Here is a 51675-nt window from a genome sequence, read left to right as displayed (position 1 = left end):
GCAAACCCTGGCGGGGTCGCGTCCAAGTAGGAGCAGCACGGCCACCGACCGGCCCGCCGCCCCGCCCCGCCCCGCCCGACGGCCCCGAAGGTCCTCCGGCTGGGCAGCCCGCGCCCCCGCCTGCGCCTGGTCGGCCTGGCCCTGACCCTCGTCCTGAGCGTCTTCGTGGTACGCCTGCTCCAGGTGCAGGCCGTCGAGGCCGGCACCTACGCGGCGAAGGCCGGACAGAACCTCCAGGTCGGCCAGGTGCTGGACGCCGAGCGCGGCGAGATCACCGACCGCAACGGCGTCGCCCTGGCGACCAGCGAGGACGCCTACGACATCACCGCCGACCCCACGATGTTCGCCCCCGAGCAGTTGGAGATCGCCGACGGCCCGGAACAGGCCGCCGCCCTCCTCGCCCCGATCCTCGGCCAGGACCAGGACAAGCTGGTCGAGAAGCTGCGGCCGGACAACAAGGCCCTGCGCTACGTCAAACTCGCGAGCCGCCAGACCCCGCAGGTCTGGAAGCAGATCAAGGACCTGAAGGCCGCGCTGGCGAAGAAGGCGGAGAGCGACACGTCCTCCGCCAACGTCCTCGCGGGCGTCCTGTCCGTGCCCACCAGCAAGCGGGTCTACCCGAACAACGAACTCGCCGCCGGGATACTGGGCTGGGTCAACGCCGAGGGCAAGGGCGGCGGTGGCGTCGAACTCCAGCTGGACAAGCGGCTCGCCGGTGAGGACGGCAGCATCCGCTTCGTCCAGTCCGGCGGCCGTCTGGTGCCGACCGCGGGGTCCAGCGAGACACCGGCCGTGCCCGGCAGCGACGTCGAGCTCACCATCGACCGCGACATCCAGTGGGCCGCGCAGAACGCCATCGGCGAGCAGGTCGAGAAGTCCGCGGCCGACCGCGGCTACGTCATCGTCCAGGACACCCGCACCGGTGAGGTCCTCGCCATGGCCAACGCGCCGGGGTTCGATCCGGGCGACCTCTCCGAGGCCGATCCGGCGGCGCTCGGCAACGCGGCCCTCCAGGACGCCTTCGAGCCCGGCTCCACCGCCAAGGTCATGTCGATGGCGGCCGTGCTGGAGGAGGAGGCTGCCACCCCGCGGACGCACGTCGTCGTGCCCAACCGGTTGCACCGCGGCGACCGGCTGTTCAAGGACGACGTCGACCACCCGACCTGGTACCTGACGCTCAACGGGGTGCTCGCCAAGTCCAGCAACATCGGCACCATCCTGGCCACCGGCCAGCTCGGCAAGACCCAGGCCCAGGCCAACAAGGTCCTCTACGACTACCTGCGCAAGTTCGGCCTCGGCAACCACACCGGACTCGGCTTCCCCGGCGAGACCAAGGGCATCCTCGCCCCGCCCGACGTCTGGTCGACCTCGCAGCAGTACACGATTCCTTTCGGCCAGGGCGTGTCCGTCAACGCCATGCAGGCCGCGTCCGTCTACTCGACCATCGCCAACGGCGGCGTACGCATCGAGCCCACGCTCGTACGCGGCACCAAGGGACCCGACGGACGCTTCACCCCCTCCCCGGAGCCCGCGAAGTCACGGGTGGTCAGCGAGAAGACGGCGAAGACCCTCGCCCGGATGCTGGAGTCGGTCGTGGACGACGAGGAGGGCACCGGAACCAAGGCGCGCATCCCCGGCTATCGGGTCGCGGGGAAGACGGGTACGGCCAACCGCGTGGATCCGGCCACCGGCAAGTACCACGGCTACACCTCCTCCTTCGCCGGGTTCGCACCCGCCGACAAGCCCCGGATCACCGTCTACTGCGCCATCCAGAACGCCACCGAGGGCAGTTACTTCGGCGGCCAGATCTGCGGACCCGTCTACAAGAAGGTCATGGAGTTCGCCCTCAAGACCCTCCAGGTACCGCCGACCGGTGCCGAACCGGCCCGCCTCCCGGTCACCTTCAAACGCTGACCGGCCGCGAACCCCTCGCGGCCGGCCGGCACGGAACCACCCAGGAACAGCCCGTGACAACGATCACCCCCGATCCCGGGAACCGGGACGCCCCCCGCCGTGTACCGGACCCCTCCTCCACGCCGCTCACCCCGTCACCCCCGCCGGACGGGGCCGCGGGCGAGCCCCGCTTTGGCTCCGCGGCGGGTGCGCCCGGTACGCTCACCGCCGTGCCACACGCTGATCAGTCGCAAACCACTCAGAAGGGCCAACCCGTGACATTTCCCGGGCCGCCCCGGCCGGCGCGGGTCTCCGCCACACCCCTCGCGGACCTCGCCGGTCAACTGGGTGTCACCGCACCGTCCCGGACCGCCGACGTCACGGGCATCACCCACGACTCACGCGCCGTACGTCCCGGCGACCTGTATGCCGCCCTCCCCGGCGCCCGCGCGCACGGCGCCGACTTCGTCACCCAGGCCGCGGGCCTCGGTGCGGTCGCCGTGCTCACGGACCCGAGCGGTGCCGAACGCGTCGCCGCGGCCGGGCTGCCCGCGCTGGTGGTCGACGACCCCCGCGGGGAGATGGGCGAACTGGCGGCCACGATCTACGGTCACCCGGGCCGCGATCTGCTCCAGATCGGCATCACCGGCACCTCCGGCAAGACCACCACCGCCTATCTCGTCGAGGGGGGCCTCAGGTCCGTGCACAGCACGGGTCTGATCGGCACCGTCGAGATGCGGGTGGGTGACGAGCGCATCAAGTCCGAGCGCACCACGCCGGAGGCCACCGACCTCCAGGCCCTGTTCGCCGTCATGCGCGAACGCGGGGTCGACGCGGTCGCCATGGAGGTCTCCAGCCACGCCCTGGTGCTGGGCCGGGTGGACGCCTGTGTCTTCGACATCGCCGTCTTCACCAACCTCAGCCCGGAACACATGGAGTTCCACTCCGACATGGAGGACTACTTCGCGGCCAAGGCGCGCCTGTTCACCCCGCAGCGCAGCCGGCTCGCCGTGGTCAACGCCGACGACGAGTACGGCCGCCGCCTCACCAAGGAGGCCGGCGTCCCCGTCATCACCTACTCCGCGGAGGGGCACCCGGACGCCGACTGGCGCGCCGAGGACGTCGAGGTCGGCCCGACCGACTCGACGTTCACCGTGATCGGGCCCAGGGCCGAGCGGATCACCGCCCGGTCGCCGCTGCCGGGCCCGTTCAACGTGGCCAACACCCTCGCCGCGATCGTCGCCCTCGCCGCCGCCGGACTCGACCCGCAGGCCGCCGCCGACGGTGTCGCCGCCGTCCCCGGCGTGCCCGGCCGGCTGGAGCGGGTGGACGAGGGCCAGCCGTACCTCGCGGTGGTCGACTACGCCCACAAGACCGACGCCGTCGAGTCGGTGCTGCGCGCCCTGCGCAGGGTCACCGAGGGCAAGGTGCACGTGGTGCTCGGCTGCGGCGGCGACCGGGACGTCACCAAGCGCGAGCCGATGGGCGCCGCGGCGGCCCGGCTCGCCGACACCGCCGTACTGACCTCCGACAACCCCCGCTCCGAGGACCCCCTCGCCATCCTCGCCGCCATGCTCCAGGGCGCGGCCTCCGTGCCCGCCCACGAGCGCGGCGAGGTGCAGGTCTTCGAGGACCGGGCCGCGGCGATCGCCGCCGCCGTCGCCCGTGCGCAGCCCGGCGACGCCGTGCTGGTCGCGGGCAAGGGCCACGAGCAGGGGCAGGACATCGCCGGGGTGGTGCGTCCCTTCGACGACCGCCAGGTGCTCCGCGAAGCTATCCAGCAGACCCAGGGATGAACTTGTGATCGCCCTCTCCCTCGCCGAGATCGCCGAAGTCGTCGGCGGGCAGACGCACGACATACCGGATCCGTCCGTGCAGGTCACCGGAGGCGTCGTCCGGGACTCGCGGGAGGCGGGTCCGGGCAGCCTCTTCGTCGCCTTCGTCGGCGAACGCGTGGACGGCCACGACTTCGCGGCCGCGGTCGTCGAGGCGGGCGCGGCCGCCGTGCTCGCCTCCCGCCCCGTGGGCGTGCCCGCGATCGTCGTCGACGACGTCCCAAGAGCGCTGGGCGCCCTCGCCCGGCACGTCGTGCAGCGCCTCGGCGCGACCCTCGTCGCGCTCACCGGCTCGTCCGGCAAGACCAGCACCAAGGACCTCATCGCCCAGGTGCTGCGGCGCAAGGCGCCCACCGTCTTCACCCCCGGATCGCTCAACAACGAGATCGGGCTGCCGCTGACCGCGCTCACCGCCACCGAGGAGACGAAGTTCCTCGTGCTGGAGATGGGCGCCCGCGGGATCGGCCACATCCGGTACCTCACCGACCTGACGCCCCCGAAGGTCGGCCTCGTCCTCAACGTCGGCACCTCCCACATCGGCGAGTTCGGCGGCCGGGCGCAGATCGCCCAGGCCAAGGGCGAGATGGTGGAGGCCCTGCCGCCGGCCGAGGAGGGCGGCACCGCGATCCTCAACGCGGACGACCCGCTCGTACGCGCCATGGCGTCCCGTACGAAGGCGAAGGTACTCCTTTTCGGAGAGACCGACGAAGCGGACGTTCGGGCCGAGAACGTGCGACTCACGGACAGCGGACAGCCCTCCTTCAGGCTTCACACACCCTCCGGTGCAAGCGATGTGACCATGCGCCTGTACGGTGAGCATCACGTGTCGAACGCGCTCGCCGCGGCCGCCGTCGCCCACGAGTTGGGCATGTCCGCAGAAGAGATCGCACTCGCGCTCTCCGAGGCGGGCTCCCTCTCCCGCTGGCGGATGGAGGTCACCGAGCGCCCGGACGGCGTGACGGTCGTCAACGACGCCTACAACGCGAACCCCGAGTCCATGCGAGCCGCCCTGCGCGCGCTCGCGGCCATGGGCAAAGCCTCACAGGCGAAGGGGGGCCGTACGTGGGCGGTGCTCGGCAAGATGGCCGAGCTCGGGGACGAGGCGCTCGCCGAGCACGACGCGGTCGGACGGCTCGCCGTCCGGCTCAACGTCAGCAAGCTCGTCGCGGTCGGGGGCAGGGAAGCTGCCTGGCTGCAACTGGGCGCATATAACGAGGGTTCGTGGGGTGAGGAGTCGGTGCACGTGTCCGACGCACAGGCGGCTGTCGACCTGTTGCGCAGTGAATTGCGCCAGGGAGACGTCGTTCTCGTGAAGGCGTCCCGTTCGGTCGGTCTCGAGAGCGTGGCGCAGGCGCTGCTCGCGACCGGTACCGAGGGTGAGGTCGTCACCCGATGATGAAGCAGATCCTGTTCGCAGGAGTCATTGGCCTCTTCCTGACGCTGGTCGGCACCCCGCTGCTGATCAAGCTGCTCGCACGCAAGGGGTACGGGCAGTACATCCGTGACGACGGCCCGCGCGAGCACGCCAGCAAGCGCGGTACGCCGACCATGGGCGGTATCGCCTTCATCCTGGCGACGGTCGCCGCGTACTTCCTGGCCAAGCTGATCACGAGCTCCCTGGACCCCGAGGCCGACACGTCGCCGACCTTCTCGGGTCTGCTGGTGCTCGGCCTGATGGTGGGCATGGGCCTGGTCGGCTTCCTGGACGACTACATCAAGATCGTCAAACGGCGTTCGCTGGGCCTGCGGGCCAAAGCGAAGATGGCCGGCCAGCTGATCGTCGGTATCGCGTTCGCGGTGCTCTCGCTGCAGTTCGCGGACAACCGCGGCAACACCCCGGCGTCCACGAAGCTGTCGTTCATCACCGACTTCGGCTGGACCATCGGCCCGGTGCTGTTCGTCGTCTGGGCGCTGTTCATGATCCTCGCGATGTCGAACGGCGTGAACCTGACGGACGGCCTGGACGGTCTGGCCACCGGCGCCTCCGTCCTGGTCTTCGGCGCCTACACGTTCATCGGCGTCTGGCAGTTCCAGGAGTCCTGCGCCAACGCGACGACCCTGACCAACCCGGGTGCCTGCTACGAGGTGAGAGACCCCCTGGACCTCGCGGTGGTCGCCTCCGCGCTGATGGGTTCCTGCCTCGGCTTCCTGTGGTGGAACACCTCGCCGGCCAAGATCTTCATGGGTGACACCGGTTCGCTCGCGCTCGGCGGTGTCCTCGCGGGCCTCGCGATCTGCTCCCGCACCGAGCTGCTGCTCGCCATCCTGGGCGGCCTGTTCGTCCTCATCACCATGTCGGTGGTCATCCAGGTCGGCTCCTTCAAGCTCACCGGGAAGCGAGTCTTCCGGATGGCGCCACTCCAGCACCACTTCGAACTCAAGGGGTGGTCCGAAGTCCTTGTGGTGGTCCGCTTCTGGATCATCCAGGGCATCTGTGTGATCGTCGGACTCGGCATCTTCTACGCGGGATGGGCAGCGGACAAGTGACCGACTGGCAGGGCAAGCACGTCACCGTCGCCGGGCTCGGAGTCTCCGGTGTCCCGGCGGCGAAGGTGCTGCACGGGCTCGGCGCGCGGGTCACCGTCGTCAACGACGGCGACGACGCACGCGCCCGCGAGCAGGCCGCCGAACTGGAGGCGCTCGGCATCGCCGTGCGCCTCGGTGACGGCGCGACCCTGCCCGACGGCACCGAGCTGATCGTCACCGCCCCCGGCTGGAAGCCGGACAAGCCGCTGTTCGCGGCGGCGGACGAGGCCGGGGTGCCGGTGTGGGGCGACGTCGAACTCGCCTGGCGGCTCAGGAAGCCCGACGCGGCGCCCTGGCTCGCGGTCACCGGCACCAACGGCAAGACCACCACCGTCCAGATGCTCGCGGCGATCCTCCGCGCCGCGGGCCTGCGGACGGCCGCCGTCGGCAACATCGGCGTCTCCCTGCTCGACGTCGTCACCGGCGAGGAACAGTACGACGTGCTCGCCGTGGAGCTGTCCAGCTACCAGCTCCACTGGGCGCCGTCCCTGCGCGCCCACTCGGCGGCGGTGCTGAACCTCGCCCCCGACCACCTCGACTGGCACGGCTCCATGGAGGCGTACGCCGCCGACAAGGGCCGTGTCTACGAGGGCAATCGGGTCGCCTGCGTCTACAACGCCGACGCCACCGACAAGCCGTCCACCGAGGACCTGGTCCGCGCGGCCGACGTCGAGGAGGGCTGCCGCGCCGTCGGCTTCACCCTCAACGCCCCCGGCCCCTCCCAACTCGGCGTCGTCGAGGGCATCCTGGTCGACCGCGCCTTCGTCGAGGACCGGTACCGCAGCGCCCAGGAACTCGCCGAGGTCACCGACGTCAACCCGCCAGCCCCGCACAACATCGCCAACGCCCTTGCCGCGGCCGCCCTCGCGCGGGCCTTCGGGGTACCGGCGGCGGCCGTACGGGACGGGCTGCGGGCCTTCACCCCGGACGCCCACCGCGTCGCGCACGTCGCCGACGTGGACGGGGTCGCCTGGGTCGACGACTCCAAGGCGACCAACACCCATGCGGCACAGGCGTCGTTGGCGGCCTACGAGTCGATCGTGTGGATCGCCGGCGGCCTCGCCAAGGGCGCCACCTTCGACGAACTGGTCGCGGGGGCGGCGAAGCGGCTCCGCGGCGCCGTCCTGATCGGCCGGGACCGCGAACTGATCCGCGAAGCCCTGGCGCGACACGCCCCGGAGGTACCCGTGGTCGACCTCGGCCGGACCGACACTGGGGCGATGCTCCAGGCTGTCCAGGAGGCGAAGCGGCTCGCACGGCCCGGCGACACGGTGCTGCTGGCCCCGGCCTGCGCATCGATGGACATGTTCGCCAACTACAACAGGCGCGGTGAGGCGTTCGCACAGGCGGTGCGCGAACTCGGTGCCTGACCCGGCCGCCTGCGCCGGGCGACCTTGGGAGGGACCTGTGGGACCGTCGAGGCACCGTGGGGCGCGCAGCGGAGGCCACCATGCCCAGTAGCCGCACCGGGCGGCCGCCCGCGCCGCGGGCGCCCCGCCCGCCCACCGCGCCCCGGCCCGCCCGCCGGAACACCGTCCGCACCCTGCACACACGGGCGCGCAGGGCCTGGGACCGGCCGCTGACCGCCTACTACGTGATCCTCGGCGGCAGCGCGCTGATCACCGTGCTCGGCCTGGTGATGGTCTACTCGGCCTCCCAGATCACCGCGCTGCAGATGTCGCTGCCGGGCTCGTACTTCTTCCGCAAGCAGCTCCTGGCCGCCGGCATCGGGGTCGTGCTGCTGCTCGCGGCCGCCCGGATGCCGGTGAAACTGCACCGGGCACTGGCGTACCCCCTCCTCGCGGGCGCGGTCTTCCTGATGGTCCTGGTGCAGGTGCCGGGGATAGGGATGGCGGTCAACGGCAACCAGAACTGGATCGACCTCGGCGGCTCCTTCCAGCTCCAGCCCAGTGAGTTCGGCAAGCTCGCCCTGGTGCTGTGGGGCGCCGATCTGCTCGCCCGCAAGCAGGACAGACGGCTGCTGGCCCAGTGGAAGCACATGCTGGTGCCGCTCGTACCGGCCGCCTTCATGCTGCTCGGGCTGATCATGCTGGGCGGCGACATGGGAACGGCGATCATCCTGACGGCGATCCTGTTCGGCCTGCTCTGGCTGGCGGGGGCACCCACCCGGCTGTTCGCCGGCGTGCTGGCCGTCGCCGCGCTGATCGGCGCGTTCCTCATCTGGAGCAGCCCGAACCGGATGGCCCGGCTCGCCTGCCTCGGCGCCACCGAGCCCCAGGCGGGCCCCGTCGACTGCTGGCAGGCCGTGCACGGGATCTACGCCCTCGCGTCCGGCGGGATCTTCGGTTCCGGACTGGGTGCGAGTGTGGAGAAATGGGGCCAACTGCCGGAAGCCCACACCGACTTCATCTTCGCCGTCACCGGTGAGGAACTGGGCCTGGCGGGGACGCTGTCGGTGCTCGCCCTGTTTGCGGCTCTAGGCTATGCGGGTATCCGCGTGGCCGGACGCACGGAGGACCCCTTCGTGAGGTATGCCGCGGGAGGCGTGACCACCTGGATCACGGCGCAGGCCGTGATCAACATCGGTGCGGTCCTCGGACTGCTGCCGATCGCCGGTGTCCCGCTCCCGTTGTTCTCCTACGGTGGGTCCGCCCTGCTGCCGACCATGTTCGCCATCGGGCTGCTGATCGCCTTCGCGCGTGACGAGCCCGCTGCGCGGGCGGCGCTTGCGATGCGGCAACCTCGCTTTGGTAGAAAGCGGGCCGGGGGTTCTCAGCAGCCCCGGAGATGGAACACGATGCGACGGCGCGCCACGGCGGCACGTTCGTCCGGAGAGCGGTGAATTTCGGTGCATGTCGTACTCGCCGGCGGAGGAACCGCGGGCCACATCGAGCCCGCGCTCGCCCTCGCGGATGCCCTGCGCAGGCAGGATCCGACCGTGGGCATCACGGCCCTGGGCACGGAACGCGGTCTCGAGACACGTCTGGTACCCGAGCGCGGGTACGAACTGGCGCTGATCCCCGCCGTACCGCTGCCGCGCAAGCCCACCCCGGAGCTGATCACCGTCCCGGGCCGGCTGCGCGGCACCATCAAGGCGACGGAGCAGATCCTGGAACGCACCAAGGCGGACGCGGTGGTCGGCTTCGGCGGCTACGTCGCCCTGCCGGGCTACCTCGCCGCCAAGCGGCTCGGTGTGCCGATCGTCGTCCACGAGGCCAACGCCCGCCCCGGCCTGGCCAACAAGATCGGCTCCCGGTACGCGGCCCAGGTCGCCGTCTCCACCCCGGACAGCAAGTTGCGCGACGCCCGCTACATCGGGATCCCGCTGCGCCGCTCCGTGGCCACCCTGGACCGGGCCGCCGTGCGCCCCGAGGCCCGCGCCGCGTTCGGGCTCGACCCCAACCTGCCCACGCTGCTGGTCTCCGGCGGTTCGCAGGGCGCCCGCCGGCTGAACGAGGTCGTCCAGCAGGTCGCGCCGTGGCTGCAGCAGGCCGGGATCCAGATCCTGCACGCGGTCGGCCCGAAGAACGAACTGCCCCAGGTGCAGCAGATGCCGGGAATGCCCCCCTACATCCCGGTAAGTTACCTGGACCGGATGGATCTCGCATACGCCGCGGCCGACATGATGCTCTGCCGCGCGGGCGCGATGACCGTCGCCGAACTCTCCGCCGTCGGGCTCCCGGCCGCCTACGTCCCGTTGCCGATCGGCAACGGCGAGCAGCGGCTGAACGCCCAGCCGGTGGTCAAGGCCGGCGGCGGTCTGCTGGTCGACGACGCGGAGCTGACGCCGGAGTGGGTGCGGCAGAGCGTGCTGCCGGTGCTGTCCGACCCGCACCGGCTGTACGAAATGTCCCGCGCCGCCGCCGAGTTCGGCCGCCGGGACGCCGACGACCTGCTCGTCAGCATGGTGTACGAGGCGATCGCCGCCCGTGCGCGGCACTAGGACGGGCCCTGGACGCACAGTCGGACGCGGATGACGGGAGGCAGGATTCGTGGCCGGAACGACGACCGCCGAGCGCGGTGGACACCAGCGGGAGTCGTCCGGCCCGCCGCCCGTCAGGCGGTTGGGGCGGCAGCACCTTCGTCTGATCATCATCCTGGCGGTCGCCCTGGTGTTCCTCGGGAGCGGGGCGTTCTGGCTGTTGTACGGCTCCGATCTGGCCAGGGCGGAGCGGGTCTCCGTGTCCGGGACCCGGGTGCTGTCCCCCGGGCAGGTGCGCGAGGTCGCCGACGTTCCCCTCGGGGGCCCGCTGGCCATGGTGGACACCGAGGCGATCGCGTCGCGACTTCGCAAGGAAATGCCCCGAATCGGAACGGTTGACGTGATTCGTTCCTGGCCGCACGAAATCAGGTTGGAAATCACCGAGCGCACCCCGGTTCTCCTGATGGAAAAGGGTGGGGAGTTCATCGAGATCGACGCCGAGGGGGTCCGGTACGCCACGGTTTCGAAGGCCCCCCGAGGTGTTCCCCGGCTGGAATTGACCGTCCGCCGGAGCGGCACCACGGCCGCGAGCCTGCGCCGCTTCGGCGAGGCGCGGCTGGTGCGGGAGGCGGTCCGGGTCGTCCGCGACGTCCCGGACCCCGTTGCCCGGGCCACCCGGAGCGTCAACGTCCGTACCCACGACGACATCTCGCTGAAGTTGACGGACGGCAGGGAGGTCGTCTGGGGGAGCGCCGAGAAGGGTGCTGCGAAGGGACGCACCCTCACCGCCCTGCTGAAAGCGGCGCCGGGCGCACGGCACTTCGACGTGAGTGTTCCCACCGCCCCCGCGTCATCGGGGGGTTGACGTGCATCAGTGCAGGTCAACCCCCTGGTTGGGCGGTGCCACGGCTGATCACATAGGGTGAAAAGAAAAACGGGAGGTTCGGCGTGTTCGTTGAACGCGCGCCACTTGTCGACTTAGTGTCCTGTTCAGAAGACTCCAGGGAGCAGGCACACTGGTAACCCTAAACTTCAACGTTAGGGTTCGGGTCGGTGATACGGACCGTCCCCATCGGCATCAGTCGTCGGACCGCGGCAAGGCCGTGAGACGGCGACACGTAACTCGAGGCGAGAGGCCTTCGACGTGGCAGCACCGCAGAACTACCTCGCAGTCATCAAAGTCATCGGTGTCGGCGGCGGTGGTGTCAATGCCATCAACCGGATGATCGAGGTCGGTCTCAAGGGCGTCGAGTTCATCGCCATCAACACCGACGCGCAAGCCCTGTTGATGAGCGACGCCGACGTCAAGCTCGACGTCGGCCGTGAACTCACCCGCGGACTCGGCGCCGGAGCCAACCCGGCCGTCGGCCGCAAGGCGGCCGAGGACCACCGCGAGGAGATCGAGGAGGTCCTCAAGGGGGCCGACATGGTCTTCGTGACGGCCGGTGAAGGCGGTGGCACCGGCACCGGCGGCGCCCCCGTCGTGGCCAACATCGCCCGCTCGCTCGGCGCTCTCACCATCGGCGTGGTCACCCGCCCGTTCACCTTCGAGGGCCGGCGCCGCGCCAACCAGGCGGAGGACGGCATCGCCGAGCTCCGTGAAGAGGTCGACACCCTCATCGTCATCCCCAACGACCGGCTGCTGTCCATCTCGGACCGCCAGGTCTCGGTCCTGGACGCCTTCAAGTCGGCGGACCAGGTCCTGCTCTCCGGTGTCCAGGGCATCACCGACCTCATCACCACGCCCGGCCTGATCAACCTCGACTTCGCCGACGTCAAGTCGGTCATGTCCGAGGCCGGTTCGGCCCTCATGGGCATCGGTTCGGCCCGCGGCGACGACCGCGCGGTGGCGGCGGCCGAGATGGCGATCTCCTCACCGCTGCTGGAAGCCTCCATCGACGGCGCCCGGGGTGTGCTGCTCTCCATCTCCGGCGGTTCCGACCTCGGCCTGTTCGAGATCAACGAGGCCGCCCAGCTGGTCAGTGAGGCCGCCCACCCGGAGGCCAACATCATCTTCGGCGCGGTCATCGACGACGCCCTGGGCGACGAGGTCCGGGTCACCGTGATCGCGGCCGGCTTCGACGGCGGCCAGCCGCCGGCGAAGCGGGACAACGTCCTCGGCTCGTCCTCGGCCAAGCGCGAGGAACCCGCCCCCGCGCGGCAACCCGAGAGCCGGCCGTCCTTCGGCTCGCTCGGCAGCGTCACGCCCAAGGAGGAGCCGGAGCCGGCCCCCGAGCCGGTCAGTGACATCCCGGTGGCTCAGCCGCCGGTCCAGCCGACGAGGGCCTACTCGGACAGCGCGGCCGAGGAACTGGACGTCCCGGACTTCCTCAAGTGATAGGGCGGCACGAGAGCGTGCGCGGCGCGCACTTCGCCTTCACCGACCGGTGGGGCGGGGTGAGCGCCGCTCCGTATGCGGAGCTCAACCTCGGCGGAGCGGTCGGTGACGATCCCGACGCCGTACGCGTCAACCGCGAACTGGCCGCGACGTCCCTCGGCCTCGACCCGGCCCGGGTGGTGTGGATGAACCAGGTGCACGGCGCCGACACGAAGGTGGTCGACGCGCCGTGGGGCGATCGTCCGGTCCCCGAGACCGACGCGGTCGTCACCGCGCGACGGGGCCTGGCCCTCGCCGTGCTCACCGCCGACTGCGTGCCGGTGCTGCTCGCCGACCCCGTCGCCGGTGTGGCCGCGGCGGCCCACGCGGGACGGCCCGGACTGGTCGCGGGGGTGGTCCCCGCCGCCGTGCGGGCCATGACCGAACTCGGTGCCGACCCGGCTCGGATCGTCGCCCGCACCGGACCCGCCGTCTGCGGCCGGTGCTACGAGGTGCCGAAGGAGATGCGCGCCGACGTGGCCGCCGTCGAACCGGCGGCGCACGCCGAGACGAGCTGGGGTACGCCGGCGGTCGATGTGGACGGGGGCGTGCACGCCCAGCTCGAACGGCTCGGGGTGCGCGACCGCGAGCGGTCGCAGGTGTGCACTCTGGAGTCGGACGATCACTTCTCGTACCGGCGCGACCGCTCCACCGGGCGGCTCGCGGGCTATGTATGGCTGGACTGATGGGGCATGACGGAACGTAGGGACGAAATCGCCGCGAACCTCGCGGATGTGGAGCGACGGATCGCCGCCGCGTGCGCGGCCGCCGGGCGCGGGCGCGACGAGGTGACCCTGATCGTGGTCACCAAGACCTTCCCCGCCAGTGATGTGCGGATTCTGTCGGAACTCGGTGTACGTCATGTCGCCGAGAACCGTGACCAGGACGCCGCCCCCAAGGCGGCCGAATGCTCCGATCTGCCTCTTTCTTGGCACTTTGTCGGACAACTTCAGACCAACAAGGTGCGATCCGTGGTCGGTTACGCGGATTTCGTGCAGTCCGTCGACCGTGCCCGCCTTGTCACGGCCCTCGCCAGGGAGGCCGTGCGGGCCGGACGTGAACTCGGCTGTCTCGTCCAGGTCGCGCTCGACGCCGATGAGTCCGCGGCGGGCGGGGGCCGGGGGGAGCGCGGCGGCGTCGCGCCGGGCGGCGTCGCGGAGTTGGCCGATCTGATCGCCGGGTCCGAAGGGCTGCGGCTGGACGGGCTGATGACCGTCGCCCCGCTCGCCGGGGAGTACGCCGGACGGCAACAGGCGGCGTTCGAGCGCTTGATGGATTTGTCGACCGGCCTGCGCACGGCTCATCCGGCTGCGAAAATGGTTTCTGCGGGGATGAGTACGGATCTCGAACAGGCCGTTGCGGCCGGAGCGACACATGTGCGCGTCGGCAGTGCGGTACTCGGAGTCCGCCCCGGGCTCGGGTAACGTCGCCAGGAAGTCGGACCACAGTAGAAAATATGGTCATTGCCGCTGATGGGCGGACTTGAGGACCTTGTGGATCGCGGGCACTTGGCGGTCGTCAGCGGATCCACCACAGAGGAGGACTCGGAGCATGGCCGGCGCGATGCGCAAGATGGCGGTCTACCTCGGCCTCGTGGAGGACGATGGGTACGACGGCCGCGGATTTGACCCAGACGACGACTTCGAGCCCGAACTCGATCCGGAGCCCGAACGGGACCACCGGCGACACGAACCGTCGCGCCAGTTGCATGGGGCACATCAACTCCAAAGGGACGAAGAGGTGCGAGTGGTGCAACCGCCCCCGCCCCGCGAGCCGGTTGCCCGGTCCGCTTCGCTTCCCGCTGAATCGGCACGCCCGGCGCGGATCGCGCCCGTGGCATCCATCACACAAGAACGCGCGAACCTGGAGAAGAACGCACCGGTGATCATGCCCAAGGTCGTGTCGGAACGAGAGCCTTACCGGATCACCACGCTTCACCCGCGGACCTACAACGAGGCCCGTACCATCGGGGAACACTTCCGTGAGGGCACCCCGGTGATCATGAATCTTACTGAGATGGATGACACGGACGCGAAGCGACTTGTCGACTTTGCGGCCGGTCTGGTGTTTGGTCTTCACGGCAGCATCGAGCGGGTGACGCAGAAGGTGTTCCTGCTGTCTCCTGCTAACGTCGATGTCACGGCGGAGGACAAGGCCCGTATCGCAGAGGGCGGGTTCTTCAACCAGAGCTGAGACGCAGGACCGGACAGAAGCAAGGCACAGGGGAGAGGGACCGACAGACCATGAGCGTGTTCGCGCAGGTGATCTACATCGCGCTGATGGTGTTCCTCATCGTGCTCATCTTCCGTCTGGTCATGGACTATGTCTTCCAGTTCGCCCGCTCGTGGCAACCCGGCAAGGCGATGGTGGTCGTCCTGGAGGCCACCTACACTGTCACCGATCCACCGCTGAAGCTTCTGCGGCGGTTCATCCCGCCGCTGCGTCTCGGGGGCGTGGCGCTCGACCTGTCCTTCTTCGTACTGATGATCATTGTCTACATCCTGATCTCCCTCGTGGGCAGTGCGCTGAGGTGACTGTGGACGACATGGGCCTGCCGACTGCCGATGACTACGTTGAGGTGAAGAGATGCCGTTGACCCCCGAGGACGTGCGGAACAAGCAGTTCACGACCGTCCGCCTCCGAGAAGGCTATGACGAGGACGAGGTCGATGCCTTCCTCGACGAGGTCGAAGCCGAACTGACGCGCCTGCTCCGAGAGAACGAGGACCTGCGCGCCAAACTGGCCGCGGCCACGCGCGCTGCTGCCCAGAACCAGCAGAACATGCGCAAGCCCCCTGAACCACAGGACCAGCAGGGGCAGCAGGGGCCGCCTCCCCAGGGCATGCCCCAGCAGGGCATGCGAGGTCCCGGCGGACCGGTGCCCGCCGGCATATCGGGCCCGCCGCAGCAGCAGATGGGTGGCCCCATGGGTGGTCCGCCCCAGCTGCCGAGCGGTGCGCCGCAGCTGCCCGCCGGCCCCGGCGGACAGGGCGGGCAGGGCGGCCCGCAGGGTCCCGGCCCCATGGGTCAGGGTCCCATGGGTCAGGGTCCCGGGCCGATGGGCCAGGGCGGCCCGATGCAGGGGCAGATGGGCCCCGGCGGTCCGATGCAGGGCCAGATGCCGGGCCAGATGGGCCCCGGTGGCCCGATGGGCGGCCCCGGCGGCCCGATGGGCGGCCCCATGGGCGGTCCTCCCGGCCTCCCCGGCCAGCAGGGCGGCCCCGGTGGCGACAGCGCGGCCCGCGTGCTCTCGCTGGCCCAGCAGACCGCCGACCAGGCGATCGCCGAGGCCCGTTCCGAGGCCAACAAGATCGTCGGTGAGGCGCGTTCGCGTGCCGAGGGTCTCGAGCGGGACGCCCGCGCCAAGGCGGACGCCCTGGAACGGGACGCGCAGGAGAAGCACCGCGTCGCGATGGGCTCCCTGGAGTCCGCCCGCGCCACGCTGGAGCGCAAGGTCGAGGACCTGCGCGGCTTCGAGCGCGAGTACCGCACGCGGCTGAAGTCCTACCTGGAGTCGCAGCTGCGTCAGCTGGAGACCCAGGCGGACGACTCGCTCGCCCCGCCGCGTCAGCCCGCCGCCCCGTCGCTGCCGCCGTCCCCGGCGCCCTCGATGGCTCCGGCCGGTGCCGGTGCGCCGTCCTACGGCGGCAACCAGCCGATGGGCGGCGGTCCGGGCGCCCAGCCCGGCCCGTCCTACGGCAGCCAGCAGCAGATGCAGCCGGCGATGACCCAGCCCATGGCGCCGGTGCGCCCGCAGGGGCCGTCGCCGATGGGCCAGGCACCCTCGCCGATGCGCGGGTTCCTGATCGACGAGGACGACAACTGACGGCCTCACGGCCATGAGTACGGCCTGACGGCCGACGGCGTTCAGGGCGGGGCCCCGGGTTCGACAACCCGGGGCCCCGCCCTTTCGCTACGCGCGTTCGGGCTCTTTGCGGTGGTTGTTCGAGGCCCGGGGCAGTTGTCCGACGGACACAACGCCGAGGGCCCGGGCCCGCCGAACTTTCTCGGCGGGCCCGGGCCCTCGGGGGTGCTGGCGACGCGGGGCGGGTGCCCGGGGTGCCTATGCCTTGTGCAGCCGGAACGTCAGGGACAGGCCCTCGTCCGTGAACGCCTGCCCGTAGGAGTCGTCCGCCTCTCCCTGGGCGAAGTCCGTGGCCAGGACCTCGTCGGCGATCAGGGCGGAGTGCTCGGTCAGCGCCGCGATCGTGGCGGCCTCCGTGGCCGTCCAGCGCAGGGCGATCCGGTCGGCCACGTCGAGGCCGCTGTTCTTGCGGGCTTCCTGGATCAGCCGGATCGCGTCCCGGGCCAGGCCCGCGCGGCGCAGCTCCTCGGTGATCTCCAGGTCCAGGGCGACCGTGGCACCCGAGTCGGACGCCACCGACCAGCCTTCGCGCGGGGTTTCCGTGATGATCACCTCGTCCGGGGAGAGGGTGATCGTCTCACCGTCGACCTCCACCGAGGCGGTGCCCTCGCGCAGCGCCAGGGACAGCGCGGCGGCGTCCGCGTCCGCGACGGCCCGGGCCACGTCCTGGACCCGCTTGCCGAACCGCTTGCCCAGCGCGCGGAAGTTGGCCTTCGCCGTGGTGTCCACCAGTGAGCCGCCCACCTCGGACAGCGACGCCAGGGACTCGACGTTCAGCTCCTCGGTGATCTGCGTGTGCAGTTCGGGGTGGAGGGCGCCGAAGCCGCTCGCGGCGATCAGGGCGCGCTTGAGCGGCTGGCGGGTCTTGACCCCCGACTCCGCGCGGGTGGCCCGTCCCAGCTCCACCAGGCGGCGCACCAGCACCATCTGGGTGGACAGCTGCGGGTCGATCGCGGTCAGGTCCGCCTCGGGCCAGGAGGACAGATGGACCGACTCGGGGGCGCCCGGGGTGACCGGCACGACCAGGTCCTGCCAGACCCGCTCGGTGATGAACGGGGTCAGCGGAGCCATCAGCTTGGTGACCGTCTCCACGACCTCGTGCAGGGTGCGCAGCGCGGCCTTGTCGCCCTGCCAGAAGCGGCGCCGGGAGCGGCGGACGTACCAGTTGGACAGGTCGTCGACGAACGCGGACAGCAGCTTGCCGGCCCGCTGGGTGTCGAAGCCCTCCAGCGCCCGGGTCACCTGGTCGGTGAGCGCGTGCAGTTCGGAGAGCAGCCAGCGGTCCAGCAGCGGGCGGTCGGCGGGCGCCGGGTCGGCCTCGGACGGGGCCCAGCCGGAGGTGCGCGCGTACAGCGCCTGGAAGGCGACCGTGTTCCAGTACGTCAGGAGCGTCTTGCGGACGACCTCCTGGATGGTGCCGTGCCCCACCCGGCGGGCCGCCCACGGGGAGCCGCCGGCCGCCATGAACCAGCGGACCGCGTCCGCGCCGTGCCGGTCCATCAGCGGGATCGGCTGCAGGATGTTGCCCAGGTGCTTGGACATCTTGCGGCCGTCCTCGGCGAGGATGTGGCCGAGGCAGACGACGTTCTCGTACGACGACTTGTCGAAGACCAGGGTGCCGACGGCCATCAGCGTGTAGAACCAGCCGCGGGTCTGGTCGATGGCCTCGCAGATGAACTGCGCCGGGTAGCGGGCCTCGAACAGTTCCTTGTTCTTGTACGGGTAGCCCCACTGCGCGAACGGCATCGAACCCGAGTCGTACCAGGCGTCGATGACCTCCGGCACGCGCGTGGCGGTCTTCGCGCAGCCGTCCTGAGGGCAGGCGAAGGTGACCTCGTCGATGTACGGGCGGTGCGGGTCGAGGCCCGACTGGTCGGTGCCGGTCAGCCCGGTCAGCTCGGTGAGCGAGCCGACACAGGTGAGGTGGTCGTCCTCGCAGCGCCAGATCGGCAGCGGGGTGCCCCAGTAGCGGTTGCGGGACAGAGCCCAGTCGATGTTGTTGTTCAGCCAGTCGCCGTAGCGGCCGTGCTTGACCGAGTCCGGGAACCAGTTGGTGTTCTCGTTCTCCTCGAGCAGCCGGTCCTTGACGGCCGTGGTGCGGATGTACCAGGACGGCTGCGCGTAGTACAGCAGCGCGGTGTGGCAGCGCCAGCAGTGCGGGTAGCTGTGCTCGTACGGGGTGTGCCGGAAGAGCAGGCCGCGACTGCCCAGGTCCTCCGTCAGCTTCTCGTCGGCCTTCTTGAAGAAGACGCCGCCGACCAGCGGGACGTCCTCCTCGAAGGTGCCGTCGGGGCGGACCGGGTTCACCACCGGCAGGCCGTAGGAGCGGCAGACCTTGAGGTCGTCCTCACCGAAGGCGGGGGACTGGTGGACCAGACCCGTGCCGTCCTCGGTGGTGACGTAGTCGGCGTTCACCACGTAGTGGGCCGGCTCGGAGAACGCAACTAGCTCGAAGGGGCGCCGGTACGTCCAGCGCTCCATCTCGGCGCCGGTGAAGGTCTGCCCGGTGGTCTCCCAGCCCTCGCCGAGGGCCTTGGCCACCAGCGGCTCGGCGACGACCAGCTTCTCCTCGCCGTCGGTGGCGACCACGTAGGTCACCTCGGGGTGCGCGGCGACCGCGGTGTTCGACACCAGCGTCCACGGCGTGGTCGTCCACACCAGGAGCGCGGCCTCGCCGGCCAGCGGGCCGGAGGTGAGCGGGAAGCGGACGTAGACGGACGGGTCGACGACCGTCTCGTAGCCCTGCGCCAGCTCGTGGTCGGACAGGCCGGTGCCGCAGCGCGGGCACCAGGGGGCGACACGGTGGTCCTGGACCAGCAGACCCTTGTTGAAGATCTCCTTCAGCGACCACCAGACGGACTCGATGTACTCCGGGTCCATGGTGCGGTAGGGGTCGTTGAGGTCGGCCCAGTAGCCCATCCGGGTGGTGAGCTCTTCGAAGGCGTCGGTGTGGCGGGTCACCGACTCGCGGCACTTGGCGTTGAACTCGGCGATGCCGTACGCCTCGATGTCCTGCTTGCCGGAGAAGCCGAGCTCCTTCTCCACCGCCAGCTCCACCGGGAGGCCGTGGCAGTCCCAGCCGGCCTTGCGGCCCACGTGGTAGCCCTGCATGGTCCGGAAGCGGGGGAAGACGTCCTTGAAGACGCGCGCCTCGATGTGGTGGGCGCCCGGCATGCCGTTGGCGGTGGGCGGGCCCTCGTAGAACACCCACTCGGGGCGGCCCTCGGACTGCTCGAGGCTCTTGGCGAAGATCTTCTGTTCCCGCCAGAAGTCGAGCACGGCGTGCTCGAGGGCGGGCAGGTCGACCTGGGCTGGCACCTGTCGGTACGTCGGCGTTGTCATCAGCGGGCTTCCTCCGGCGGACTTGCTGCCTTCCGTCCGGAGGGACGAGAGCTGTGTCGATCCCTGCGCCGCCGTCGGCGCGCTCCCGCGGTACCACCCTCCTTGGCCCCCCGGTGCGTCGTGTGCTCCGGTGAGCCCCCTCATTGGGGTCGCGATGCCGGTTCTACTCGCCCCGGTGGGCCTGTGGGCCGAGCCCACTGTCCAGGACTTTCCTCCGGCGGCTCCGGGGTGATCTTCACGTCGGGCTCGCCCCCGGGCTCACACCGTCCCCGGGTCGCTCTGGGCTGCGTACGCCGCTACTCGTCCCCATCCACGCTTCTCGCTGCGCCCAGTGTACGGCGCGGCGGAGGCAGGGGCCGACCGGTTTGCCGCACGGGCGGCCGACGGGGCGGCACGCGCGCCGCGGAGGCGCAGCGGAGGCTCCTCATGGAGTGACATACGCCCAAATGGAGTGGTACGGGCGTTCGGATTCGCGGAGGCCCGGCTCGATGGCATACCCGCCGGGGAGCTGGGCACAACGCATGCAGGTCCGCCGCGCGGCGTCGGCGGGGCGGGCGAATCGGGCGGTGCGCCCCGTTGCCGCGGGACCCGAGTCGATTTATCGTCCCAGCACGATTCGCGCGCAAGCTCACGGTATGTGAAGGGGCCGCGGCCATGGTGGCGAAGAAGACCGTCGACGAGAAGTCGGCGTCCAGCGGGGCCGCGCCCGTTTCCGGCGGCGGAGCCAAGGGGGAGAGCGGGAGGAGGAGCACACAGGGGGGCGGGAAGGCGACGGCGGAGAAGGCGGCCGGGAAGGCGACGGCCATGAAGGGAACGGCCACACGGAAGGCGGCTGCGAAGAAGACGGCGGGGAAGGCCGTGAAGGGGTCGGCGGCGAAGAAGGCGGCCGAGAAGAAGACGGTCTCCGCGGCGGCGGGCGGCTCCGGCGGGAAAACGGACGGAGCGGGGGCCGGCGTCGGGCGGGCCGGTGCTTCGCGGGGCGCCGGGGAGCGGACCGGCCGGGGAGCCGCACACAAGGGCACCACCAGGACCAGCGGGGGCACACAGGACATGGCCGGGCGCGGCACGGCCACTGAAGCGGGCGCGGCCGGGACCGCGACGCAGACGGGAGCGACCACGGTGGGTGCTAAGAAGACTCCTGGTACGGCGACGGCGGCGAAGACCGCCGTGCCCAAGGCGCGGATCGCGGCGGTGGAGCCCGGCGATCTCGCGGTGCGCCCGGGCGAGGCTCCCTGGACACCGGAGGAGGTCGAGGACGCGCGGGCCGAACTGATGGCCGAGGTGCTGCGGCTGCGCGAGGAGATCAGTTCGTCCGAGCGATCGCTGGCCGGCCTGATGCGGGACTCCGGTGACGGCGCGGGCGACGACCAGGTCGACACCGGTACGAAGAACATCACGCGGGAGCACGAACTGGCGCTCGCCGCCAACGCGCGCGAGATGCTCACCCAGTACGAGCGCGCCATGCAGCGCCTGGACGCCGGCACCTACGGCCTGTGCGAGAACTGCGGCGACCCCATCGGGAAGGCCCGGATGCAGGCCTTCCCCCGGGCCACGCTGTGCGTCGAGTGCAAGCAGAAGCAGGAGCGACGCTACTGATCGCCTCCACATGCCTCCTGAGCACGAGGGCCGTGCAGGGTGTGTCGTACCCTCGTCCTCAGTCAGGCACCTAGGTTGAGGGACTCACGTGGCAGAGGCGGAGCGCATCATCGGTACGCCGGAGACCCCGGACGCGGACCGGGGCGGGCAGGACCGTGCCGAGCACGACCGGGCCGATGCCCAGGCCGAGGGCCCGGACACGGCGCCCGGCACACCCCGCGGCAAGCGGCGGGTGGCCGTGCTGTTCGCCGTCGCCGCCGTCGCCTACGCCCTCGATCTGATCAGCAAGATGATCGTGGTCGCCAAGCTGGAGCACCACGCGCCCATCGAGATCGTCGGAGAGTGGCTGAGGTTCGAGGCCATCCGCAACGCGGGTGCGGCCTTCGGTTTCGGCGAGGCCTTCACCGTGATCTTCACGGTGATCGCGGCGACGGTGATCGTGGTGATCGTCCGGCTCGCCCGCAAGCTGTACAGCCTGCCCTGGGCGATCGCGCTGGGGCTGCTGCTCGGCGGTGCCCTCGGCAACCTCACGGACAGGATCTTCCGCTCCCCGGGGGTCTTCCGGGGCGCGGTCGTGGACTTCATCGCGCCCAAGCACTTCGCCGTCTTCAACCTGGCGGACTCGGCGATCGTCTGCGGCGGCATCCTGATCGTCCTGCTGTCCTTCCGGGGCCTCGACCCGGACGGAACCGTCCACAAGGACTGACCGGCCCACTGAACGCGCGTACGGGGTGGTCCGACCGGTCCGGCATACTCGACGGGTGAGCACCATTCCCGAGATCCGTACCCTGCCCGTGCCCGACGGCCTGGAGGGCGAGCGCGTCGACGCCGCCATCTCCCGCATGCTCGGCTTCTCCCGGACCAAGGCGGCCGAGCTCGCCGCCGCGGGAAAGGTCACGGTCGACGGATCGGTGGTCGGCAAGTCGGAGCGGGTCAGCGGCGGCGCCTGGCTCGAGGTGGAGATGCCGCAGGCGCCCGCGCCGGTCCAGGTGGTCGCCGAGCCCGTCGAGGGCATGGAGATCGTGCACGACGACGACGACGTGGTCGTCGTCGTCAAGCCGGTCGGGGTCGCCGCCCACCCCTCGCCCGGCTGGACCGGACCGACCGTGATCGGCGGTCTCGCCGCCGCCGGGTACCGCATCTCGACCTCCGGCGCCGCCGAGCGCCAGGGCATCGTGCACCGTCTCGACGTCGGTACCTCCGGTCTCATGGTGGTCGCCAAGTCCGAGTACGCGTACACGTCGCTGAAGCGCCAGTTCAAGGAGCGCACGGTCGACAAGCGCTACCACACGCTGGTCCAGGGCCACCCCGACCCGACCAGCGGCACCATCGACGCGCCCATCGGCCGCCATCCGAACCACGACTACAAGTGGGCGGTCATCGCCGAGGGCAAGCCCTCCGTCACGCACTACGACCTCGTCGAGGCCTTCCGCGCCGCCTCCCTCCTCGACGTCAAGCTGGAGACCGGCCGCACCCACCAGATCCGCGTCCACATGGCCGCCCACCGGCACCCCTGCGTGGGCGACCTGACGTACGGCGCCGATCCCACGCTCGCCAAGCGGCTCCGCCTGACCCGCCAGTGGCTGCACGCCGTGGGGCTCGGCTTCGAGCACCCGGGGGACGGCCGGTGGACGGAGTTCACCAGTGACTACCCCGAGGACCTGCAGCAGGCGCTGGACCAGGTCCGGGAGGAGACGTACGCGTGAGCACCCCGTACGTGGTCCGCGAGGCGGTGGGGCCCGGCGACCGGGAGGCGTGCTTCGCGGTGCGCAAGGAGGTCTTCGTCGCCGAGCAGGGCGTGCCGGAGGACCTCGAGTACGACGCGTACGACTCCGGTGCCGTGCACGTGCTGGCGCTCGGTGCGGACGGCGAGGCGCTCGGCACCGGGCGTCTGCTGCACGGCGAGGCCGCCGCCGCGAAGAACGGTGGGGATGCGTCGGCCGGTTCCCTGGGGCGGCTCGCGGTGACCCGCCGGGCGCGCGGGCTCGGCGTCGGGGCGGCACTGGTACGGGGCATCGAGGAGGCGGCCCGCGCGCGCGGACTCACCGCCGTCGACCTGCACGCGCAGACCCATGCCCTGGGGTTCTACGAGCGGCTGGGGTACGAGGCGTACGGGCCGGAGTTCCCGGACGCGGGCATGCCGCACCGGGCCATGCGGCGCGTTCTGTAACCGGCGTATCGAACGGCCTGGTGAGGGCAGGAGCGTGGCAGGCTGGAAGCCTGCTGTGCGACCGTCGACCCGACCGGAGCGCTGACCGTGGATCAGTTGGCCTTGCTGTTCACCGTGTTGCTCGGGGCCGTGGTGAGCGTCCCGGTCGGAGACCGGCTGGGGTTGCCGGCGCCGGTGCTGATGACGGTCTTCGGGATCGCCCTGGCGCTGCTGCCGTTCGTCCCGAACGTCGACATCCCGCCGGACCTGATCCTGCCGCTGCTGCTGCCGCCCCTGCTCTACGCCGCCGTCCGCCGGACGTCCTGGCGCCAGTTCGCCGCGAACGTCAGACCGATCCTCCTGCTGGCCGTGGCGCTGGTGTTCGTCACCACGCTGTGTGTGGCCGTCGTGGCGCACGCGATCGTGCCGGGTCTGCCGCTGGCCGCCGCGGTGGCCCTCGGCGCGCTGGTCGCGCCGCCCGACCCGGTCGCGGCGACCGCCGTCGCCGGAAAGCTGGGGCTGCCGCGCCGGATGGTGTCCATCCTGGAGGGCGAGGGCCTGTTCAACGACGTGACGGCGATCGTGCTGTACCACGTGGCGATCGTCGCCGCCGTGAGCGGAACCTTCTCGCCCTGGCGGGCGGGGCTGGACCTGGTGCTCTCGGCGGTGGTGGCGGTCGCGGTCGGCCTCGCGCTGGGCTGGGGGGCCAACAGGCTGATGGGCCTGCTGGGGGACGCGACCCTGCAGATCGCGATGAGCCTGCTGGTGCCGTTCGCCGCCTACGCCCTGGCCGAGGAACTGCACGGCTCGGGGGTGCTCGCCGTACTCACCACCGCGCTGTTCCTGGTGGAGTACGCCACCGACGCCGACGAGGTGATGACCCGGCTCGCCGGGCACGCCTTCTGGGACATCGTCGACACGCTCGTCACCGGTGTCGCGTTCGGGCTGGTCGGCCTGGAGCTGCACAACGCGGTCAGCACCGCGGCCGGCCACTGGGGCGAACTGCTCCGCTGGGCGGCGGCGATCGTGGGCGTGGTCGTCCTCGTCCGGCTGCTGTGGCTGCTGCCGGCGGCCTGGCTGACGAAGCGGCTGCACTCCGCGCGGGACCTCGACGAGGAGATCCCGCTCGGCTGGCGCGAGACCGTGGTGATGTGGTGGTCCGGGATGCGCGGAGTGGCCTCCGTGGCCCTGGCGCTGGCGATTCCGCTGCAGACCGATGCCGGGGACGCCTTTCCCGTCCGCAGTGAGATCGTCTTCATCGCGTTCGGTGTGATCATGGCGACGCTGCTGGTCCAGGGGATGACCCTGCCGTGGCTGGTGAAGCGGTTGGGAGTGGAGGCCGACACCGGGCGGGAGAAGGAGTACGAGCGGGATCTCGCGGTCCGGGCGGCGCGGGCGGCCAAGCGGCGGCTGCGGGAGATCGAGGAGGTCGAGGAGCTGCCGGAGGAGCTGTCCGAGCAGATGCTGCGGAGCGCCTTCGAGATCGGGATGCAGATCAACCCGGACATGGCGGACGACGAGCGGAGGGAGTCCCACCGGCAGCGGACCCGGCGGGCGAAGCGGGTGCGGCGGATCCGGAGCGAGATGCTGAGCGCCGCCCGGCACGAGGTGCTGGCGGCGCGCAGCGAGGCGGGGGCCGACCCAGGGGTGGTGGACCGGGTGCTGCGGCATCTGGATGTGCGGAGTATGCGGTGAGTTCGTCCCCCGGTGCGGCCTTCTGTTCGTAGGGTCGGGGTATGACGAGAAACGTGGTGATCAGCGGGGGCGGTACGGGGATCGGGCTGGCGGCGGCACGGATGTTCGCCGCGGACGGGGACCGGGTGCTGCTGCTCGGGCGGCGCGGGGACGTGCTGGAGCGGGCCGGGGCCGGGGTGCCGGGGGCGTCGGTGTACGCCGCCGACCTCGCCGACCCGGTGGCCGTGCGCGGCGTCAGCGGCTTCGTGGGCCGGGAGTTCGGGGCCGTCGACGTGTTGATCCACAGCGCCGGGGGCAACGGCCTCCTCGAACCCCCCGCCGGGGGCGACGACCCGCTCGACGCCGTCGCCCGTCACTGGACGGTCAACTTCCGGCTCAACCTGCTGACCGCCGTACTGCTCACGGAGGCTCTGAAGGACCGGCTCGCCGAGCCCGGCGGGCGGGTGCTGTTCCTGAGCTCCATCGCCGCCTACCGGGGCTCCGGGCAGCTCGCGTACGCGGCGGCCAAGGCCGGACTGCACCCGTACGCCCACGACCTCGCCCGGAAGCTGGGGCCGCACGGCATCACGGTCAACGTGGTCGCGCCCGGCTACATCGAGGACACCGCCTTCTTCGGCGACGGCCTCGACGACGAGCGGCGGGCGCGGCTGATCGCCGAGACGTCCGACGGCCGGGCCGGGAGGCCCGGGGACGTGGCCGCCACCCTGCACTGGCTGGCCTCCCCGGGCGCCGCGCACATCACCTCGCAGATCATCCAGGTCAACGGCGGCGCGGAACGCGGCCACTGAGACGTCGTCAGCGCTTGTCGGTGCTTGTTGAGCTTGTTGAGCTTGTTGTGTTCGTCGTGTTCGTTGCGCTCGTCGGGCTTGCGGGCGTTTCCCGCTTCCCGGTGCTCTCGTGCGGGCCGCGGGCCGCCGGTACGGTGCCGGGGGAGCGGCGGTGGCCGTCGGACTCCGGCGCCGGGCCCGGCGGCAGTTCCGCGGCGGCCGTGCTGACCCGGGGCAGGGCGTAGGGGTGTTCCTCGGCCAGCCAGCGGATCATCCGCTCGCGGACCGCGACCCGTACCGTCCATATGTCGTCCGCGTCCCTGGCCGTCACCAGGGCCCGCACCTCCATGGTGCTGGGCGTGCTGTCCGTCACGGTCAGGTTGTAGGCGCGGCCGTCCCAGGCCGGGCACTCCCGCAGGATGTCGCGGAGCCTGTCACGCATCGCCTCCAGCGGGGCCGAGTGGTCGAGGTGCCAGAAGACGGTGCCGGTCATCTGCGGTGTGCCGCGCGACCAGTTCTCGAACGGCTTGGACGTGAAGTACGACACCGGCATGGTGATCCGGCGCTCGTCCCAGGTGCGCACGGTCAGGAAGGTCAGGGTGATCTCCTCGACCGTGCCCCACTCGCCGTCCACCACGACCGTGTCGCCGATGCGGACCATGTCGCCGAAGGCGATCTGCAGTCCGGCGAACAGGTTGCCGAGCGTGGACTGGGCGGCGACACCGGCGACGATGCCGAGGACACCGGCCGAGGCCAGCAGCGAGGCGCCGGCCGTGCGCATCGCGGGGAAGGTCAGCAGCATCGCGGCCGCCGCCACCACCCCGACGACCGCCGAGACCACCCGCCTGATCAGCGTCACCTGGGTGCGCACCCGGCGGACCCTGGCCGGGGAGCGTTCGCGGTGCACGTTGGCGTACCGGGTGTACGAGGTCTCGACGACGGCCGCCGCGATCCGGATCACCATCCAGGCGACCGATCCGATCATCACCAGCGTCAGAATCCGCCCGATGCCTTCCCGGTGGTCCTCGAACAGCCGGGCCTGGTCGTACGACCCTCTCAGCAGGGCCGCGCAGATCAGCAGTTGGTAGGGGATGCGGGCACGGCGGAGCAGCCCCCACAGCGGGGTCTCCGGGTGCTGTTCGTCGGCCTTGCGCAGCAGTCGGTCGGTGGCCCAGCCGAGCACCAGGGTGAGCACGACCGAGCCGCCGACCACGATCAATGGGCGGAGCACGTCTTCCATGCCCTCGAACGTAACCGCCCTCGCGCGGAGTGAACATGTGAGATTCGCGCCGTCGTGGGTACGGCCCCCGGCCCGGTCGGCCGGGTGCGCCGGCCCGGCCGACCGGGCCGGAACCGGCTGTCACACCCGGCTGGCACCATGGGGGTCATGAACATCATGCTGTTTCACTCGACCTACGGCCTTCGGCCCGCGGTGTCCCGGGCCGCGGACCGGCTGCGCGGCGCCGGACACGAGGTGTGGACGCCCGACCTCTTCGAGGGCCGTACGTTCGACACGGTCGAGGAGGGCATGGCCCACCAGGAGTCGATCGGCAGGGACGAGTTGCTGAGACGGGCCGTCCTCGCCGCCGCGCCCTACTCGGAGCGGGGGCTGGTGTACGCCGGTTTCTCCTTCGGCGCCTCGGTCGCCCAGACGCTGGCCCTCGGCGACGGCAAGGCGCGCGGGCTGCTGCTTCTGCACGGCACCTCGGACATCGCGGCGAACGCCGAGGTGGACGACCTGCCGGTGCAACTGCACGTCGCCGAGCCGGACCCGTTCGAGACCGACGACTGGCTGAGTGCCTGGTACCTGCAGATGGGCCGCGCCGGAGCCGACGTCGAGGTGTACCGGTACGCCGGGGCCGGCCACCTCTACACCGACCCCGACCTGCCGGACCACGACGAGGAGGCCGCCGAGGCCACCTGGCGGGTGGCGCTCGGCTTCCTCGACTCGCTGGAGGACTGATCCGGGGCGTCAGACCGGGGTGTGGACGCGCTCGACCCGCTGCGTGCCGCTGCGGGTCCGGTACGAGCGGGCCCACGCGGAGGTGGCGGCCGGGTCGGTGCGGCCGGACAGCACGTAGTAGTCCATCTGCGCCCGCTCGGCGGTGACGTCCAGCACGCCGTAGCCGTGGCGGTCGGTGTCGACCCAGTGGACATGCCGGTTGGTGGCCCTGATCAGCGGTGAGGCGACCGAGGAGACGGTTCCCTCGGAAACCTTGACGATGTCGTCGAGGTTGTCGGAGGTGACCGAGGTGACGACGAACTCGGTGGCCGCCGACGGGGACAGCGGATAGGTGCCCGCGTTCACCGGTACGTCGTTGGCCCACGCCATGTGGATGTCACCGGTGAGGAAGACCGTATTGCCGATCGCGTTCGTCCGCAGATGGGCGAGGAGTTCGCGGCGGTCGTCGGTGTAGCCGTCCCACTGGTCGGTGTTGAGGGCGAGGCCCTCCCGCGGCAGGTCCAGCAGCTCGGCGAGCGGCTTCAGCAGACTGGCGGGGAGCGCGCCGAGGGCGAGCGGCGAGATCATCACCGAGGTGCCGACCAGCCGCCAGGTGGTGTCGGACGCCGACAGCCCCGCCTTCAGCCAGTCGAGCTGGGCGCGGCCGGTGAGCGTGCGGTCCGGGTCGTCGACCTCGCCGTCGCCGAGCGAGACCTGCTGGGAGCGGAAGGAACGCAGGTCCAGCAGCGAGAGGTCGGCGAGCCTGCCGAAGCGCAGTCGGCGGTAGGTGGTGCCGGCCAGCGCGGGACGCACCGGCATCCACTCGAAGTAGGCCTGCCTGGCCGCGGCCTGACGCGCGGCCCAGGCGCCCTCCGAGCCCTCGGTGTGGTTCCCGGCGCCGCCCGACCAGGCGTCGTTGGCGAACTCGTGGTCGTCCCAGATCGCCACGACCGGCGCCTTGGCGTGCAGCGCCTGGAGGTCGGGGTCGGTCTTGTACGTCGCGTGCCGGACGCGGTAGTCGGCGAGGGTGACGATCTCGTGGGCGGGCGCGTGCGGGCGGACGGTCCTGCCGCGGGTGCCGTACTCGCCGGTGCCGTACTCGTAGATGTAGTCACCGAGGTGCAGCCAGGCGTCCAGGTCGCCGCGGGCCGCCAGATGGCGGTACGCCGAGAAGTGCCCGGCCTCCCAGTTGGAGCAGGAGACCACGCCGAAGCGCAGACCGGTCACCGCGGCGTCGGCTGCCGGGGCGGTGCGGGTACGGGCGACGGGGGAGTCGGTGCCGCCGGCGGAGAAGCGGAACCAGTAGTCGGTGGCCGGCGCCAGGCCGCGGATGTCGGCCTTGACGGTGTGGTCGGAGGCGGCGGTGGCACGGGTCGAGCCCTTCGCGACGACGGTGCTGAACGCCTTGTCCAGGGCGACGGTCCAGCTGACCTCGGTGTCCGGGCCGAATCCGGAGCCGGGTATCGCCTCCGGCGTCGGAGTCACCCGCGTCCACAGCAGGACGCCGTCCGGCAGCGGGTCGCCGGAGGCCACCCCGTGCAGGAAGGCGGGAGCCTGGGCGGTGGCGGCGCGGACGGGCGGCGCGGCGGCGAGCGGCCCCGCCAGGACCGCGCCGGCGGCGGCTGCCTTGACGACCGTACGGCGGCGCGGAGCAAGGGAGTCGGCGTCCGCGGCGGCGGAGACGGTGCTCTCGGATGATCTGTGTCGACTGGTCACAGCCGATCAGGTTACTGACAGGTAAGCGCGAGGGCGGGCGAACTCGCAAAAGTTCGCCCGCTCTTCAGCACGGAGTCAGCCGACCGGGGGTCAGGCCTTGAGGGCCTTGTCGATCGCCGCGGTGAACTCGGGGGCCGTCATGGGCGTGCTCTGCCCGTCGGCCCCGGTGACCTTCTCGCCGTCCATCATCAGCGTCGGGGTGCCCTTGACGTCGCTGTCGTCGAACTTCTTGGACATCTCCAGCGCCCACTTGTCGTAGGTGCCGTCCTCCACGGCCGTCTGGAACTTCTTGTTGTCCTTCAGCTCCTCGACGGAGTTCGCCACCTTGATCAGGTAGGAGTCGTCCTTGAACTTGTCCTGGCTCTCCTCGGGGTGGAACTCGGCCGAGTAGAGCGCGGCCTTGTAGGCGAGGAACGCCTCGGGGCTGACGTTCAGCGCGGCGCCCAGGGCGCTCAGGGCGTTCTTGGAGCCCTCGCCGGTCAGGTTGCGGTCCAGGAACGAGGCGCCGACGAACTGGACCTTGTACTTGCCGTCCGCGACGTCCTTCTCGATCGTCTTGCCGACGCCCTGCTCGAACGTGGCGCAGATCGGGCAGCGCGGGTCCTCGTACAGCTCCAGGGTCTTCTTCGCGTCGGACTTGCCGATGACGACGGTCGTGCCGTTCTCGCCGCTGCTGTTGGCCGGCTTGACGAGCTTGGCGTCCGCCGCGGCCTCCCACGCGCTGGGCTGGTTGGCCTGGACGATCGCGTAGCCGACGCCGCCGGCTATCGCCAGGACGCCGACGATCGAGCCGGCGACGACGAGCTGACGCTTGACCTTGGCCTTCTTGGCCTCGCGCTCGCGCTCGACGCGCAGGCGCTCACGGGCCGCCGTCTTCGCCGCCTGGCTGTTCCGCTTGCTCATGGTGATGCTCTCCACAGGGGACGCGCACAGTGTGTGTGCGGGATAGGTATGGGGGGACTACAGGTGCTCGGACTGCGTGTCGCCGGAGGCGGAGGTCGCCTCAGCCTCGGGCGAGGGCGGCGGAGCACGGCGGTCCGCGTCGTCCCAGGGAGTGCACGAGGAACCGGTCCACGGCCGTGGTGGCCCGGAGGACCGGGCGATGCGGCCGGCGGGCCTTCGGGGCCCGGCGCACGGTCACCGCGGCGACCGCCAGCAGCAGCGGCCGGAACGTGCTCGCCGCCATCGCGCCCAGCAGCTGGGCCAGCGCACGCTCGCCGCGGTGCAGCCAGGCGGCGGCGAACAGACCGACGCCGATGTGCGCGCCGAGCAGCAGCCAGGCGGTGGAGGGGCCGGCCTGGGCGAGCAGGCCGACGAACCGGTCACCGCCGTCGGCCGCGGTGCCGGCCACCCGGGCCAGCGGGGTGCCCACACTGCTGCCGTCGCCGCACAGCAGGTCGAAGCCGACCGAGCGCAGCGGACCCGCGACCGGGCCGCCCATCTGCCCGTAACAGAGGTGCTGCCCGGTGGTGAACACGGTGTCGGCGGCCAGCTCCAGCGGGATCAGCAGGGCGGCGATCCGCCCGAAGGAGCCTTCCCGGCCCGCGAGCGCGTAGGCCAGGACGAACACGGCGGCGGCGATCACCGTCACCGTGTTCAGCGGCAGCGGGGCCCCGGACAGCAGCACGTGCGACGCGGCGCTGAGGGTCACGACCATGGTCGTGAACAGCGCCGCGCGCACGGCTCTGAGCGGGGCCCCGGGTATGTCCATGATGGGAACGAGTGTGTCACGTGCTCCGGTAAGGGATCCCTAAAGGGTGCCTGTGGGCTGTGTCTCCCCGGCGAGCTGTGCCTCCCCGGGCGGGAGGAGGGTCACAGTCCCGGGATCCTGCCGTTGCGGAACAGGTCCAGGAAGATCTGGTGGTCACGGCGCGCGCGTGCGCCGTAGGTGTGCGCGAAGTCGACCAGCAGGGGTTCCAGCCCCTCCTCGTCGGCCGCGATCGCCGCGTCGATGGCGCGCTCGGTGGAGAACGGCACCAGGGACTCGCCGGAGGTGTCGTCCGCGGCCGCGTGCATCGTGGCCGTGGCCCGGCCGAGGTCGGCGACGACCTGGGCCATCTCCTCCGGCTCGTCGATGTCGCCCCAGTCCAGGTCCACGGCGTACGGCGAGACTTCGGCGACCAGCTGACCCGCGCCGTCCAGCTCGGTCCAGCCCAGCCACGGGTCGGCGTGCGCCTGCAGGGCGCGCTGGGAGATCACCGTGCGGTGGCCCTCGTGCCGGAAGTAGTCCCGGATCGCCTGATCGGTGATGTGCCGGGAGACGGCCGGGGTCTGGGCCTGCTTGATGTAGATCACGACGTCGTTCTCCAGCGCGTCGCTGTGCCCCTCCAGCAGGATGTTGTATGAGGGCAGCCCGGCCGAGCCGATGCCGATGCCGCGGCGGCCCACGACGTCCTTCACGCGGTAGGAGTCCGGGCGGGCCAGCGAGGCGTCCGGCAGCGTCTCCAGATAGCCGTCGAAGGCGGCGAGGACCTTGTAGCGCGTGGCGGCGTCGAGCTCGACCGCGCCGCCGCCGGAGGCGAAGCGGCGCTCGAAGTCACGGATGACGGTCATCGAGTCCAGCAGCCCGAAACGGGTCAGCGAGCGGGCGTCGCGCAGCGCGTCGAGCAGCGGACCCTGCGCGGTGTCCAGCGTGAACGGCGGCACCTCGTCGCTCTTCGCTCCGGTCGCCAGCGCGTGGATGCGCTCCCGGTACGCGGCCGTGTAGATCCGCACCAGCTCGGTGATCTGCTCGTCGCTGAGCGCCTTCGCGTAGCCGATCAGCGCCATGGAGGCGGCGAAGCGCTTGAGGTCCCAGGTGAAGGGACCGACGTAGGCCTCGTCGAAGTCGTTGACGTTGAAGACCAGACGGCCGTTGGAGTCCATGTACGTGCCGAAGTTCTCCGCGTGCAGATCGCCGTGGATCCACACCCGGGACGTCCGGTCGTCCAGATAGGGACCACCACGCTTTTCCGTCTCATGATCATGGTAGAAGAGGCACGCCGTACCCCGGTAGAACGCGAACGCCGAGGCCGCCATCTTCCGGAACTTCACGCGGAACGCGGCCGGGTCGGCGGCCAGGAGCTCGCCGAAGGCGGTGTCGAGAACGGCGAGGATCTCCTCGCCGCGGTGCTCGTCGTCGAGCTGTGGGACCGACATCGCTGAGTGCCTCCTGGTACGGGACGTCCGGGGACGGCTGATCCGTCCCCTGCCTAACGTGCGACGCGTCACGGGAGTGCCCGCGCCACTCGCCAGAAGGTACGACGGCGGAACCCTGGAGTGTCAGTGCCGGAGCATAGACTTCGACGTTGACCACCGGAGCGCCCACCTGCCCGTCACCCAACGCCCACCCGTCACCCGACCACCGCCCCTCGACGAGGCGCTCCGCGCCACAGCACTCATCCTTGGAGGCCGTACCGTGCCGAAGTCGCCCTTCACGCACCTGCACGTCCACACCCAGTACTCGCTGCTGGACGGTGCCGCGCGGCTGAAGGACATGTTCAACGCCTGCAACGAGATGGGCATGAGCCACATCGCCATGTCCGACCACGGCAACCTGCACGGCGCGTACGACTTCTTCCACAGCGCGGAGAAGGCCGGAGTCACCCCGATCATCGGGATCGAGGCGTATGTCGCGCCCGAGTCGCGGCGCACCAAGCGCAAGATCCAGTGGGGCCAGCCGCACCAGAAGCGGGACGACGTCTCCGGTTCCGGCGGTTACACCCACAAGACCATCTGGGCGGTCGACAGCACGGGCCTGCACAACCTCTTCCGGCTCTCCTCCGACGCGTACGCCGAGGGCTGGCTGCAGAAGTGGCCCCGGATGGACAAGGAGAGCATCGCCCAGTGGTCCACCGGGCTGGTCGCCTCCACCGGCTGCCCCTCCGGCGAGGTCCAGACCCGGCTGCGCCTCGGCCACTTCGACGAGGCGCTCAAGGCGGCCGCCGACTACCAGGACATCTTCGGCAAGGACCGCTACTTCCTGGAGCTGATGGACCACGGCATCGACATCGAGCACCGGGTCCGCGACGGCCTCCTGGAGATCGGCAGGAAGCTCGGCATCCCGCCCCTGGTCACCAACGACTCGCACTACACGTACGCGCACGAGGCGACCGCCCACGACGCCCTGCTGTGCATCCAGACCGGCAAGAACCTCTCCGACCCCGACCGCTTCCGGTTCGACGGCACCGGCTACTACCTCAAGTCCACCGAGGAGATGTACGCCATCGACTCCTCCGACGCCTGGCAGCAGGGCTGCGACAACACCAGGCTGATCGCCGAGATGGTCGACACCACGGGCATGTTCGAGAAGCGCGACCTGATGCCCAAGTTCGACATCCCGGAGGGGTACACCGAGGTCAGCTGGTTCCGCGAGGAGACCATGCGCGGCATGCACCGCCGCTTCCCGGGCGGCATCCCGGACGACCGCATGAAGCAGGTCGAGTACGAGATGGACACCATCATCTCGATGGGCTTCCCCGGGTACTTCCTCGTCGTCGCCGACTTCATCATGTGGGCCAAGAAGCAGGGCATCGCGGTCGGCCCCGGCCGTGGCTCCGCCGCCGGCTCGATCGTCGCCTACGCCATGGGCATCACCGACCTCGACCCGATCCCGCACGGCCTGATCTTCGAGCGGTTCCTCAACCCCGAGCGCGTCTCCATGCCCGACGTCGACATCGACTTCGACGAGCGCAGGCGCGTCGAGGTGATCCGGTACGTGACGGAGAAGTACGGCGCCGACAAGGTCGCCATGATCGGCACCTACGGCAAGATCAAGGCGAAGAACGCCATCAAGGACTCCGCGCGCGTGCTGGGCTACCCGTACGCCATGGGCGACCGGCTCACCAAGGCCATGCCCGCCGACGTCCTCGGCAAGGGCATCGACCTCGACGGCATCACCAACCCCTCGCACCCGCGTTACAACGAGGCCGGCGAGATCCGCGCGATGTACGAGAACGAGCCGGACGTGAAGAAGGTCATCGACACCGCCAAGGGCGTCGAGGGCCTGGTCCGGCAGATGGGCGTGCACGCGGCCGGCGTGATCATGTCCAGCGAACCCATCGTCGACCACGCCCCGATCTGGGTGCGGCACACCGACGGCGTGACCATCACACAGTGGGACTACCCCCAGTGCGAGTCGCTCGGCCTCCTGAAGATGGACTTCCTGGGCCTGCGCAACCTCACCATCATGGACGACGCCATCAAGATGGTGAAGGCCAACAAGGGCATCGACCTGGAGATGCTCGCCCTGCCGCTGGACGACCCCAAGACCTTCGAACTGCTCTGCCGCGGTGACACCCTCGGTGTCTTCCAGTTCGACGGCGGCCCGATGCGCTCGCTGCTCCGCCAGATGCAGCCCGACAACTTCGAGGACATCTCCGCCGTCTCGGCCCTCTACCGGCCGGGCCCGATGGGCATGAACTCGCACATCAACTACGCGGAGCGCAAGAACGGCCGCCAGGAGATCACTCCGATCCACAAGGAACTGGAGGAGCCGCTCCAGGAGGTGCTGTCGGTCACCTACGGCCTGATCGTCTATCAGGAGCAGGTGCAGAAGGCCGCCCAGATCATCGCGGGCTACTCACTCGGCGAGGCCGACATCCTCCGCCGCGTGATGGGCAAGAAGAAGCCGGAGGAACTGGAGAAGAACTTCGTCATCTTCCAGGCCGGCGCCCGCAAGAACGGCTACAGCGACGAAGCCATCCAGGCCCTCTGGGACGTGCTGGTGCCCTTCGCCGGCTACGCCTTCAACAAGGCGCACTCCGCCGCGTACGGACTGGTCTCGTACTGGACCGCCTACCTCAAGGCCAACCACCCCGCCGAGTACATGGCCGCACTGCTCACCTCGGTCAAGGACGACAAGGACAAGTCGGCCGTCTACCTCAACGAGTGCCGCCGCATGGGCATCAGGGTGCTCCCGCCGAACGTCAACGAGTCCGAGTCGAACTTCGCCGCGCAGGGCGACGACGTGATCCTCTTCGGCCTGTCCGCGGTCCGCAACGTCGGCACCAACGTCGTCGAGTCGATCATCAAGAGCCGCAAGGCCAAGGGGAAGTACACCTCGTTCCCGGACTACCTCGACAAGGTCGAGGCGGTCGTCTGCAACAAGCGGACCACGGAGTCACTGATCAAGGCGGGCGCCTTCGACTCCATGGGGCACACCCGCAAGGGCCTCACCGCCCAGTACGAACCGATGATCGACAACGTGGTCGCGGTCAAGCGCAAGGAGGCCGAGGGACAGTTCGACCTCTTCGGCGGCATGGGCGAGCAGGAGACCAGCGAGCCCGGCTTCGGCCTCGACGTCACCTTCACCGACGACGAGTGGGACAAGACCTACCTGCTCGCGCAGGAGCGGGAGATGCTCGGCCTGTACGTCTCCGACCACCCGCTGTTCGGGCTGGAGCACGTCCTGTCCGACAAGGCCGACGCGGGCATCTCCCAGCTCACCGGCGGAGACTTCGGCGACGGCGCCGTGGTCACCATCGGCGGCATCATCTCGGGCCTCCAGCGCAAGATGACCAAGCAGGGCAACGCCTGGGCGATCGCCACCGTGGAGGACCTCGCCGGTTCCCTCGAGTGCATGTTCTTCCCCGCGACCTACCAGCTCGTCTCGACCCAACTCGTCGAGGACGCCGTGGTGTTCGTCAAGGGCAGGCTCGACAAGCGCGAGGACGTGCCGCGCCTGGTCGCCATGGAGCTCCAGGTGCCCGACCTGTCCAACGCGGGCACCAACGCGCCCGTCGTGCTCACCATCCCGGCCACCAGGGTCACCCCGCCGATGGTCAGCCGCCTCGGCGAGATCCTCGGCCACCACAAGGGCGACAGCGAGGTCCGCATCAGGCTCCAGGGGCCGACGAAGACGACGGTGCTGCGCCTGGACCGGCACCGGGTCAAGCCGGACCCCGCCCTGTTCGGCGACCTCAAGGTCCTCCTCGGCCCGTCCTGCCTGGCGGGCTAGGAGCCAGTACCCCGAGGGGCCTCGGGGCCGGTGCGCGCCGGGGCGGTCGGCCGACGTGTGCGAAGGGATGCTCAAGACGTAAGAGGGGCGCGCCCGGTGACGGGCGCACCCCTCTGCAGGTACCGTGCGCGGGGCGCTCAACGGCGCCTCACGCAGGTGTCAGTTGTGGCCGAAGCGCTTCTGCCGGCCCTTGCGGGCGACGTCGCCGGGAGTGATCTGCGGGCCGTGCTGCTCGGTCTGCGGCTCCGCAGCGGCCGGCTGTGTCGCCTGCTGGGAGCGCCCGGCCGGCTGCTGCTTCCGTTCACGGTTCTTGTTCTTGGCCATGGTGATGCCTCCTGTGGGGGATCTAGGGGCCAGGGCCGGGACCAGACTCACATAGCCGAATGATGGTCGCATGTCGGACAATTACCGTGTGTGACAGGGTGGGTGGGCGAAGGAAGTGTGGAAACGCCACGCCGAAGATCGAGTTCGGACCGTTAACCCCGGCACGGTCGGGCAGACTCGAAGCAAGCCCGAAGCAAACCTCCCGGAAAGAGGGTGGATCGCGTGGACCGCTGCATCGTCCTGGTGGACGCCGGGTATCTGCTGGGGGCCGCCGCCAGTCTCCTCGCCGGGGAGCCCTCGCGGTCCCGCATCACCGTCGATCACGCCGCCCTCATCCAGGGGCTGCGCGACCGTGCCGAGTCCGATACGAGTCAGCCCCTGCTGCGGATCTACTGGTTCGACGGCGCCCCCGACCGCGTGCCGCAGCCCGAGCACCGCCGGCTGCGGGTGATGCCCAGGGTCACCGTTCGGCTCGGCGCCCTCACGCGCAGTGACGGTCGTTGGGCGCAGAAGGGCGTGGACGCCGCCATGCACGCCGAGTTGACCGAGCTGGCCCGCAACCGCGCCTGTTCCGACATCGTCCTGGTCACCGGCGACGGCGACCTGCTGCCCGGCATGATGGCGGCCAAGGAGCACGGCGTCGCCGTCCACCTGTGGGCCGTGCAGGCCGCCGACGGCGACTACAACCAGTCCGAGGACCTGGTCGCCGAGGCCGACGAACGCCGGGTGCTGGACCGCGCGTGGATCACCAAGGCGGTACGGGCCAAGGACTTCTCCGGGGTGTGCGCCCCGCCGCCCCCCGCCCGTCCCGACATCGCCGCGATCCTCTCCGCCCCGCTGCCGGAGTCCGCGCCGGCCGCCGGGCAGGCCGAGCAGGAACCCCCGCACGCGGTCGGCGCCGGGCACAACGGCGCCGGCGAGCGGTCGCCCGCCACCAAGGGCGTACCCACCCCCAAGGATCTGGCGGCCCTCCGCGGCCCCAGTGCCCCGCACCCCCAGCAGCCGCAGTCCGCCACCCTGCGCTGGTCCTCCGACAAGGGCTGGGTCGACCGGTCCGTCACCGAGCCCGCCGACGCCGCCTCGTTGCCGACGCTCGCCCAGCTGACCTCCGCGGAGCAGCGGTGGGCCGACCGCGAGGAGGACATCACCACGGTCGGCGGGGACCCCTTCGAGGTGGGGCAGGTCTTCGCCCGCCGCTGGGTGGACCGGCTCGGGGACCAGGGCGGCATCCAGAGGCTGTCCGCCATGTACCCCCGCATCCCGCACCGCATCGACGGCGAGCTGCTGCGCTACGCCGCCCGCTTCGGCCTGCTCGCCCACAAGGACGACCAGATCGACGAACGCGACCGGTACGCCATCCGCGCGGGCTTCTGGCGCGAGCTGGACCTGCGCACGGGGACGGAACGCGCCGCGGCCGCGGAGTGACCGAGGGTCCGCCCGGTGTCCGCGCCGCCGCGCGACGGAGGCCCTTCGCGGCGGGTGCGGCGGGTCCGCTGTTCCACCGGTGGTTCCGGGGCGGTCGGCCCACCCGGGAGCGGACCCGGGCCGCGGACCCCGTAGTCTCGTTCCTTGTGAGCACGCGCGCGATACACGCATTCCGGCACGATGGCGACATCGTGTGCGCGGTGCGCGGGCTGACCAAGACGTATCCGGCGGCCCGCGGACGCCGCGGAGCCCCGGCGACCCCCGAGGTCCGGGCCACCGACGACGTGACGCTCGACGTCCGGCGCGGTGAGGTCTTCGGGCTGCTCGGGCCGAACGGAGCCGGCAAGTCCACCCTGGTACGACAGCTCACCGGTCTGATGCGGCCCGACCGCGGCAGCGTGCGGATCCTCGGCCACGACGTCGTGCGCCACCCCGAGCGCGCCGCGCGGATCCTCGCCTACCTCGGGCAGGAGTCCACCGCGCTCGACGAGCTCACGGTCTCACTCGCCGTCGAGACCACCGCGCGGCTGCGCGGCCTCGACGCGAAGCGGGCTCGTACGGGCCGGGACGCCGTCCTCGACGAACTGGGGCTCACCCCGATCGCCGGACGACCCCTGAAGAAGCTGTCCGGCGGTCAGCGCCGACTGGCCTGCTTCGCCACCGCGCTGGTGGGGGAGCGACCGCTGCTCGTGCTCGACGAACCCACCTCCGGGATGGACCCGGTGGCGCGGCGCGCCGTGTGGTCAGCCGTCGACCGGCGCCGGGTCGAGCACGGCACCACCGTGCTGCTGGTCACCCACAACGTCATCGAGGCCGAGACCGTCCTCGACCGGGTCGCCGTCCTCGACCGGGGCCGGGTGATCGCCTGTGACAGCCCGACCGGGCTGAAGGAGCGGGTCGCGGGCGAGGTACGGGTCGACCTGGTGTGGCGCGAGGCGGCCCCGCTGCACGTGCCCGAGGTGGCCGCGCTCGTGGACCGCGCCGTCGAGTCGGGCCGCCGCTGGACGCTGCGGCTCGCACCCGAGGAGGCCCGTACGGTCGTCGCCACCGTCACCGGCGGCGCCGCCTTCGCCGCGCTGGACGACTTCACGCTCGCCACGCCCAGTCTGGAGGACGTGTACCTGGCGCTGGGCGGTGCCGTGCGGCAGGGACTGGTGAAGGCATGAGTGACGGCGGGGCGCTGAGCGCACCGGGCGCCGTGTCCGTACGGAACGGGACGACTGCCGGAGTGGATGCGAGTGGATCTCCGGCCGAGCCTCCGAGGGAACCTCCGTCGGAATGGGAAGGGGAGCAGCGCGACGTGAGTGTCGTACCCGCCGATGTCCTGCCGGGCGGCGCCCCGGACGCGGAGGAGGCCGCGCCGGAGCCGGCCGCACTCGGGCCGCGGGCACGGCTGTGGCCCTCACTGGCGGCCGTGTACCGGGCGCAGCTGTCCCGGGCGCGGGTGGCGCGGATCCCGCTGCTGTTCGTGGCGACCTTCCAGTCCGTCGGGATCATGATCCTGATGCGCGGGGTCGTGGACGGCGGCGGTGAGGCGCGGGCGGTGGTCGCCGGATCGTCCGTCCTGGTCGTCGCCTTCGTCGCGCTCAACCTGCTCGCGCAGTACTTCGGACAGCTGCGGGCCGGCGGCGGCCTCGACCACTACGCGACCCTGCCCGTCCCGCCGGCGGCGGTGGTGCTGGGGGCCGCCGGCGCCTACGCCTCGTTCACCGTGCCGGGGACCGTGGTGACCGCGGCCTTCGGATGTGTGCTGTTCGGGCTGCCGCTGACGCATCTGTGGGTGCTGGCCGCGGTGATCCCGCTCTCGGGAGCCGCGCTCGCCGGGCTGGGGGCCGCGCTGGGGCTGCTCGCGCCACGGGCCGAGCTCGCCACGCTCCTCGGCCAGCTGGGCATGTCGGCGGCACTGCTGCTGGGCGTGCTGCCGGCGGAGCGGATGCCGGAGGCGGTACGCCTGGCCCGGGACCTGCTGCCGTCGACGTACGGCGTCGAGGCCCTCGCGCGGACCTTCGCGCCGCATCCCGACTGGGCCCGGGTCCTGGGCGATCTCGCCGTGTGCGGGGTGGTCGGTGTGCTCTCGCTGGCCGTGGCGACCTGGGCGTACCGCAGGGCCGCTGTCCGGTGACGCGCCGCGCAGCCGGGCCTGGCACGATGTCAGGGTGAGCGCACCTCTGACACCACCACCGCCTCCGCATGAACGTTCCCCGCGCGGCGGGTGGCAGCCGCCGTCCGCCGGTCAGGTGGCCGCCGCGTCCGCGGACGGGCCCACCGGCCCTGGCCGTACCGGGCCCGCCGGATTCGCCGGGCCCGCCGGTCCCGGTGGCCGCACCGGCTACGGCTGGTACGAGCAGGACGGCCCCGGGATGAGGACGGAACTGCGCGAGGCCGCCGTGACCGCGGTGGCGGTGGCGCTCGGCGGGGTCCTGCTCGGCGTGCTGTGGTGGTGGCTGGCGCCGCGCGTGCCGCTGACGGGCGACGTCGTGGGCGACAACTGGGTCGTCTACCTCAAGGACACCGAGGGTGAGCAGGCCATCGGGGTGGACGGGACGTTCACGCTGCTCGCCCTGGGGCTCGGCGCGGTGAGCGCGCTCGCCGTGTTCCTCGTGCGGCGGCGCGGGGGCGTGCCGCTGGTGGTGGCGCTCGGGGTCGGCGGGCTGCTCGGGTCGTTGCTGGCGTGGCGGCTCGGGGTGTGGCTCGGACCCGCGCAGGACGTCGTCGCCCACGCGAAGGACGTGGGCAAAGGTGTGACGTTCGACGCGCCGCTGAAGCTGAGTGCCAAAGGAGCGCTGCTGGCCTGGCCGTTCGCCGGGCTGGTCGTCCACCTGGGCCTGACCGCGCTCTTCGGCCCCCGCGACCCCGACCCCTTCCCGCCGGTGGACTCCTACGTCCCGCAGCGGCCGGACGGCGGGGCCCCGGGAGCGTAGTGCCCCGGTGGGCCGGGGCGGGGCGTGCGGGCGCCCGGTTCAGGCGGGGCGCCCGCCGTGGTTCGCGCGGCCCTTCCTGGTGCGCCACTTACGTTTGCGGGTCCTCTTCGACAAGCCCCGCCATGCCTTTTCTGATCAGCCGAAGAAGCAGGGCTCGTCGAGGGTTCAGACACGCCCGATCGGGGCGAGCACCGCCGCGGTCAGCTCGGCCAGGTCGCCCGGGGCGAGCTCGACCTCCAGGCCGCGGCGGCCGGCCGAGACACAGATCGTCTCGTGCAGGCCGGCCGAGTCGTCCAGGACCGTCCGGAGCCTCTTGCGCTGACCCAGGGGCGAGATGCCGCCGCGGACGTAGCCCGTGGTGCGTTCCGCGAGGGCGGGGTCGGCCATCGCGGCCCGTTTGCCGCCCACCGCCGCCGCCAGGCCCTTCAGGTCCAGCTGCCCCGCCACCGGGACCACCGCCACCGTCAGCACGCCGTCGACGTCCGCCACCAGCGTCTTGAAGACGCGGTCCGGGGAGACGCCCATCGCCTCGGCCGCCTCCTCGCCGTAGGACGGGTGCGCGGGGTCGTGGTCGTAGGAGTGGACCGTGAACGGCACCCCGGCCGCGGTGAGCGCCACCGTCGCGGGCGTTCCCGCCCGTCGCCCGCCACCCCCCTTGTGCGGATGCGCTTCGCGCGCCCCTTCTTTTTGCTGCTGCTTCTTGGACTTCTTCGCCATCCCTGCCCCCTGCCCCTCGCCCTGCCTCTGCTGCCTCAGTTGAGATTCGTCGGTCCGCGGGTCAGCTCGGCCGCGGGCAACGACGGCAGGTGGCGGATGACGGCCGTCTCCGTGCGAAGGAGTCTCAGCTCGTCGCGGAGCCGGGACGCCGTGTCCGGTGCCTGCAGCAGACGCTGCTTGGTCGGCGTGTCGAGCATCATCGCGGCGGCGACCAGGTACGACACCACCCCCGGCTCGTCCGGCAGTTCCGCGCCGGTCACCAGCGACCGCTCCCGCGCCCCCGCCAGCCGTTTCTGGTACTGGCGGAACGCCCGCAGCACCCCCTCCGCGAGCGCCCCCGCCTCCTCGCCGGGTTCCTCGGCCACCGGTTCCAGCTCGGCCGTCAGGAACGGCCCGGAGGCGTCGACCGACAGCAGCCGCATCCGGGTCGTCCCCGTCGCCAGCACCTCGAAGGTGCCGTCGGACCGCTCCCGGATCGTGGCCGCGTCGGCCGCACAGCCCACCTTGTGGAAGGCCCGCAGCGGGTCCGGTCCGAAGCCCGCCGCCGGGCCCCGCTCGGGTACGGCCGTCGGGTCGGGCATGCCGGGGGCGCTCGGGGCGACCTCGTGGCCGTCGCGGATCGCCACGAGGACGAACCGGCGCGGCTCGTCCTCGGGGGTCTTCAGGAGCTCGCGCATCATGGCGCGATAGCGCTCCTCGAAGATGTTGAGCGGAAGCACGAGCCCCGGGAACAGCACCGAGTTCAGGGGGAAGAGCGGGAGCCGGACGGTGGTCACGACGCAAAAGCCTAATGGTCGCCGAAGCGGACCCGGCCGCCACGTTCACTCCGTGGATGCCCGGAGCCCGCGGCGAAGGCGCCGAAGGGGGCGGCGGCGGGACCGGCGGCCACCGCCGCGTGGACGCCCCGGCGCACCTCCAGGAACCGGCCGAGGGGATCGTCCGTGTCCCGGTCCCAGGGCGAGGAGGTGGCGTACGGGCCGGTGAGGCGCAGTTGCTCCAGGGTGTCCGGCCATCGCTCCAGGCGCAGGAGGACGTAGGCCAGCAGGTTGCGCAGCTCGGCCGGCCGGGGGTGGGCCGCCGGAAGCCGGGCGGACAGGGACGCGGCGCGGTCGGCCGCCGCTTCGAGCCGAGCGCGCGGCACCTCGGGACCGCAGCCGTCGATGAGGTAACCGAAGGCCGCCCACAGCGGCAGCGCCTGCGTGAGCGAGCCCTCCGGCGCGTCCTGCGCGGCCTGGTCGGCGAAGTCGAAGCACTCGCGGTGCGCGCCGTGCCAGGAGGACGCCAGATAGCGCAGGGCCGCCACATGGCAGCCGTAGTGGTGCGGGGCGCGGCGGACCGCCGCCTCCCACAGTTCCTGGAAGTACCGGTGCCCGGCACGTGCGCCGCGGGCGTGGTCCAGGGCGAGCCGCCACGGCACGGGGTCGCGGTGGTCGGCCCGGGCGGCGGCCGTGATCAGCGGACTCACCTCGCGCAGCGCTTCGGCGCGGGCCGGTGAGGCCCAGGCGCGGTGCACCGCCCGCTGGGCCTCCACGAGCAGCCCGTCGGGGTTGTGCGGGTCGAGGGCACGCCAGGTGTCCAGCCACTCGGGGCGCGAGCGCGCGAAGGCCGCGAGCTTCTGCACCTTCCGGTCGCGGTGCTCCCAGGCCCCGCTGTGCCGGGTGGCGGCGAGCAGTTCGGCGGCGGGCGTGGGATCGCCGGCGGCGGCCCCGACCAGCGCCGGACCCAGTTCCTCGTCGGGCGCGTCGAGGAGCACCTCGTCGTCGGCGGGCAGCACAGGGGCGGTGGGCGAGGCGGTGCCCGTCTTTCCTCGCACCCGGGACGCACGGGTGAACGCATGCAGCAGAGCCATGGTGTCGACCATTGAAAGACCGCAGGTCACAGCAGCGCCAGACCCTTCACGGAAGTCACGGAAAGTTGTACGCCACCTGGTCAAGGCCGGGTAAAAAGCCCCCGGGCTCGCCGGGACTGCGGGGGCCGCGGGGAGCGCTGTCGGGGCTGGTCCGGGCCGGGTCGGTCGGATGCGGTCAGAGGCAGTCAGGAGCGGTCAGAGACGGCGCAGGGTTCGGGTGGCCCCCGCCGCCACCGTTGTGGCGAGGATCCAGCCCAGCAGGATGAACGCCGCCGCGAGCCACTGCCAGCCGCCGCGCAGCTGCCAGAACCCCACCTGACCCAGGTCGATCACCGGCAGCAGCAGGTCCAGGGCGAAGAGGGCGGGATTCCACGTCGGATGCTCGCCGTCCTTGATGGGCGGATGGTGCGCGTGCGTGAACGCCAGTGAGCCACCCGCCCACAGCACCGCCATCCACACCGCGGCCCGCCCCGGCCGGTAGCCGTAGGCGACCGTCCAGTCCTGCGCGTAGCCCCACAGCTTGGCCGCCACCGGCAGGCTCTCGCGGCGCCTGCGCTGCTTGGCGAGCAGCACCTCGCGGGCGTCCTCGTCCTCGCCGCTCGCCCGCAGCACGGCGGCCAGCCGCTCGTACGGCTCCGGGGTGTACTCGGCGCTCGCCGCGGCCACCCACTCCAGCCGCTCCGCCAGTGAGAACGGCCCGCGCGGCACGAGGGTCTCGTAGGCGAAGCCGCCCATGTGCAGCCGACCGGGCCCCGGCCAGCTGTCCGCCCGGTCCACCAGGTTGACCACCCGCGCTCCCGACAGCGTCACCCGCCCGCGGGCCGGCCGCTCCCCGAGGAACCGCAGCTCCGGCGTCTGCACCCGGCGCAGCGACAGCTCCTGGTCGTCGGACAGGGTGAACCGGGCCCGCTCGAAGTCGACCGCGTCCCCGAACCGCCCGTCGTCCAGCCGCACCCCGCCCCGGCACTCGAACAGCTGTATCCGCGTCCCGCGCGCCGGTGTCATCCCGCTCCTCGCCTGGGAACCGACCCCGGCGGGCGTCAGATACAGCGACCGCTCGACGGTCAACTGGGGCGCGTTCAGCGCGAGCCGGGCGGACGGATTGTCCAGCAGGGCCCCGCGCAGACTCAGCGAGACGCCTATCTGCGCGGTCCGCAGGCTCAGTTCGCCGTGCGACTCCAGCAGCTCGGCCTGGAGGTCCTGGCCGACGGTCATGCCGTCCGCGGCGATCGAGCGGCCGCTGCGGTCGCGGTGCACGATCGCCTGGTTGAGCAGCAGATCCGTACCGATCTGGGCGTCGGTCAGCCGTATGCCGCCCGGGAACCGGCAGCGCGGCAGATGCAGATCGCCCTCCGTCTGCAACCGGGCCGCCTCCAGGCGCGGCACCGAGCAGTCCACCAGCCGCATCGTGGTGAACCGGGCCTCCGGCAGCAGCACGTCCCGCTCGAAGCGGCAGTCGCGCATCTCGACGTACGGCGCCACCGTCCCGCCCGCGAGGTCCAGCACACCGCTGATCCGCACTCCGACCAGCTTCAGTGAGGAGACACGCCCGGCCAGCGGGGGCGGTCCGTCCAGCAGGAGCCAGCACACGACGCGGGCCCGCACGGTCCGCTCGGGCCCCCACGGGTGCCCTCCGTGCGGATCGTCGACGACGCCGTCCCCGCTGCTCAGGTCGTACACGCTGCCGCTGCGGAAGGCCTGCCACATGCCCGCCTCCACGGCGGTCAGGTCGTCCGGCGGCTCCCCGGCACGCGGCCCCGCCCCCTCGGTCACGTCCTTCACCCTTTCTCGAGTGTTTCCTCGGGTGTCCCCTCGGATCTCTCCTCGGACTCTTTCCTCGGATACTTGCGAGTTCGTCTCTTCGCACAACTGGTACAACGGGTCATGCCCACCCGGTGACCTTTCGAACACAGAAAGTGAGAAGGGTCTTCTCGGTGCGCACAATGCGTCACCACGAGGGACTCGTATCAGCCACTGGAACGCTCGCACGGTGTCCGGCGCGGGTCTGAGAGAATTGACCCCGTGCTGCAAGATTCCTTCCTGGCCCGAATCGATCTGCGCGGCGACGCCCTCCCCGAGGGCCCCGCCCTGCGCGCCCTGCTGCCCCGAGCCGACTTCGACGTCGCGGCCGCCCTGGAGAAGGTGCGGCCCATCTGCGAGGACGTGCATCATCGGGGCGACGCGGCGCTGATCGACTTCGCCGAACGGTTCGACGGCGTGCGTCTGGAGTCCGTCCGGGTACCGGCGCGGGCCCTCGCCGACGCGCTGGAGCAGCTGGACCCGGCGGTGCGCGCGGCCCTCGAGGAGTCCATCCGCCGCGCCCGCCTCGTCCACCGCGCACAGCGCCGCACCACCCACACCACCCAGGTCGTGCCCGGCGGCACGGTCACCGAGAAGTGGGTGCCCGTCGACCGCGTGGGCCTGTACGCGCCCGGCGGCCGGTCCGTCTACCCGTCCTCCGTGATCATGAACGCCGTCCCGGCCCAGGAGGCCGGCGTCGAGTCGATCGCGCTGGCCTCGCCGGCCCAGAAGGAGTTCGGCGGCCTGCCGCACCCGACGATCCTCGCCGCGTGCGCGCTGCTCGGCGTCGACGAGGTGTACGCCGCGGGCGGCGCCACCGCCGTCGCGATGTTCGCCCACGGCACCGAGTCCTGCCCGCCCGCCACCATGGTCACCGGCCCCGGCAACATCTGGGTCGCCGCCGCCAAGCGCTACTTCACCGGCAAGATCGGCATCGACGCCGAGGCCGGCCCGACCGAGATCGCGATCCTCGCCGACGCCACGGCCGACCCGGTGCACGTCGCCTCCGACCTGATCAGCCAGGCCGAGCACGACCCGCTGGCCGCCGCCGTCCTCGTCACCGACTCCGCGGACCTCGCGGACGCGGTGGAGAAGGAACTGGAGCCGCAGGTCAAGGCCACCAAGCACATCGAGGACCGGATCGTCCCGGCGCTCGCCGGCCGGCAGTCCGCGATCGTGCTGGTCGACGGCCTCGACGAGGGCCTGCGGGTGGTCGACGCCTACGGCGCCGAGCACCTGGAGATCCAGACCGCCGACGCCGCCGCGCTCGCCGACCGGGTGCGCAACGCCGGCGCGATCTTCGTCGGCCCCTGGTCCCCCGTCTCCCTGGGCGACTACGCGGCCGGCTCCAACCACGTCCTGCCCACCGGCGGCTGCGCCTGCCACTCCTCGGGTCTGTCCGTCCAGTCCTTCCTGCGCGGCATCCACATCGTCGACTACACCGAGGACGCGCTGGCCGACGTCGCGCACCACGTGGTCACGCTGGCCGAGGCGGAGGACCTGCCCGCGCACGGCGCGGCGATCAAGGCGAGGTTCGGCTGGAAGGTGCCCGAGAGCAAGTGAACGACACGAACGTCACCATCGACGACCTCCCCGTACGGGACGAGCTGCGCGGCAAGTCCCCCTACGGCGCGCCCCAACTGGACGTCCCCGTACGGCTGAACACCAACGAGAACCCCTACCCGCTGCCCGAGCCGCTCGTCGAGCGGATCGCCGAGCGGGTCCGTGAGGCCGCCCGGCACCTCAACCGCTACCCCGACCGGGACGCGGTCGAGCTGCGCACCAGGCTGGCCGAGTACCTGACGAAGACCGGCTCGCACCCCGTGGGCGTCCGGAACGTCTGGGCGGCCAACGGCTCCAACGAGGTCATCCAGCAACTGCTGCAGACCTTCGGCGGGCCCGGCCGCAGGGCGATCGGCTTCGAGCCGTCGTACTCGATGCACGGACTCATCGCACGCGGCACCGGCACCGAGTGGATCTCCGGTCCCCGGGGCGACGACTTCACCGTCGACGTGCCCGCCGCCGAGAAGGCGATCGCCGAGCACCGCCCGGACGTCGTCTTCGTCACCACCCCCAACAACCCCACCGGCAACGCGGTCCCGGCCGAGACGGTCCTCGCGCTGTACGAGGCCGCCCAGGCGGCCAAGCCGTCGATGGTGGTCGTGGACGAGGCGTACATCGAGTTCAGCCACGGCGACTCGCTGCTGCCGCTGCTCGAGGGACGCCCGAACCTCGTCGTCTCCCGCACCATGTCGAAGGCGTTCGGCGCGGCCGGCCTGCGCCTCGGCTACCTCGCCGCGCACCCGGCGGTCGTGGACGCCGTGCAGCTCGTCCGGCTGCCCTACCACCTGTCGGCGATCACCCAGGCGACGGCGCTGGCCGCCCTGGAGTACACCGACACGCTGCTGAAGTACGTCGAGCAGCTGAAGCGGGAGCGGGACCGGCTGGTCACCGAACTGCGTGACCTCGGCTACGACGTGACCGCGTCCGACGCGAACTTCGTCCAGTTCGGCACGTTCGCGGACGCCCACGTGGTCTGGCAGAAGATCCTCGACCGGGGCGTCCTGGTCCGGGACAACGGCGTACCGGGGCGGCTGCGGGTCACCGCGGGCACCCCGGCCGAGAACGACGCGTTCCTCGACGCGGTCCGTGAACTGGTCAGTTACGTGGGGGCCGCCCCCACACCCCCTAAGGAGCAGAGCGCATGAGCCGCGTAGGACGCGTGCAGCGGACGACGAAGGAGACGTCGGTCCTCGTCGAGATCGACCTCGACGGCACCGGAAAGACGGAGATCTCCACCGGGGTCGGCTTCTACGACCACATGCTCGACCAGATCGGCCGGCACGGTCTGTTCGACCTGACCGTGAAGACCGAGGGCGACCTGCACATCGACTCCCACCACACCATCGAGGACACCGCCCTCGCCCTCGGTGCCGCCTTCAAGCAGGCGCTCGGCGACAAGACGGGCATCTACCGCTTCGGCAACTGCACGGTCCCCCTGGACGAGTCCCTCGCCCAGGTCACCGTCGACCTGTCCGGCCGCCCCTACCTCGTGCACACCGAGCCCGAGAAGATGGCGCCGATGATCGGCGAGTACGACACCACGATGACCCGGCACATCCTGGAGTCCTTCGTCGCCCAGGCCCAGGTCGCCCTGCACGTGCACGTGCCGTACGGGCGCAACGCGCACCACATCGTGGAGTGCCAGTTCAAGGCACTGGCCCGGGCCCTGCGGTACGCGTCCGAACGCGACCCCCGCGCGGCGGGCATCCTGCCCTCCACGAAGGGCGCCCTGTAAGCATGAACGGCCTGTCCACCGCCCTGATCGTCGTCGGCCTGTTCTTCGTCGGCGGGGTCGTCTCGTTCATCAAGCAGAAGATGCCCAGGAGCCTCGTCGTGGTGCTCGCGATCGGCGCCGCGATGTGCCTGACCGCCGGCGTCCTCCGGCTGGAGGTGTGACCGTGAGCGCCACCAAGCGGGTCGTGGTCTTCGACTACGGCTTCGGCAACGTCCGCTCCGCCGAACGCGCCCTCGCGCGCGCGGGCGCCGACGTGGAGATCACCCGCGACTTCGACACGGCCATGAACGCCGACGGCCTGCTCGTCCCCGGCGTCGGCGCCTTCGCCGCCTGCATGAAGGGCCTCCGGGAGGCCAGAGGCGACTGGATCATCGACCGCCGGCTGTCCGGCGGCCGGCCCGTGATGGGCATCTGCGTCGGCATGCAGATCCTGTTCGCACGGGGCATCGAGCACGGCGTCGAGACCGAGGGCATGGACGAGTGGCCCGGCTCGGTCGAGCCGCTGCGGGCCGACATCGTGCCCCACATGGGCTGGAACACCGTGGACGTGCCGGCCGGCTCCGAACTGTTCGCCGGCCTGGACGCGGACGCCCGCTTCTACTTCGTGCACTCCTACGCCGTCCACGACTGGACCCTCCCGGCGGACAACCCGGTGATGCGGGCGCCGACGGTCACCTGGTCCACGCACGGCAAGCCGTTCGTCGCCGCGGTGGAGAACGGCGCCCTGTGGGCGACGCAGTTCCACCCCGAGAAGTCCGGCGACGCCGGCGCCCAGCTCCTCACCAACTGGATCGGAACCCTGTAGCGACATGGCCAAGCTCGAACTCCTCCCCGCCGTCGACGTCCGCGACGGCCAGGCCGTCCGCCTCGTGCACGGTGAGTCCGGCACCGAGACCTCCTACGGATCCCCCCTGGAGGCCGCGCTCGCCTGGCAGCGCTCGGGTGCCGAGTGGCTGCACCTGGTCGACCTGGACGCCGCGTTCGGCACCGGTGACAACCGTGAGCTGATCGCCGAGGTCGCCGGTGCCATGGACATCAAGGTGGAACTGTCCGGCGGCATCCGCGACGACGCCTCCCTGGCCGCCGCCCTGGCCACCGGCTGCACCCGCGTGAACCTCGGCACCGCCGCCCTGGAGACCCCCGCATGGGTCGCCAAGGTCATCGCCGAGCACGGCGACAAGATCGCCGTCGGTCTCGACGTGCGCGGCACCACCCTCCGCGGACGCGGCTGGACCCGGGACGGCGGCGACCTCTACGAGACGCTGGAGCGCCTCAACAAGGAGGGCTGCGCGCGGTACGTCGTCACCGACATCGCCAAGGACGGCACACTCCAGGGCCCGAACCTGGAGCTGCTGAAGAACGTCTGCGCCGTCACCGACCGCCCCGTGGTGGCCTCCGGCGGCGTGTCCTCGCTGGACGACCTGCGGGCCATCGCCGAGCTCGTCCCGCTCGGCGTCGAGGGCTCCATCGTGGGCAAGGCCCTGTACGCGAAGGCGTTCACCCTGGAAGAGGCCCTGGAGGCCACCTCGTGAAGAAGGACGCGGTGCGATGACGGCCGAAGCCGTACGGCGCGTGCGGGGCGAGAGCCCCTGGGAGGACTCCTTCGGCTGCGCACGCGCCGTCGCGGCGGGCGACCGCGTCCTGGTGGGCGGCACCACCGCGTTCAAGGGCGACGTGCTGTACGGGGAGGGCGACCCGTACGAACAGGCCAGGGTCGCCTTCGGCACCGCACTGGAGGCGATCGCCGAGTTCGGTCTCGGCGTCGACTCCGTGATCCGCACGCGCGTGCACCTCGCGCACTCGCGGGACATCGACGCGGTGGGCCGCGCCCACAAAGAGCTGTTCGACCCGGTGCGCCCGGTGACCAGCCTCCTGGTGGTGGAGGGCTTCATGGACTCGCGCGTACTGGTGTCGGTCGAAGTGGAAGCATTCCGAGGACACCAGAGGCACTCGGCGGACATAGAGGAGCACGGTTCATGACCCTGGCGGTCCGAGTCATCCCCTGCCTGGACGTGGACGGCGGCCGGGTCGTCAAGGGCGTCAACTTCCAGAACCTGCGGGACGCGGGCGACCCCGTCGAGATGGCCAAGGTGTACGACACCGAGGGCGCCGACGAGTTGACGTTCCTGGACATCACCGCCTCGTCGGGCAACCGCGAGACGACCTACGACGTGGTGCGCCGCACCGCCGAGCAGGTGTTCATCCCGCTGACCGTGGGCGGCGGCGTCCGCACCGTCGAGGACGTGGACAAGCTGCTGCGGGCGGGCGCCGACAAGGTCGGCGTCAACACCGCGGCGATCGCCCGCCCGGACCTCATCCGGGAGATCGCCGAACGCTTCGGCCGCCAGGTCCTCGTCCTGTCGGTCGACGCCCGCCGTACCGGGTCCGGTGAGTCCGGCGGTTCCTTCGAGGTCACCACGCACGGCGGCCGCCGGGGCACCGGCATCGACGCCGTGGAGTGGGCACACCGGGCCGCGGAGCTGGGCGCGGGCGAGATCCTGCTCAACTCCATGGACGCGGACGGCACCAAGGACGGCTACGACCTGGAGATGATCGCCGCCGTCCGCAAGCACGTCACCGTCCCGGTGATCGCCTCGGGCGGCGCCGGCCGGCTCACCGACTTCCCGCCCGCGGTCGCCGCGGGCGCCGACGCGGTCCTCGCCGCCTCGGTGTTCCACTTCGGCGACCTGCGCATCGGCCAGGTGAAACAGACCCTGCGGGAAGCGGGCCACCCGGTCCGCTGACGCCCCGCCCCTACGGCAGTCGGCCCCGGCCCCCTCTAGAGGGGGCCGGGGCCGACTGCCGTAGGGGCAAACGCG

The 51675-nt window shown here is 71.4% G+C and carries 45 protein-coding genes; 34 read left to right on the top strand and 11 right to left on the bottom strand.

What is annotated here, in order from left to right; all coding sequences use genetic code 11:
• Window positions 1–99: 99 nt before the first annotated feature.
• The 14 genes from JL475_RS28020 (at window position 100) to JL475_RS27955 (ending at window position 16339) form a co-directional block, all read left to right on the top strand.
• Window positions 100–1914, top strand: coding sequence for a penicillin-binding protein 2 (locus tag JL475_RS28020; protein ID WP_272932982.1), 1815 nt, complete (start codon window positions 100–102; stop codon window positions 1912–1914).
• A gap of 254 nt (window positions 1915–2168) precedes the next feature.
• Complete coding sequence (locus tag JL475_RS28015) at window positions 2169–3689, top strand: UDP-N-acetylmuramoyl-L-alanyl-D-glutamate--2,6-diaminopimelate ligase (RefSeq protein WP_202280746.1); 1521 nt, start codon at window positions 2169–2171, stop codon at window positions 3687–3689.
• 4 nt (window positions 3690–3693) lie between these two features.
• The gene (gene murF, locus JL475_RS28010; protein ID WP_202280745.1) at window positions 3694–5124 is read left to right on the top strand and encodes a UDP-N-acetylmuramoyl-tripeptide--D-alanyl-D-alanine ligase; all 1431 of its coding nucleotides are present in this window, start codon (window positions 3694–3696) and stop codon (window positions 5122–5124) included.
• Window positions 5124–6215: a phospho-N-acetylmuramoyl-pentapeptide-transferase gene (mraY, locus tag JL475_RS28005; RefSeq protein WP_202280750.1), complete on the top strand. Its 1092-nt coding sequence runs from the start codon at window positions 5124–5126 to the stop codon at window positions 6213–6215. The genes murF and mraY overlap by 1 nt, the downstream gene beginning before the upstream one ends.
• Window positions 6197–7624 (top strand): UDP-N-acetylmuramoyl-L-alanine--D-glutamate ligase, encoded by a 1428-nt coding sequence (gene murD, locus JL475_RS28000; protein WP_202280744.1) that lies wholly within the window; start codon window positions 6197–6199, stop codon window positions 7622–7624. The genes mraY and murD overlap by 19 nt, the downstream gene beginning before the upstream one ends.
• A gap of 80 nt (window positions 7625–7704) precedes the next feature.
• Window positions 7705–9057, top strand: a complete 1353-nt coding sequence (gene ftsW / locus JL475_RS27995) for a putative lipid II flippase FtsW (protein ID WP_202280743.1) — start codon at window positions 7705–7707, stop codon at window positions 9055–9057.
• A gap of 6 nt (window positions 9058–9063) precedes the next feature.
• Window positions 9064–10158 (top strand): undecaprenyldiphospho-muramoylpentapeptide beta-N-acetylglucosaminyltransferase, encoded by a 1095-nt coding sequence (murG, locus tag JL475_RS27990; RefSeq protein WP_202280742.1) that lies wholly within the window; start codon window positions 9064–9066, stop codon window positions 10156–10158.
• 49 nt (window positions 10159–10207) lie between these two features.
• The gene (locus JL475_RS27985; protein WP_202280741.1) at window positions 10208–11002 is read left to right on the top strand and encodes an FtsQ-type POTRA domain-containing protein; all 795 of its coding nucleotides are present in this window, start codon (window positions 10208–10210) and stop codon (window positions 11000–11002) included.
• A gap of 279 nt (window positions 11003–11281) precedes the next feature.
• The gene (ftsZ, locus tag JL475_RS27980; RefSeq protein WP_109383516.1) at window positions 11282–12475 is read left to right on the top strand and encodes a cell division protein FtsZ; all 1194 of its coding nucleotides are present in this window, start codon (window positions 11282–11284) and stop codon (window positions 12473–12475) included.
• Window positions 12472–13200, top strand: a complete 729-nt coding sequence (gene pgeF / locus JL475_RS27975; RefSeq protein ID WP_202280740.1) for a peptidoglycan editing factor PgeF — start codon at window positions 12472–12474, stop codon at window positions 13198–13200. Before ftsZ ends, pgeF begins: the two co-directional genes overlap by 4 nt.
• 6 nt (window positions 13201–13206) lie before the next feature.
• Window positions 13207–13938, top strand: a complete 732-nt coding sequence (locus JL475_RS27970) for a YggS family pyridoxal phosphate-dependent enzyme (protein WP_202280739.1) — start codon at window positions 13207–13209, stop codon at window positions 13936–13938.
• Window positions 13939–14065: 127 nt separating this feature from the next.
• Window positions 14066–14707 carry a cell division protein SepF gene (locus JL475_RS27965; protein ID WP_202280738.1) on the top strand — a complete coding sequence of 214 codons (642 nt, stop codon included), beginning with the start codon at window positions 14066–14068 and terminating at the stop codon, window positions 14705–14707.
• Between the two features lie 50 nt (window positions 14708–14757).
• Complete coding sequence (locus tag JL475_RS27960; RefSeq protein ID WP_109383520.1) at window positions 14758–15048, top strand: YggT family protein; 291 nt, start codon at window positions 14758–14760, stop codon at window positions 15046–15048.
• Between the two features lie 52 nt (window positions 15049–15100).
• Entirely contained in the window at window positions 15101–16339 is a 1239-nt protein-coding gene (locus JL475_RS27955) for a DivIVA domain-containing protein (protein WP_202280737.1), read from the top strand.
• A gap of 237 nt (window positions 16340–16576) precedes the next feature.
• On the opposite strand, the gene ileS is transcribed toward JL475_RS27955, so the two are convergent.
• Window positions 16577–19720, bottom strand: a complete 3144-nt coding sequence (gene ileS / locus JL475_RS27950; RefSeq protein WP_202280736.1) for an isoleucine--tRNA ligase — start codon at window positions 19718–19720, stop codon at window positions 16577–16579.
• Window positions 19721–20374: 654 nt separating this feature from the next.
• Here ileS and JL475_RS27945 point away from each other — a divergent pair.
• The 6 genes from JL475_RS27945 (at window position 20375) to JL475_RS27920 (ending at window position 25948) form a co-directional block, all read left to right on the top strand.
• The gene (locus JL475_RS27945) at window positions 20375–21316 is read left to right on the top strand and encodes a TraR/DksA family transcriptional regulator (protein ID WP_202280735.1); all 942 of its coding nucleotides are present in this window, start codon (window positions 20375–20377) and stop codon (window positions 21314–21316) included.
• Window positions 21317–21404: 88 nt separating this feature from the next.
• Complete coding sequence (lspA, locus tag JL475_RS27940) at window positions 21405–22022, top strand: signal peptidase II (protein WP_202280734.1); 618 nt, start codon at window positions 21405–21407, stop codon at window positions 22020–22022.
• Window positions 22023–22077: 55 nt separating this feature from the next.
• Window positions 22078–23022, top strand: a complete 945-nt coding sequence (locus JL475_RS27935; RefSeq protein ID WP_202280733.1) for an RluA family pseudouridine synthase — start codon at window positions 22078–22080, stop codon at window positions 23020–23022.
• Entirely contained in the window at window positions 23019–23486 is a 468-nt protein-coding gene (locus tag JL475_RS27930; RefSeq protein ID WP_202280732.1) for a GNAT family N-acetyltransferase, read from the top strand. The genes JL475_RS27935 and JL475_RS27930 overlap by 4 nt, the downstream gene beginning before the upstream one ends.
• A gap of 87 nt (window positions 23487–23573) precedes the next feature.
• Window positions 23574–25160: a Na+/H+ antiporter gene (locus JL475_RS27925; RefSeq protein ID WP_202280731.1), complete on the top strand. Its 1587-nt coding sequence runs from the start codon at window positions 23574–23576 to the stop codon at window positions 25158–25160.
• 41 nt (window positions 25161–25201) lie between these two features.
• On the top strand, window positions 25202–25948 hold the full coding sequence (locus JL475_RS27920; protein WP_202280730.1) for an SDR family NAD(P)-dependent oxidoreductase: 747 nt from the start codon (window positions 25202–25204) through the stop codon (window positions 25946–25948).
• A 7-nt stretch (window positions 25949–25955) separates the two neighbouring features.
• On the opposite strand, the gene JL475_RS27915 is transcribed toward JL475_RS27920, so the two are convergent.
• Complete coding sequence (locus JL475_RS27915; protein ID WP_202280729.1) at window positions 25956–27167, bottom strand: mechanosensitive ion channel family protein; 1212 nt, start codon at window positions 27165–27167, stop codon at window positions 25956–25958.
• Window positions 27168–27314: 147 nt separating this feature from the next.
• Between JL475_RS27915 and JL475_RS27910 the strand changes: the two genes are divergently transcribed.
• On the top strand, window positions 27315–27890 hold the full coding sequence (locus JL475_RS27910) for a dienelactone hydrolase family protein (protein WP_202280728.1): 576 nt from the start codon (window positions 27315–27317) through the stop codon (window positions 27888–27890).
• A gap of 9 nt (window positions 27891–27899) precedes the next feature.
• Here JL475_RS27910 and JL475_RS27905 read toward each other — a convergent pair whose 3' ends face one another.
• The 4 genes from JL475_RS27905 to JL475_RS27890 all read right to left on the bottom strand — a co-directional run bounded on the left by JL475_RS27905 (window position 27900) and on the right by JL475_RS27890 (window position 32723).
• Window positions 27900–29585: an alkaline phosphatase gene (locus JL475_RS27905; protein ID WP_202280727.1), complete on the bottom strand. Its 1686-nt coding sequence runs from the start codon at window positions 29583–29585 to the stop codon at window positions 27900–27902.
• A gap of 90 nt (window positions 29586–29675) precedes the next feature.
• Window positions 29676–30488, bottom strand: coding sequence for a DsbA family protein (locus JL475_RS27900; RefSeq protein WP_202280726.1), 813 nt, complete (start codon window positions 30486–30488; stop codon window positions 29676–29678).
• A gap of 100 nt (window positions 30489–30588) precedes the next feature.
• The gene (locus tag JL475_RS27895) at window positions 30589–31296 is read right to left on the bottom strand and encodes a hypothetical protein (RefSeq protein WP_202280725.1); all 708 of its coding nucleotides are present in this window, start codon (window positions 31294–31296) and stop codon (window positions 30589–30591) included.
• Window positions 31297–31397: 101 nt separating this feature from the next.
• Window positions 31398–32723, bottom strand: coding sequence for a DUF2252 domain-containing protein (locus JL475_RS27890; RefSeq protein ID WP_202280724.1), 1326 nt, complete (start codon window positions 32721–32723; stop codon window positions 31398–31400).
• Window positions 32724–32982: 259 nt separating this feature from the next.
• Between JL475_RS27890 and dnaE the strand changes: the two genes are divergently transcribed.
• Complete coding sequence (dnaE, locus tag JL475_RS27885) at window positions 32983–36522, top strand: DNA polymerase III subunit alpha (protein WP_202280723.1); 3540 nt, start codon at window positions 32983–32985, stop codon at window positions 36520–36522.
• Between the two features lie 159 nt (window positions 36523–36681).
• Here dnaE and JL475_RS27880 read toward each other — a convergent pair whose 3' ends face one another.
• Window positions 36682–36846 (bottom strand): hypothetical protein, encoded by a 165-nt coding sequence (locus tag JL475_RS27880; protein WP_202280722.1) that lies wholly within the window; start codon window positions 36844–36846, stop codon window positions 36682–36684.
• A 222-nt stretch (window positions 36847–37068) separates the two neighbouring features.
• On the opposite strand from JL475_RS27880, the gene JL475_RS27875 reads away from it, so the two are divergent.
• The 4 genes from JL475_RS27875 to JL475_RS27860 all read left to right on the top strand — a co-directional run bounded on the left by JL475_RS27875 (window position 37069) and on the right by JL475_RS27860 (window position 41192).
• Entirely contained in the window at window positions 37069–38271 is a 1203-nt protein-coding gene (locus JL475_RS27875; protein ID WP_202280721.1) for an NYN domain-containing protein, read from the top strand.
• A gap of 191 nt (window positions 38272–38462) precedes the next feature.
• Window positions 38463–39437 carry an ABC transporter ATP-binding protein gene (locus tag JL475_RS27870; protein WP_202280749.1) on the top strand — a complete coding sequence of 325 codons (975 nt, stop codon included), beginning with the start codon at window positions 38463–38465 and terminating at the stop codon, window positions 39435–39437.
• Between the two features lie 134 nt (window positions 39438–39571).
• Window positions 39572–40393: an ABC transporter permease gene (locus JL475_RS27865; RefSeq protein WP_202280720.1), complete on the top strand. Its 822-nt coding sequence runs from the start codon at window positions 39572–39574 to the stop codon at window positions 40391–40393.
• 34 nt (window positions 40394–40427) lie between these two features.
• Window positions 40428–41192 (top strand): AAA family ATPase, encoded by a 765-nt coding sequence (locus JL475_RS27860; protein ID WP_202280719.1) that lies wholly within the window; start codon window positions 40428–40430, stop codon window positions 41190–41192.
• Window positions 41193–41357: 165 nt separating this feature from the next.
• Here JL475_RS27860 and ybaK read toward each other — a convergent pair whose 3' ends face one another.
• From ybaK to JL475_RS27840, 4 genes are all read right to left on the bottom strand, one after another.
• A complete protein-coding gene (gene ybaK, locus JL475_RS27855; RefSeq protein WP_237408489.1) occupies window positions 41358–41909 on the bottom strand; it encodes a Cys-tRNA(Pro) deacylase in 552 nt (183 codons plus the stop codon).
• Between the two features lie 35 nt (window positions 41910–41944).
• Window positions 41945–42685, bottom strand: a complete 741-nt coding sequence (locus JL475_RS27850) for an LON peptidase substrate-binding domain-containing protein (RefSeq protein WP_202280718.1) — start codon at window positions 42683–42685, stop codon at window positions 41945–41947.
• Between the two features lie 11 nt (window positions 42686–42696).
• Entirely contained in the window at window positions 42697–43770 is a 1074-nt protein-coding gene (locus JL475_RS27845; RefSeq protein ID WP_202280717.1) for a hypothetical protein, read from the bottom strand.
• A 183-nt stretch (window positions 43771–43953) separates the two neighbouring features.
• Entirely contained in the window at window positions 43954–45531 is a 1578-nt protein-coding gene (locus JL475_RS27840) for an oxidoreductase (RefSeq protein WP_202280716.1), read from the bottom strand.
• 249 nt (window positions 45532–45780) lie between these two features.
• Between JL475_RS27840 and hisD the strand changes: the two genes are divergently transcribed.
• From hisD to hisF, 8 genes are read left to right on the top strand one after another with little or no spacing between them, the layout of a single operon-like run.
• Window positions 45781–47121 (top strand): histidinol dehydrogenase, encoded by a 1341-nt coding sequence (gene hisD / locus JL475_RS27835; protein ID WP_307825179.1) that lies wholly within the window; start codon window positions 45781–45783, stop codon window positions 47119–47121.
• The gene (locus JL475_RS27830) at window positions 47118–48266 is read left to right on the top strand and encodes a histidinol-phosphate transaminase (RefSeq protein WP_202280715.1); all 1149 of its coding nucleotides are present in this window, start codon (window positions 47118–47120) and stop codon (window positions 48264–48266) included. Before hisD ends, JL475_RS27830 begins: the two co-directional genes overlap by 4 nt.
• A complete protein-coding gene (gene hisB, locus JL475_RS27825) occupies window positions 48263–48856 on the top strand; it encodes an imidazoleglycerol-phosphate dehydratase HisB (protein WP_109380568.1) in 594 nt (197 codons plus the stop codon). Before JL475_RS27830 ends, hisB begins: the two co-directional genes overlap by 4 nt.
• Window positions 48857–48858: 2 nt before the next feature.
• Window positions 48859–49017: a hypothetical protein gene (locus JL475_RS27820; RefSeq protein ID WP_202280714.1), complete on the top strand. Its 159-nt coding sequence runs from the start codon at window positions 48859–48861 to the stop codon at window positions 49015–49017.
• Between the two features lie 2 nt (window positions 49018–49019).
• Window positions 49020–49661: an imidazole glycerol phosphate synthase subunit HisH gene (gene hisH, locus JL475_RS27815; protein WP_202280713.1), complete on the top strand. Its 642-nt coding sequence runs from the start codon at window positions 49020–49022 to the stop codon at window positions 49659–49661.
• Between the two features lie 4 nt (window positions 49662–49665).
• Window positions 49666–50388, top strand: a complete 723-nt coding sequence (gene priA, locus JL475_RS27810; protein ID WP_202280712.1) for a bifunctional 1-(5-phosphoribosyl)-5-((5-phosphoribosylamino)methylideneamino)imidazole-4-carboxamide isomerase/phosphoribosylanthranilate isomerase PriA — start codon at window positions 49666–49668, stop codon at window positions 50386–50388.
• Between the two features lie 16 nt (window positions 50389–50404).
• Entirely contained in the window at window positions 50405–50836 is a 432-nt protein-coding gene (locus tag JL475_RS27805; protein WP_202280711.1) for a Rid family hydrolase, read from the top strand.
• Complete coding sequence (gene hisF / locus JL475_RS27800; RefSeq protein ID WP_202280710.1) at window positions 50833–51600, top strand: imidazole glycerol phosphate synthase subunit HisF; 768 nt, start codon at window positions 50833–50835, stop codon at window positions 51598–51600. The genes JL475_RS27805 and hisF overlap by 4 nt, the downstream gene beginning before the upstream one ends.
• The last annotated feature ends 75 nt before the right edge of the window (window positions 51601–51675 follow it).

The sequence above is a fragment of the Streptomyces sp. M2CJ-2 genome, from assembly GCF_016757295.1.
Taxonomy (GTDB): Bacteria; Actinomycetota; Actinomycetes; order Streptomycetales; family Streptomycetaceae; genus Streptomyces.
Note: the sequence above shows the minus strand (reverse complement) of the source record. Positions and strands in the feature narration are given on the sequence as shown.

Coding starts and splice junctions, on each gene's coding strand:
- JL475_RS27820 (WP_202280714.1), top strand. CDS start 48,859: ATGAACGGCCTGTCCACCGCCCTGATCGTCGTCGGCCTGTTCTTCGTC.
- priA (WP_202280712.1), top strand. CDS start 49,666: ATGGCCAAGCTCGAACTCCTCCCCGCCGTCGACGTCCGCGACGGCCAG.
- JL475_RS27805 (WP_202280711.1), top strand. CDS start 50,405: ATGACGGCCGAAGCCGTACGGCGCGTGCGGGGCGAGAGCCCCTGGGAG.
- JL475_RS27890 (WP_202280724.1), bottom strand. CDS start 32,723: ATGTCGGTCCCACAGCTCGACGACGAGCACCGCGGCGAGGAGATCCTC.
- JL475_RS27970 (WP_202280739.1), top strand. CDS start 13,207: ATGACGGAACGTAGGGACGAAATCGCCGCGAACCTCGCGGATGTGGAG.
- JL475_RS27915 (WP_202280729.1), bottom strand. CDS start 27,167: ATGGAAGACGTGCTCCGCCCATTGATCGTGGTCGGCGGCTCGGTCGTG.
- JL475_RS27960 (WP_109383520.1), top strand. CDS start 14,758: ATGAGCGTGTTCGCGCAGGTGATCTACATCGCGCTGATGGTGTTCCTC.
- JL475_RS27900 (WP_202280726.1), bottom strand. CDS start 30,488: ATGAGCAAGCGGAACAGCCAGGCGGCGAAGACGGCGGCCCGTGAGCGC.
- mraY (WP_202280750.1), top strand. CDS start 5,124: ATGAAGCAGATCCTGTTCGCAGGAGTCATTGGCCTCTTCCTGACGCTG.
- JL475_RS27880 (WP_202280722.1), bottom strand. CDS start 36,846: ATGGCCAAGAACAAGAACCGTGAACGGAAGCAGCAGCCGGCCGGGCGC.
- JL475_RS27945 (WP_202280735.1), top strand. CDS start 20,375: ATGGTGGCGAAGAAGACCGTCGACGAGAAGTCGGCGTCCAGCGGGGCC.
- JL475_RS27955 (WP_202280737.1), top strand. CDS start 15,101: ATGCCGTTGACCCCCGAGGACGTGCGGAACAAGCAGTTCACGACCGTC.
- JL475_RS27895 (WP_202280725.1), bottom strand. CDS start 31,296: ATGGACATACCCGGGGCCCCGCTCAGAGCCGTGCGCGCGGCGCTGTTC.
- hisB (WP_109380568.1), top strand. CDS start 48,263: ATGAGCCGCGTAGGACGCGTGCAGCGGACGACGAAGGAGACGTCGGTC.
- murD (WP_202280744.1), top strand. CDS start 6,197: ATGGGCAGCGGACAAGTGACCGACTGGCAGGGCAAGCACGTCACCGTC.
- hisF (WP_202280710.1), top strand. CDS start 50,833: ATGACCCTGGCGGTCCGAGTCATCCCCTGCCTGGACGTGGACGGCGGC.
- ileS (WP_202280736.1), bottom strand. CDS start 19,720: ATGACAACGCCGACGTACCGACAGGTGCCAGCCCAGGTCGACCTGCCC.
- JL475_RS27965 (WP_202280738.1), top strand. CDS start 14,066: ATGGCCGGCGCGATGCGCAAGATGGCGGTCTACCTCGGCCTCGTGGAG.
- JL475_RS27910 (WP_202280728.1), top strand. CDS start 27,315: ATGAACATCATGCTGTTTCACTCGACCTACGGCCTTCGGCCCGCGGTG.
- JL475_RS27920 (WP_202280730.1), top strand. CDS start 25,202: ATGACGAGAAACGTGGTGATCAGCGGGGGCGGTACGGGGATCGGGCTG.
- ftsW (WP_202280743.1), top strand. CDS start 7,705: ATGCCCAGTAGCCGCACCGGGCGGCCGCCCGCGCCGCGGGCGCCCCGC.
- ybaK (WP_237408489.1), bottom strand. CDS start 41,909: ATGGCGAAGAAGTCCAAGAAGCAGCAGCAAAAAGAAGGGGCGCGCGAA.
- JL475_RS27845 (WP_202280717.1), bottom strand. CDS start 43,770: ATGGTCGACACCATGGCTCTGCTGCATGCGTTCACCCGTGCGTCCCGG.